Annotated in this window: 56 protein-coding genes (1 of these 56 running past the window's edge); 30 read left to right on the top strand and 26 right to left on the bottom strand. The window is 75.6% G+C overall.

All coding sequences use genetic code 11. The features are described 5' to 3' along the window. From ACJTNH_RS16035 to ACJTNH_RS16005, 7 genes are all read right to left on the bottom strand, one after another. A protein-coding gene (locus tag ACJTNH_RS16035) for a DUF3159 domain-containing protein (protein ID WP_458177386.1) crosses the window boundary here: on the bottom strand, window positions 1-276 show its 5' portion. Its footprint begins 525 nt before the window's first position; 276 of the gene's 801 nt are visible here — the first part of the coding sequence; it begins with the start codon at window positions 274-276; its stop codon lies beyond the left edge, outside the window. Between the two features lie 25 nt (window positions 277-301). Beyond that, window positions 302-703 (bottom strand): OB-fold nucleic acid binding domain-containing protein, encoded by a 402-nt coding sequence (locus tag ACJTNH_RS16030; protein WP_458177384.1) that lies wholly within the window; start codon window positions 701-703, stop codon window positions 302-304. Continuing rightward, window positions 700-1,500 (bottom strand): alpha/beta hydrolase family protein, encoded by an 801-nt coding sequence (locus ACJTNH_RS16025; RefSeq protein ID WP_458177382.1) that lies wholly within the window; start codon window positions 1,498-1,500, stop codon window positions 700-702. The genes ACJTNH_RS16030 and ACJTNH_RS16025 overlap by 4 nt, the downstream gene beginning before the upstream one ends. Beyond that, entirely contained in the window at window positions 1,497-2,342 is an 846-nt protein-coding gene (locus ACJTNH_RS16020) for a DUF3710 domain-containing protein (protein ID WP_458177380.1), read from the bottom strand. The genes ACJTNH_RS16025 and ACJTNH_RS16020 overlap by 4 nt, the downstream gene beginning before the upstream one ends. 1 nt (window position 2,343) lies before the next feature. Continuing rightward, the gene (dut, locus tag ACJTNH_RS16015; RefSeq protein WP_458177378.1) at window positions 2,344-2,865 is read right to left on the bottom strand and encodes a dUTP diphosphatase; all 522 of its coding nucleotides are present in this window, start codon (window positions 2,863-2,865) and stop codon (window positions 2,344-2,346) included. 84 nt (window positions 2,866-2,949) lie between these two features. Continuing rightward, the gene (locus ACJTNH_RS16010) at window positions 2,950-3,912 is read right to left on the bottom strand and encodes a hypothetical protein (protein WP_458177376.1); all 963 of its coding nucleotides are present in this window, start codon (window positions 3,910-3,912) and stop codon (window positions 2,950-2,952) included. Window positions 3,913-3,925: 13 nt separating this feature from the next. After that, window positions 3,926-4,225 (bottom strand): DUF4193 domain-containing protein, encoded by a 300-nt coding sequence (locus ACJTNH_RS16005; protein ID WP_222196174.1) that lies wholly within the window; start codon window positions 4,223-4,225, stop codon window positions 3,926-3,928. A gap of 344 nt (window positions 4,226-4,569) precedes the next feature. Here ACJTNH_RS16005 and ACJTNH_RS16000 point away from each other — a divergent pair, with 344 nt between their 5' ends. Both ACJTNH_RS16000 and ACJTNH_RS15995 read left to right on the top strand, forming a co-directional pair. After that, window positions 4,570-5,616 (top strand): phosphotransferase family protein, encoded by a 1,047-nt coding sequence (locus tag ACJTNH_RS16000; RefSeq protein WP_458177374.1) that lies wholly within the window; start codon window positions 4,570-4,572, stop codon window positions 5,614-5,616. Between the two features lie 61 nt (window positions 5,617-5,677). After that, the gene (locus tag ACJTNH_RS15995; protein WP_458177372.1) at window positions 5,678-6,229 is read left to right on the top strand and encodes a LytR C-terminal domain-containing protein; all 552 of its coding nucleotides are present in this window, start codon (window positions 5,678-5,680) and stop codon (window positions 6,227-6,229) included. A gap of 46 nt (window positions 6,230-6,275) precedes the next feature. Here ACJTNH_RS15995 and ACJTNH_RS15990 read toward each other — a convergent pair whose 3' ends face one another. Continuing rightward, the gene (locus ACJTNH_RS15990) at window positions 6,276-7,127 is read right to left on the bottom strand and encodes an inositol monophosphatase family protein (RefSeq protein WP_458177370.1); all 852 of its coding nucleotides are present in this window, start codon (window positions 7,125-7,127) and stop codon (window positions 6,276-6,278) included. Between the two features lie 59 nt (window positions 7,128-7,186). Here ACJTNH_RS15990 and ppgK point away from each other — a divergent pair, with 59 nt between their 5' ends. The 5 genes from ppgK (at window position 7,187) to ACJTNH_RS15965 (ending at window position 13,945) form a co-directional block, all read left to right on the top strand. Beyond that, window positions 7,187-7,930: a polyphosphate--glucose phosphotransferase gene (ppgK, locus tag ACJTNH_RS15985; RefSeq protein ID WP_458177368.1), complete on the top strand. Its 744-nt coding sequence runs from the start codon at window positions 7,187-7,189 to the stop codon at window positions 7,928-7,930. A 346-nt stretch (window positions 7,931-8,276) separates the two neighbouring features. Next, on the top strand, window positions 8,277-9,584 hold the full coding sequence (locus tag ACJTNH_RS15980) for an RNA polymerase sigma factor (RefSeq protein ID WP_458177366.1): 1,308 nt from the start codon (window positions 8,277-8,279) through the stop codon (window positions 9,582-9,584). Window positions 9,585-10,056: 472 nt separating this feature from the next. After that, window positions 10,057-10,281 (top strand): DUF7455 domain-containing protein, encoded by a 225-nt coding sequence (locus ACJTNH_RS15975; protein WP_458177364.1) that lies wholly within the window; start codon window positions 10,057-10,059, stop codon window positions 10,279-10,281. A 146-nt stretch (window positions 10,282-10,427) separates the two neighbouring features. Then, complete coding sequence (locus ACJTNH_RS15970) at window positions 10,428-12,794, top strand: VanW family protein (protein WP_458177362.1); 2,367 nt, start codon at window positions 10,428-10,430, stop codon at window positions 12,792-12,794. 77 nt (window positions 12,795-12,871) lie between these two features. After that, a complete protein-coding gene (locus ACJTNH_RS15965; RefSeq protein ID WP_458177360.1) occupies window positions 12,872-13,945 on the top strand; it encodes a YihY/virulence factor BrkB family protein in 1,074 nt (357 codons plus the stop codon). A 61-nt stretch (window positions 13,946-14,006) separates the two neighbouring features. On the opposite strand, the gene ACJTNH_RS15960 is transcribed toward ACJTNH_RS15965, so the two are convergent. Then, window positions 14,007-14,234: a DUF3039 domain-containing protein gene (locus ACJTNH_RS15960; RefSeq protein WP_458177358.1), complete on the bottom strand. Its 228-nt coding sequence runs from the start codon at window positions 14,232-14,234 to the stop codon at window positions 14,007-14,009. A 71-nt stretch (window positions 14,235-14,305) separates the two neighbouring features. Between ACJTNH_RS15960 and ACJTNH_RS15955 the strand changes: the two genes are divergently transcribed. After that, window positions 14,306-15,235 (top strand): pseudouridine-5'-phosphate glycosidase, encoded by a 930-nt coding sequence (locus ACJTNH_RS15955; RefSeq protein WP_458177355.1) that lies wholly within the window; start codon window positions 14,306-14,308, stop codon window positions 15,233-15,235. A gap of 8 nt (window positions 15,236-15,243) precedes the next feature. After that, window positions 15,244-16,128, top strand: coding sequence for a carbohydrate kinase family protein (locus tag ACJTNH_RS15950; RefSeq protein ID WP_458177353.1), 885 nt, complete (start codon window positions 15,244-15,246; stop codon window positions 16,126-16,128). 1 nt (window position 16,129) lies between these two features. Here the strand turns inward: ACJTNH_RS15950 and ACJTNH_RS15945 are convergent, their stop codons facing one another. The 3 genes from ACJTNH_RS15945 to ACJTNH_RS15935 form a co-directional block, all read right to left on the bottom strand. After that, entirely contained in the window at window positions 16,130-16,474 is a 345-nt protein-coding gene (locus tag ACJTNH_RS15945; protein WP_458177351.1) for a DUF3099 domain-containing protein, read from the bottom strand. A gap of 157 nt (window positions 16,475-16,631) precedes the next feature. Beyond that, window positions 16,632-17,231, bottom strand: coding sequence for an HhH-GPD-type base excision DNA repair protein (locus tag ACJTNH_RS15940; protein ID WP_458177349.1), 600 nt, complete (start codon window positions 17,229-17,231; stop codon window positions 16,632-16,634). Between the two features lie 39 nt (window positions 17,232-17,270). Beyond that, on the bottom strand, window positions 17,271-18,212 hold the full coding sequence (locus ACJTNH_RS15935; protein WP_458177347.1) for a DUF808 domain-containing protein: 942 nt from the start codon (window positions 18,210-18,212) through the stop codon (window positions 17,271-17,273). 179 nt (window positions 18,213-18,391) lie between these two features. On the opposite strand from ACJTNH_RS15935, the gene dtd reads away from it, so the two are divergent. After that, window positions 18,392-18,823 (top strand): D-aminoacyl-tRNA deacylase, encoded by a 432-nt coding sequence (gene dtd / locus ACJTNH_RS15930; protein WP_458177345.1) that lies wholly within the window; start codon window positions 18,392-18,394, stop codon window positions 18,821-18,823. A gap of 264 nt (window positions 18,824-19,087) precedes the next feature. Further along, window positions 19,088-20,071: an RNA polymerase sigma factor SigB gene (gene sigB / locus ACJTNH_RS15925; RefSeq protein ID WP_458177343.1), complete on the top strand. Its 984-nt coding sequence runs from the start codon at window positions 19,088-19,090 to the stop codon at window positions 20,069-20,071. 69 nt (window positions 20,072-20,140) lie between these two features. On the opposite strand, the gene ACJTNH_RS15920 is transcribed toward sigB, so the two are convergent. Together ACJTNH_RS15920 and ACJTNH_RS15915 are read right to left on the bottom strand one after the other, a co-directional pair. Continuing rightward, window positions 20,141-22,813: a bifunctional acetate--CoA ligase family protein/GNAT family N-acetyltransferase gene (locus ACJTNH_RS15920; RefSeq protein WP_458177341.1), complete on the bottom strand. Its 2,673-nt coding sequence runs from the start codon at window positions 22,811-22,813 to the stop codon at window positions 20,141-20,143. Window positions 22,814-22,907: 94 nt separating this feature from the next. Continuing rightward, window positions 22,908-24,092 carry an acetoin utilization protein AcuC gene (locus ACJTNH_RS15915; RefSeq protein ID WP_458177339.1) on the bottom strand — a complete coding sequence of 395 codons (1,185 nt, stop codon included), beginning with the start codon at window positions 24,090-24,092 and terminating at the stop codon, window positions 22,908-22,910. Between the two features lie 202 nt (window positions 24,093-24,294). Here ACJTNH_RS15915 and ACJTNH_RS15910 point away from each other — a divergent pair, with 202 nt between their 5' ends. Both ACJTNH_RS15910 and ACJTNH_RS15905 read left to right on the top strand, forming a co-directional pair. Next, window positions 24,295-25,014, top strand: coding sequence for a metal-dependent transcriptional regulator (locus ACJTNH_RS15910; RefSeq protein ID WP_458177338.1), 720 nt, complete (start codon window positions 24,295-24,297; stop codon window positions 25,012-25,014). Window positions 25,015-25,173: 159 nt separating this feature from the next. Further along, the gene (locus tag ACJTNH_RS15905) at window positions 25,174-27,264 is read left to right on the top strand and encodes a S9 family peptidase (RefSeq protein WP_458177336.1); all 2,091 of its coding nucleotides are present in this window, start codon (window positions 25,174-25,176) and stop codon (window positions 27,262-27,264) included. Between the two features lie 52 nt (window positions 27,265-27,316). Here the strand turns inward: ACJTNH_RS15905 and ACJTNH_RS15900 are convergent, their stop codons facing one another. Beyond that, on the bottom strand, window positions 27,317-28,390 hold the full coding sequence (locus ACJTNH_RS15900; protein ID WP_458177334.1) for a DUF4192 domain-containing protein: 1,074 nt from the start codon (window positions 28,388-28,390) through the stop codon (window positions 27,317-27,319). A 144-nt stretch (window positions 28,391-28,534) separates the two neighbouring features. Then, the gene (locus tag ACJTNH_RS15895) at window positions 28,535-28,828 is read right to left on the bottom strand and encodes a Dabb family protein (protein WP_458177332.1); all 294 of its coding nucleotides are present in this window, start codon (window positions 28,826-28,828) and stop codon (window positions 28,535-28,537) included. Window positions 28,829-28,892: 64 nt separating this feature from the next. Between ACJTNH_RS15895 and ACJTNH_RS15890 the strand changes: the two genes are divergently transcribed. The 5 genes from ACJTNH_RS15890 (at window position 28,893) to ACJTNH_RS15870 (ending at window position 33,965) form a co-directional block, all read left to right on the top strand. After that, window positions 28,893-30,164: a glycosyltransferase family 4 protein gene (locus ACJTNH_RS15890; protein ID WP_458177330.1), complete on the top strand. Its 1,272-nt coding sequence runs from the start codon at window positions 28,893-28,895 to the stop codon at window positions 30,162-30,164. Beyond that, the gene (locus ACJTNH_RS15885; RefSeq protein WP_458177328.1) at window positions 30,158-30,958 is read left to right on the top strand and encodes a class I SAM-dependent methyltransferase; all 801 of its coding nucleotides are present in this window, start codon (window positions 30,158-30,160) and stop codon (window positions 30,956-30,958) included. Before ACJTNH_RS15890 ends, ACJTNH_RS15885 begins: the two co-directional genes overlap by 7 nt. Further along, window positions 30,951-32,015: a prenyltransferase gene (locus ACJTNH_RS15880; RefSeq protein ID WP_458177326.1), complete on the top strand. Its 1,065-nt coding sequence runs from the start codon at window positions 30,951-30,953 to the stop codon at window positions 32,013-32,015. Before ACJTNH_RS15885 ends, ACJTNH_RS15880 begins: the two co-directional genes overlap by 8 nt. A gap of 121 nt (window positions 32,016-32,136) precedes the next feature. Continuing rightward, window positions 32,137-32,994 carry a glycosyltransferase family 2 protein gene (locus ACJTNH_RS15875; protein ID WP_458177324.1) on the top strand — a complete coding sequence of 286 codons (858 nt, stop codon included), beginning with the start codon at window positions 32,137-32,139 and terminating at the stop codon, window positions 32,992-32,994. Continuing rightward, complete coding sequence (locus tag ACJTNH_RS15870) at window positions 32,991-33,965, top strand: glycosyltransferase family 2 protein (protein WP_458177322.1); 975 nt, start codon at window positions 32,991-32,993, stop codon at window positions 33,963-33,965. Before ACJTNH_RS15875 ends, ACJTNH_RS15870 begins: the two co-directional genes overlap by 4 nt. 72 nt (window positions 33,966-34,037) lie before the next feature. On the opposite strand, the gene ACJTNH_RS15865 is transcribed toward ACJTNH_RS15870, so the two are convergent. The 4 genes from ACJTNH_RS15865 to ACJTNH_RS15850 form a co-directional block, all read right to left on the bottom strand. Beyond that, entirely contained in the window at window positions 34,038-34,370 is a 333-nt protein-coding gene (locus tag ACJTNH_RS15865; RefSeq protein WP_458177320.1) for a TraR/DksA family transcriptional regulator, read from the bottom strand. A 29-nt stretch (window positions 34,371-34,399) separates the two neighbouring features. After that, on the bottom strand, window positions 34,400-35,020 hold the full coding sequence (locus ACJTNH_RS15860) for a class I SAM-dependent methyltransferase (RefSeq protein ID WP_458177318.1): 621 nt from the start codon (window positions 35,018-35,020) through the stop codon (window positions 34,400-34,402). Next, window positions 35,017-36,483, bottom strand: coding sequence for a YibE/F family protein (locus ACJTNH_RS15855; RefSeq protein WP_458177316.1), 1,467 nt, complete (start codon window positions 36,481-36,483; stop codon window positions 35,017-35,019). Before ACJTNH_RS15855 ends, ACJTNH_RS15860 begins: the two co-directional genes overlap by 4 nt. A gap of 182 nt (window positions 36,484-36,665) precedes the next feature. Beyond that, window positions 36,666-37,790, bottom strand: coding sequence for an amidohydrolase family protein (locus tag ACJTNH_RS15850; RefSeq protein ID WP_458177314.1), 1,125 nt, complete (start codon window positions 37,788-37,790; stop codon window positions 36,666-36,668). A 94-nt stretch (window positions 37,791-37,884) separates the two neighbouring features. On the opposite strand from ACJTNH_RS15850, the gene ACJTNH_RS15845 reads away from it, so the two are divergent. Then, window positions 37,885-38,772 carry an oxidoreductase gene (locus tag ACJTNH_RS15845; RefSeq protein WP_458177312.1) on the top strand — a complete coding sequence of 296 codons (888 nt, stop codon included), beginning with the start codon at window positions 37,885-37,887 and terminating at the stop codon, window positions 38,770-38,772. Here the strand turns inward: ACJTNH_RS15845 and ACJTNH_RS15840 are convergent. Beyond that, on the bottom strand, window positions 38,757-39,956 hold the full coding sequence (locus ACJTNH_RS15840; RefSeq protein ID WP_458177310.1) for an MFS transporter: 1,200 nt from the start codon (window positions 39,954-39,956) through the stop codon (window positions 38,757-38,759). The genes ACJTNH_RS15845 and ACJTNH_RS15840 overlap by 16 nt on opposite strands. Before the next feature lie 21 nt (window positions 39,957-39,977). On the opposite strand from ACJTNH_RS15840, the gene ACJTNH_RS15835 reads away from it, so the two are divergent. The 6 genes from ACJTNH_RS15835 to ACJTNH_RS15810 all read left to right on the top strand — a co-directional run bounded on the left by ACJTNH_RS15835 (window position 39,978) and on the right by ACJTNH_RS15810 (window position 44,839). Beyond that, entirely contained in the window at window positions 39,978-40,583 is a 606-nt protein-coding gene (locus ACJTNH_RS15835) for a TetR/AcrR family transcriptional regulator (RefSeq protein ID WP_458177308.1), read from the top strand. Window positions 40,584-40,785: 202 nt separating this feature from the next. Beyond that, complete coding sequence (locus ACJTNH_RS15830) at window positions 40,786-41,343, top strand: dihydrofolate reductase family protein (protein WP_458177306.1); 558 nt, start codon at window positions 40,786-40,788, stop codon at window positions 41,341-41,343. Window positions 41,344-41,419: 76 nt separating this feature from the next. Beyond that, window positions 41,420-42,397, top strand: coding sequence for a YihY/virulence factor BrkB family protein (locus tag ACJTNH_RS15825; protein ID WP_458177304.1), 978 nt, complete (start codon window positions 41,420-41,422; stop codon window positions 42,395-42,397). Window positions 42,398-42,424: 27 nt separating this feature from the next. Then, window positions 42,425-43,813, top strand: a complete 1,389-nt coding sequence (locus ACJTNH_RS15820) for a glutamine synthetase (protein ID WP_458177302.1) — start codon at window positions 42,425-42,427, stop codon at window positions 43,811-43,813. Window positions 43,814-43,968: 155 nt separating this feature from the next. Beyond that, complete coding sequence (locus ACJTNH_RS15815; protein ID WP_458177300.1) at window positions 43,969-44,451, top strand: Hsp20/alpha crystallin family protein; 483 nt, start codon at window positions 43,969-43,971, stop codon at window positions 44,449-44,451. A gap of 64 nt (window positions 44,452-44,515) precedes the next feature. Further along, complete coding sequence (locus ACJTNH_RS15810; protein WP_458177298.1) at window positions 44,516-44,839, top strand: MerR family transcriptional regulator; 324 nt, start codon at window positions 44,516-44,518, stop codon at window positions 44,837-44,839. Between the two features lie 6 nt (window positions 44,840-44,845). On the opposite strand, the gene ACJTNH_RS15805 is transcribed toward ACJTNH_RS15810, so the two are convergent. Genes ACJTNH_RS15805 through ACJTNH_RS15795 form a run of 3 tightly spaced genes read right to left on the bottom strand, consistent with a single transcriptional unit; the run spans window position 44,846 to window position 47,130 of the window. Then, entirely contained in the window at window positions 44,846-45,784 is a 939-nt protein-coding gene (locus ACJTNH_RS15805; protein WP_458177296.1) for a quinone oxidoreductase family protein, read from the bottom strand. A gap of 36 nt (window positions 45,785-45,820) precedes the next feature. After that, window positions 45,821-46,762: a M48 family metalloprotease gene (locus ACJTNH_RS15800; protein ID WP_458177294.1), complete on the bottom strand. Its 942-nt coding sequence runs from the start codon at window positions 46,760-46,762 to the stop codon at window positions 45,821-45,823. Between the two features lie 2 nt (window positions 46,763-46,764). After that, a complete protein-coding gene (locus tag ACJTNH_RS15795; protein ID WP_458177292.1) occupies window positions 46,765-47,130 on the bottom strand; it encodes a BlaI/MecI/CopY family transcriptional regulator in 366 nt (121 codons plus the stop codon). 115 nt (window positions 47,131-47,245) lie between these two features. On the opposite strand from ACJTNH_RS15795, the gene ACJTNH_RS15790 reads away from it, so the two are divergent. From ACJTNH_RS15790 to ACJTNH_RS15775, 4 genes are read left to right on the top strand one after another with little or no spacing between them, the layout of a single operon-like run. Beyond that, entirely contained in the window at window positions 47,246-48,829 is a 1,584-nt protein-coding gene (locus tag ACJTNH_RS15790; protein WP_458177290.1) for a cytochrome ubiquinol oxidase subunit I, read from the top strand. 25 nt (window positions 48,830-48,854) lie between these two features. Further along, complete coding sequence (cydB, locus tag ACJTNH_RS15785) at window positions 48,855-49,874, top strand: cytochrome d ubiquinol oxidase subunit II (RefSeq protein ID WP_458177288.1); 1,020 nt, start codon at window positions 48,855-48,857, stop codon at window positions 49,872-49,874. Further along, the gene (gene cydC / locus ACJTNH_RS15780; RefSeq protein ID WP_458177286.1) at window positions 49,871-53,308 is read left to right on the top strand and encodes a thiol reductant ABC exporter subunit CydC; all 3,438 of its coding nucleotides are present in this window, start codon (window positions 49,871-49,873) and stop codon (window positions 53,306-53,308) included. The genes cydB and cydC overlap by 4 nt, the downstream gene beginning before the upstream one ends. A 48-nt stretch (window positions 53,309-53,356) precedes the next feature. Further along, window positions 53,357-54,097 (top strand): ANTAR domain-containing protein, encoded by a 741-nt coding sequence (locus tag ACJTNH_RS15775; protein WP_458177284.1) that lies wholly within the window; start codon window positions 53,357-53,359, stop codon window positions 54,095-54,097. A 37-nt stretch (window positions 54,098-54,134) separates the two neighbouring features. Here the strand turns inward: ACJTNH_RS15775 and ACJTNH_RS15770 are convergent, their stop codons facing one another. Beyond that, window positions 54,135-54,788: a hypothetical protein gene (locus ACJTNH_RS15770; protein WP_458177282.1), complete on the bottom strand. Its 654-nt coding sequence runs from the start codon at window positions 54,786-54,788 to the stop codon at window positions 54,135-54,137. Between the two features lie 37 nt (window positions 54,789-54,825). On the opposite strand from ACJTNH_RS15770, the gene ACJTNH_RS15765 reads away from it, so the two are divergent. Beyond that, on the top strand, window positions 54,826-55,113 hold the full coding sequence (locus ACJTNH_RS15765; RefSeq protein ID WP_458177281.1) for a hypothetical protein: 288 nt from the start codon (window positions 54,826-54,828) through the stop codon (window positions 55,111-55,113). Window positions 55,114-55,125: 12 nt separating this feature from the next. Here ACJTNH_RS15765 and eutC read toward each other — a convergent pair. Beyond that, the coding region (gene eutC / locus ACJTNH_RS15760; protein ID WP_458177279.1) for an ethanolamine ammonia-lyase subunit EutC at window positions 55,126-55,955 on the bottom strand (830 nt) is incomplete at its 5' end.

The raw sequence follows: 55,955 nt of genomic DNA, 5'->3' as shown, positions 1-55,955 counted from the left end.
GATGGCGATGGCGACGGCGACCGCGAACAGGCCGCTGATCGCCTGCTGGATGCTCTGCCGCCGCACCAGCCGGAGCAGGAAGACGAGCACCGCGGCCACGGCGGCCGACCAGATGCCGACGGTCAGCCCGCCGAGGGAGTTCGCGACGATGAAGGCGATGGTCGGCAGCGAGGCGTCGACCATGCCGCGCCAGCCGCCGAGCTGCTCGAGCACCAGGTGCCGGTCGAAGGTCACGTCCTTCCCCTGCGGCACCTCCCCCTCGGGCCGGGCGGTCATCGCCGGCCGGCCGGGGTCGGCCGGGTCACCCGGCGCTCAGCTCGTACCAGGGGTTGTAGATGACCTGCCGGCCCTCGAAGGCGGCGAAGCGACCGCGGGCGGTCAGCCGGCGACCGGGCTCGATGCCCGGGATCCGCCGACGGCCCAGCCACACCAGGGTCACCGAGCCGGAGCCGTCGAAGAGCTCGGCCTCGAGGGTGGGCACCGTCTCGCGCGGGGTGTAGACGACCGACTTGATCCGGCCGGTCACCGTCACGACCTCGCCCTTGCGACAGGCGCTGACCGCCGAGCAGCCGGCGGACGCGGTCTCCGACCGGAGCGCCTGGGCATCGACGGTCTGGTCGTCGGCGGTGAGCTTCTGCAGTGTGCGGGAGAGCCAGCCGCGCGCACCGGGCTGCGCGGTCGACCCCACCCTGGTCTCGGTCACGATCCCAGGGTAGTGCTGTCCGGGGCCGCGGTCCGGCGTGCCGTCAGCCACGTCACGGTGCGTCGCCAGGCCTCCCCGGCGAGGTCGATCACGGCCATGTGGTCACCCGGCACGACGCTCACCTCCACGGTGTCCCCGGCCGCGGTGGCCGCCGCCCGGAAGCGCTCGCTCTGGTCGAGCGGCACGGTCGTGTCCTGCGCACCGTGCACGCAGAGCACCGGCACGCCGGTGGGCAGCAGCCGGGCCGGGTCGGCGACCGCGTACCGGTCGGGCACCTCCGCCGGCGTGCCGCCGAGGAAGCCCACGGTGGCACCGTCGCCGAGGTCGGCGGCGACCGACGCCGCCAGGTCCAGCACCCCGGCCTGGGCGACCACGGCGCGGACCGCCACCCGGGGACGGGCGCCGGGTGCCCCGTCGGGCAGCCGGCCCCGGCCGGCGACCCAGGCGGCCAGGTGCCCACCGGCGGAGTGCCCCACCACGGTGACGTCGGAGAGGTCCAGCCGATCGGCCCCGGGCACGTCCGGCAGGGCGTCCAGCGCGGCGGCCACGTCGGCCAGGGTGGCCGGCCAGCCGCCGCCGGCACCCACCCGGCGGTACTCGACGGCGACCGCCGCCCAGCCACGGGCGGCCAGGTCGGCGGCCAGCGGCCGGGCCAGCTCGATCCCGTACCGAGCGCGCCAGAACCCGCCGTGCAGGACGACGACCACCGGTGCCGCCCCGTCGCCGTCGGGGAGCGTGACCTCCAGGAACTGGTCCGGGGCGGGGCCGTAGGCGTGGACGACCGGCGCGGCGGTCACCCGGCGCTGCCGGGCGGGGTGCTGGACGGCGGGGTGCTCGACGGCGGGGTGACGCCGGGAGCGGGAGTCGTGCTGCCGGGCACGGGCGACGCGGGGCCGGTGGCCGGGGAGGCGGGCGGGGTGGTCACGGCCGGGGCCGCCGCGGCGGGCCGGCCGGGCGCGCGGGCAGCTGCCTGCTGCCGGGCCATCTGCGCCGCCGCCTGCGCCGGGAGGGTCAGCGGGAGCTGCTCGCGCACCGGCATCGGCTGCGCGCCGCGGACCACGACGACCTCACGGAACGCCGCCTCCAGTGCTGCGCCCGCCTCCGGCGACTCGGCCGCCGGGCCGGTCATCATGCCGCGCAGGAACCACCGGGGACCGTCGACGCCGAGGAAGCGGGCCGGCCGGCGCACCGGCTTGGCCGGCGCCGTCTGCCCGGGCGGCGTGCTCGGGGTGAGCAGCACCGAGCCGGCCAGTTCCCGGCCGAACGGCCCGTCGACCTCCTTCAGCTGGCCGCCCTGGCCGCTGGCGCCCCGGGCGAGGTCGGCCCGGACCTCGTCCCACAGGCCACCGGCCCGGGGAGCGGCGAAGACCGAGAGCTGGAGCAGCGAGTCCCCCATCCGGAGGCTGGCGCCGACCACCTGCTGCTGGGCGTTCACGTCGACCCGCAGCTCCATGCCGCCGACCGCCGGGACCCGCATCGCGCCCAGGTCCACGCGGGGCCGCCCGTCCTGCGGGGCGTCCGCCTCGTCCCAGGGGCCGCTGGTGGCGGTCTCCTCCCGCTCGCGCACCTGCGGCTCGGGCGGCACGCCCCGCTCGCGGAGGCTGCGGTCGATCCGGTTGCGTCGGCGTCCGAACGGCATGTCAGACCCGTCCTTCCAGGCTCGAGGGAGTGCTGTCGGCGCCCAGCCCCACCGCGCCACCGGTCGAGCCGTGGCCGGCGCTGCCCCGCTCGCTGACCGGCAGCTCGGCCACCGGGACGAAGCGGGCGCGGACGACCGGCTGGACGACCAGCTGGGCGACCCGGTCGCCCCGGCTCAGCCGGAGCGTGGTCGTGGGGTCGAGGTTGACCAGGTTGACCTTGATCTCACCGCGGTAGCCCGCGTCGATCGTCCCCGGCGCGTTGACCAGGCTCAGGCCCAGCCGGTGCGCCAGCCCCGAGCGGGGGTGGACGAAGCCGGCGAAGCCCTCGGGGATCGCCACGGCGACCCCGGTGCCGACCAGCGCGCGCTGGTGCGGGGCGAGCTCCACGTCCTCGGCCAGGCAGAGGTCGGCGCCGGCGTCCCCCGGCAGTGCGTAGGCCGGCGCGACGGCGTCCGGACCGGTGAGCAGCACGGGGACGTCGACCGGGCCGGGCACCGGGTCGTCAGCGGGGGGCAGGGGCACGGCGGCGAGGCTAGCCGCGCGGGCCGCACCGGTGGTGGGCGGCCGGTGGTCGGCGGGCTCCCCCACGCCGGTGCCGCCCCGCGGTCACGAGCCGGGGGCGGCGGGCGGCAGGTGCAGGTCCGACCGCAGCCGATCGGCCAGCTCGGCGGTGGCCTTGCGGTTGCCGCGGGCGGCCAGCGTGGCGCCCACCAGCAGCGGGGCCATGGACGTCGTGCTGCGGGCCAGCCGGCGGGTGACCCGCCGGCGCAGCGCGGCGACCCCCGCGGAGCTCATCGTGGCGAACAACCCGCCCCGGCCCGGCGAGCCGACCGCGCGCTGGGTGGTCCAGCTGGACAGGTACGCCGCGGCGCGCTCCCGCGCGTCCCCGGGCGCCGGCCGGCCGGCCAGCTCGTGCAGCTCGCCGACGAGCACCACCTCGACCGCCGCGACCAGCACCGTCTGCGCCCCCAGCTCCAGGGGGACGGCGACCATCGACGGCGGGGCGAACCACTGGGCGGCCGCCAGCCCGCCGGTCGCCGCCCCGACCGCGCCGGTGAGCCGGGCGGCCCGGGCGACCAGGGCGTCGGCGATCTCGCCGTCGGAGGCCCCCGGGTGGGCGCGGCGCAACCGCTCCCGGTCGCGGATCGGCAGGCGGGGCGCCGCGGCGTCGAGCAGGTCGGTCAGCAGTCCGCCGGGAGCCCAGCCGCGCGACCCGCCGTCGGCGCCGTGGCCGGCACCGGTGGCCCGGTCCGAGCCACCCGCCGCCCGGCGGCCCCCGTCGTCCGACCGGGCCGACCGGGCCGCGCCGGCGACCGCGCCGACGACGTCGGCGAGCACACCGGACGCGGCCCGGGCGCCGGCACCGGCCCGTGCGGAGCCGCGGGTGCCGTCCTTGCCGGCTCCGTTGCCGAGCAGCCCGGCCACGGCGTCGGCCAGGGCGCGGGCGGCGGAGCCGAGCCCGCTGTCAGCGCCGATGACCTCGCCCTCCACCGGCTCCCCGGTCGCATCGACGGGGCGTGGCGGGGGGACGTCCCGGGGACGGCCGGACCGGCCGGGCTGCTCGCTCATCGACCGGCGCCGATCAGGCGCAGTCCCGGCACAGCAGCCGGTCGCCGCGGGTGGCGGCCAGCCGGCTGCGGTGCTGCACCAGGAAGCAGCTGGAGCAGGTGAACTCGTCCTCCTGCTTGGGCAGCACCCGGACGGTCAGCTCCTCGTTGGACAGGTCGGCGCCGGGGAGCTCGAGGTTCTCGTTGAAGTCGGTCTCGTCGACGTCGACCGAGGAGGACTGGGCCTCGGCCCGGCGGGCCTTGAGCTCCTCCAGCGAGTCCTCGCCGAGCTCGTCGGTCTCGTTGCGGCGGGGGGCGTCGTAGTCGGTGGCCATGGTGTGCCCCTTCTCTCGTCTCATCGCGGGCGCACGGCCCGCTCGTCTGCCGTCGGCGCCGAGGCGCCGGCGGCGGTGGTGCCGGCCGCCTCGGCGGCCGGGGGTCTGTCGCCGGCCGGGGTCCCTGCTGGGTCCCTGGCCGGTGTGGCTCGGTCGTGCGGTCGACGGTGCGGCGCGGTCGGGTCGGCAGATCGCCGTCCCGGTCGCCCCGGCGTCCGTCGCTGCAGTCCGGCCAGCCGCCCAACGCCGTCAGGCCCCCGTTTGTGCCCGCCTGCTGCAGGCCGACACATCGAGTCGCCGGGAGGCCGGGCGAGCGTGGGAGCGCCAGAGGCTACCCTGCCGCCGTGGCGACTCCAGTGGGTGCTGATCCGGGGGTCGTCGGGCCCTACCTGGCGACCGCTCTCGGCGACGAGAGGTGGCGGTCGGTGCGCGTCGAGCTGATCGCCGCGGGCATGTCCAACCTCACCTACGTGGTGACCCCCGAGGGTGCGCCCGAGGACGACGCGGTCATCCTGCGCCGCCCGCCGACGGGCGCCGTGCTGGCCACCGCGCACGACATGGTGCGCGAGCACCGGGTCATCTCCGCGCTGGCCGGCACACCCGTGCCGGTGCCGCGCACGCTGCACCTGGCCACCGACACCTCGGTGCTCGGCGCCCCGTTCTACGTGATGGAGCGGGTGGTGGGCGTGCACGTGGTCAACGAGCTGCCCGCCGGGTACGCCGACGCCCCGGCGCAGCGCCGGGCGGTCGCCGACGGGCTGATGGACGTGCTGGCCGACCTGCACGCGGTCGACCCGGCCGCGGTGGGCCTGTCGGACTTCGGCCGTCCGGAGGGCTTCCTGGAACGGCAGGTGCGCCGCTGGACCAAGCAGTGGGACGCCACCCGGGACGCCGACCGGCCGGCCCTGGACGCGCTGGCCGCGCGGCTGGCCGAGACCGTGCCGGCCTCGCAGCGCAGCGGGATCACCCACGGCGACTACCGGCTGGACAATTGCCTGCTCGACCCGGAGGCCCCCGGCCGGGTGCGCGCCGTCCTGGACTGGGAGATGTCCACCCTCGGCGACCCGCTCACCGACCTCGGGATGCTCTTCGTCTACTGGCCGCAGGCCGGTGAGGAGCGCGCGGTCTCGGTGTCCTCGGTGACCACGCTGCCCGGCTTCCCGACCCGGCTGGAGCTGGCCGAGCGGTACGCCTCCCGCAGCGGCGCGGACCTCGCCGACCTCAACTGGTACGTGGGCTTCGCCTACTTCAAGTTCGCCGCGATCGTCGCCGGGATCGTCGCCCGCTCGAAGGCCGGGGCGATGGCCGGCAAGGACACCACGGGGTACGCCGAGAAGATCGACCCCTGCGTCGAACTGGGACGCGCCGCGCTCGAGGACGGTGCGCTGTAGCGGGTCCGCCCGCCGCTAGGGTCGCCTCCGTGTACGTGCTCGCCGCCGCCGTGAGGACCCCGTGACCGAGACCGTGAGCGAGACGGGAACGCGGCGACCCGGCAGCGCGCCGCGCAACCGCCGGCCCCTGCCGGCGCTGGTCTTCCTGCTGGTGCTGGCCCTGGCCGCACTGGCGGTGTGGTGGAACGTGCTCGGTGACGAACGGGCCCGCCAGGAGGCACAGGCGGCCGCCTGCAGCAGCGCCGAGAACGCGCCCGAGGCGCTGGACCCCAGCACCGTGACCCTCCGGGTGCTCAACGCCAGCGACGTCGCCGGGCGGGCCGGTGAGGTCGCCGCGCAGCTGCAGGCCGTCGGCTTCGTGGTCCAGGAGATCGCCAACGACCAGACCGACCACGAGGTCACCGGCGTCGGCGAGCTCCGGTACGGACCGGCCGGCGGTGGGGTCGCCCGCTTCGTGCAGCTGTACCTGCCCCAGGCCACCGAGCGCCGCGACACCCGGGCGACCACCGTGGTGGACGTGGTGCTCGGGCCCGACTACGCCGGGCTGGCGTCGGCGGAGGACGTCGCCGCGGCCCTCGCCCCGGCCCAGGAGGCCGACGCCGCCTCCTGCTGACCACCCGCCGGCCCGGCCCCGTCACGGGGTGGGCCGGCGGACCGGCTCAGCCGGCGGCGTGCAGCCGCTCCAGCAGCTCGACGAGGTGGCCGGCCACCGACGGTGCCGCCGCGACGGCCATCGGCTCGGCGAACGGCCGGCCCGCCGTGCCGGTGACGACCAGGCCGGCCTCGGCAGCGATCAGGGCGCCGGCGGCGTGGTCCCAGGGCTTGAGGTCCAGCTCGTAGTAGGCGTCGACCCGCCCGGCGGCGGCGGCGCACAGGTCCAGCGACGCGCAGCCCCAGCGGCGGATGTCGCGCACCTCGGGCAGCAGCTGGGCCACCACGGCCCCCTGGGCGCGGCGCTGCTCCACCCGGTAGCCGAACCCGGTGGCCACCAGCGTCTGCTCCAGGGACGCCGGCGAGCTGCCGTGCAGCTGCATGGACGCCGCCCCCGGCGCGGTCAGCCACGCGCCCTGGCCGCGGACCGCGGTGAACAGCTCGCCGTTGCCGACGTTGAGCACCACGCCGACCTCGGTGCGGCCGTCGACCTGGCCGGCGATGGAGATCGCGAACGCGGGCAGGCCGTAGAGGAAGTTGACGGTGCCGTCGATGGGGTCGACGACCCAACGGACCCCGCTGGTGCCCTCGGTGGCGGCGCCCTCCTCCCCCAGCACCCCGTCGTCGGGGCGGGCCGCCAGGAGCCGCCGCACGATGAGCGCCTCGCTGGCCTTGTCGACGGCGGTCACCACGTCGACCGGGCTGGACTTGGTGTCCACCTCCTCGGCCGCGCTGCTGCGCCCCGCACCGACCAGGCCCGCGGCCTCCTCGGCGGTGGCCCGGGCCAGCTCGAGCAGCTCGGTGGGCAGGTCCGGGGCGGGGGTGCCGGAGGGGGACGGGGTGGCGCCGGAGGTGGTCACGGGACGGGATCCTGCCCGACCTGTGTGCCATCGCACCCACGGGTCGCTAGCCTCCCCCCGTGCAGGGCTTCGGAGTGGACATCGGTGGCAGTGGCATCAAGGGCTGTGTGGTCGACCTGGACAAGGGCGAGCTGGTCGGGGAACGGGTGCGCATCCCGACCCCCCAGCCGGCCCTCCCCGACCCCGTCTACGGGGTGGTGGCCGACATCGTCGGCCAGTTCGGCTGGGAGGGGCGGATCGGCGTCACCTACCCGGGGGTCATGAAGCACGGCGTGGCCTTCACCGCCGCCAACATGGACAAGAGCTGGATCGGCACCGACATGGCCGCCGGCCTGGAGGCGGTGATCCCCGGCACCGTGCAGACGCTCAACGACGCCGACGCGGCCGGGATCGCCGAGATGGCCTACGGCGCCGGGCGCGGTGAGCGGGGCCTGGTGCTCATGCTGACCTTCGGCACCGGCATCGGCAGCGCCCTGTTCATCGACGGCACGCTCGTGCCCAACACCGAGTTCGGCCACATCGAGGTCGACGGCGAGGACGGCGAGAAGCGCGCCTCCGCCTCCGCCCGGGAGCGCGAGGAGCTCAGCTACCCGCAGTGGGCCAAGCGCGTCGACCGCTACCTGGACACGCTGGAGCACAGCCTCTGGCCCGACCTGGTCATCGTCGGCGGCGGGGTGAGCAAGAAGGCCGACAAGTGGGTCCCGCTGCTGTCGACCCGCACCCGGGTCGTCGCCGCCGAGCTGCTCAACGACGCCGGCATCGTCGGGGCGGCGCTGGCCGCGGAGCAGCACATCGGGCAGTGACGGCGACCGCTCGCCGGGTGGGGCTCCGCACGGGCTCCCCCGGCGGGCGGGGCCGCGCAGGTCACCGGACCGCACCCGGCACAGAACCGGTGGACCGGGACGTGCCCGTCGTTACAATGGAGCCGCCCCAGCGCGCCGCTCCTCAGCCAGCAGGTCATCCCCGGTCCCCAGCACGGTGAAACACCTCGCGGTGTGTCGCCCCGCCGGGCTCGTCGGTGGGCCGCTGCCGTCCGGACGACGCGTGGGGCCGCTGCCCGCGGGCCACACGGTCCTCGAGGAACGCACCGCAGTAGTACGGGAAGGAACCTGAGTGCCCGCCGACCAGCCAGGACCGGACGCAACCACGGTGAGCAGCACGAGTCGCAGCCGGACGGTCGCCGCCCGCTCCAGCGCCTCGTCGTCCACCACCCCGGTGACCGCCTCCGCCAAGAAGCCCGCGGCCAAGCGGGCCCCGGCGAAGAAGGCGGCCTCCCGCAAGCCCACGATCGCCCCCTCCCCCGGCACCGGTGAGGGCACCGTGCTGACCGCCGTCGCCTCCGACGGGGCGGCCGTCGCGGTGGTCGACGCCGGCGCCGAGGGCCTCAAGCTCGACGAGACGGTCGTGACCGGCAAGGACGGCGTCGCGGAGACCGGCGAGGCCGACAAGGAGGACGCCGAGGGCGGCGACTTCGAGTGGGACGACGAGGAGGAGTCCGAGGCGCTGCGGCAGGCCCGCAAGGACGCCGAGCTCACCGCCTCCGCCGACTCGGTCCGCGCGTACCTCAAGCAGATCGGCAAGGTCGCGCTGCTCACCGCCGAGGAGGAGGTCGACCTCGCCAAGCGGATCGAGGCCGGGCTCTACGGCGCCGAGCGGCTGCGCCAGGTCGAGGAGGAGGGCCAGAAGCTCTCCCCGCAGATGCGCCGCGACCTCAACTGGATCGTCCGCGACGGCGAGCGCGCCAAGAACCACCTGCTGGAGGCGAACCTCCGCCTGGTCGTCTCGCTGGCCAAGCGCTACACCGGCCGCGGCATGGCGTTCCTGGACCTGATCCAGGAGGGCAACCTCGGGCTCATCCGTGCGGTCGAGAAGTTCGACTACACCAAGGGCTACAAGTTCTCCACCTACGCCACCTGGTGGATCCGCCAGGCGATCACCCGCGCCATGGCCGACCAGGCCCGCACCATCCGCATCCCGGTGCACATGGTCGAGGTCATCAACAAGCTCGGCCGCATCCAGCGCGAGCTGCTCCAGGACCTGGGCCGCGAGCCCACCCCGGAGGAGCTGGCCAAGGAGATGGACATCACCCCGGAGAAGGTGCTGGAGATCCAGCAGTACGCCCGGGAGCCGATCAGCCTCGACCAGACCATCGGCGACGAGGGCGACAGCCAGCTCGGTGACTTCATCGAGGACTCCGAGGCGGTCGTCGCCGTCGACGCGGTCAGCTTCACCCTCATGCAGGACCAGCTGACCAGCGTGCTGCAGACGCTGTCCGAGCGCGAGGCCGGCGTCGTCCGGCTGCGCTTCGGCCTCACCGACGGGCAGCCGCGCACGCTCGACGAGATCGGCCAGGTCTACGGGGTCACCCGCGAGCGGATCCGGCAGATCGAGTCCAAGACGATGTCCAAGCTCCGCCACCCCAGCCGCTCCCAGGTGCTGCGCGACTACCTCGACTGAGGAAGGACCCCCCTGCCCCCCACCACTCGCAAGCTCGCGGCGGGGCCCTGCAGGGGGGCCGAACGGCACTACGGGGCCGAGGTGCACTGCGGCGGCCGGCGATCCTCTGGGTCGCCGGCCGCTGGCGTGTCCGGCTGCTGGGGGACGCGGACGCTCCCAACGGGTGACGACCCGGTGTACGACGGCACGTGGTGGGTAGACGGCGTAGCGTGGGCGTCGTCAGAACAGCAGCGGACCCACAGCTGGCCTGAGCCAGTGAACGAGATCCACCAGTACGTGCACCATCCGGACCCAGTTCCGAACCAGCGACGTCCCCTGCTGACCCGTTCCACCCGCACCGCCCGTGTCACGGACTCATCTCGATCGGTGAGTCGGTGCACAGTCGGCGCCGGAGCGGGAACACGAGGGGCCATCCTGGCGCTGTGCAGGAGGCCGATCCGCAGCCGCGGGTCCGTGCGGTAGAGAGCGAGTGATGAGCCAGATGACCCAGACGCTGACGACGACCCCGCCCACCGAAGACCTCGTCGTTCCCTTCCACTGCGACCGCTGCGGTGCTCTGGCCAAGGTGCGCGTGGTCCTCCCGAGTGGGAGCGACCTCGTCTTCTGTGGACACCACGCACGTGAGTACGAGGGCAAGCTCCGCGACATCGCGGCCGACTTCATCGAGACCGACGGCGAGGCGCGCGTCTCCCACTGACGAGGGCAACTATCGTCGCGCCAGCGATGAAGCCCTCACCCGACGAAGCCGCCGGCACCCCGGACCCGCACCGCGGGCACGGGGAGCCGGCGGCTTCGTCGTCCTCGGGACCGGACCGCGGTCCCCGCCGATCCGGAGAGCGACCGATGCCGCAGGAACCCCGCGACGACACCGTCCGCCTGGAGCCGGACGGCACCGTCGGCGCGGCCCGGACCGGCCGCCCACCAGCGGTCCCCCCGACCGCCCGGCCGGCCACCGAACCGGTCGCCGGGCCCGAGGCCCAGCCCGGCGGTGCAGCCGTGCCCCCGGCTCCGGAGGCCGCTGGGTCCCCGGCGGACGCGGACCAGGTCACCGACCCGGCCCCGACCGTGCCGCCGGCCTCCGAGCCGTCCGACACCCAGGTCATCCCGCCGGTGAGCGACGACACCGCCGCAGCCGGCGGCCCGGCGCCGACCCAGGACACCCCCGGTGCAGCCCGCGGCACGGACGAGACCGCGACGATCAGCGGCCCGCCCCCGGCAGCCCCTCGGGACACCGACGAGACCGCCACGATCTCCGGCCCGCCCCCGGCAGCCGGACGCGATGCGGAGGCGACCGCACTGATCGCCGGCCGCGTCCCGGCCGATGACCCCGCCGCCCACCACGGCGACGACACCGGCGCTCCGCCGCCCCCGACCGGGTCCCCCGGCGAGGAGCGCCCCTGGTGGCGCCGCCGGGCGGTCACCGTCCCGGCAGCCGCCGTCCTGACCCTGGGCGTCCTCTACGGCGTCGACCTGCTGATCGCCGGCGACGACGTCCCGCGCGGCACCGTGGTGGCCGGCGTGGACGTCGGCGGGCTGTCCCCCGCGGCCGCCACCGAGCGGCTGGAGAGCGACCTCGCACCCCGGATCGCCGCCGACCACCCGCTGGTGGCCGCCGACGTGCAGGGCGTGCTGCACCCGGCCAGCGCCGGGATCTCCCTCGACGTCCCGGCCACCGTGGACGTCGCCGACGACCAACCGCTCAACCCCTGGACCCGGCTGGTCTCCCTGGTCGGTGACCGCGAGGTCGAGCCGGTGCTGGCGGCCGACGAGACCGCCCTCGCGGCGCAGGTCGAGCAGTTCGCCACGACGGTCGACCGGGCGCCGGTCGACGCCTCGATCACCCTCGACGGCACCACGCCGCAGCTGGTCGAGCCGGCCGAGGGGCGCGAGCTGGACCGTGACGTGGCAGCCGAGACGATCACCGCCACCCTCGCCGCCGGTGGCGACCCCGACACCCCGATCGAGCTCCCCGTCGAGGTGACCGCACCACGGGTCGAGACCGCCGAGGCCCAGCGGGTGCTGGACGAGACGGTCACCCCGGCGCTCGCCGCACCGGTCACCGTCGTCGGTGCGGACGGGGCCGACTCCGTCGACCTGCCGGTCACCGCGATCGCGGCGTCACTCACCTTCAACCCGCAGGACGACGGCAGCCTCGCCGTCGCCGTCGACCCGGCCGCGCTGCAGACCGCGGTGGGCGAGGAGCTGGGCGCCTTCGGCTCCCCCGCTCAGGACGCCCGCTTCGAGGTGTCCGGCGACACGATCAGCGTCGTGCCGTCGGTCGACGGTCAGGGGATCGACCCGGCCGTCCTCGCCACCGAGCTGCTGCCGGTGCTCGACGACCCGGCCCCCCGCTCGGTCACCGCGGCCCTCGGCCCGGTGCCGGCCGAGTTCACCACCGAGCAGGCGCAGGCGCTGGGCATCAAGGAGCAGGTCAGCTCCTTCAGCACGAACTTCACCAGCGCCGCGAGCGGCACGAACATCCGGGTGGTCGCCGCCGAGGTCGACGGCGCGCTGGTCCGGCCGGGCGAGACGTTCAGCCTGAACGGCTACACCGGCCCGCGCGGAACCGCGCAGGGGTACGTGCCGGCTGCGGTGATCAGCGGGGGCGAGCTGTCGCAGGCAGTCGGTGGGGGGATCAGCCAGTTCGCGACCACGATGTTCAACGCGGTCTTCTTCGCCGGGCTCGAGGACGTCTACCACAAGCCGCACAGCTTCTACATCAGCCGCTACCCCGCCGGGCGTGAGGCGACGGTCTACGAGGGCCAGATCGACCTGCAGTGGCGCAACGACACCGAGACCGGCATCTACGTGCAGACCCAGTGGGTGCCGGGCACGCTCACCGTCACCTTCTGGGGCACCCGCTACTACGACGTCCAGTCGATCAGCAGCGAGCGCCGCAACATCCGGCAGCCGGCCGTGCAGGAGAAGGTCGACGACGGCAACTGCACCCCGCAGTCGGGCTCGCTGGGCTTCGACATCACCGTCACCCGGGTCTTCCGGGACCTGGCCGGCGGCGCGGAGATCCGTCGTGAGTCCTTCGACACCCGCTACGCGGCCGAGGCGGTCATCCGCTGCGTCCCGCCGCCGGCGCCGACCGACCCGGCGGCGGTCCCCCCGGCGACCGGCGCACCGGCGCCGTCCACCCCGGCCGGTCGCCGCCCCGGCGCGCGGACCGGCGGGGCACCCCGGGCCGGCCGGCGACGCTGCTGACCCCTGTCACCTCCGGTGGGAGGGGACGTGACGGCCGGGCCGGCACCACGGACGACCGAGCCGTGCAGACTGTGGTCGTGGCCTCCCTCGTCCCGAGCAGCTCAGCGGCACGCGCCGCCGAGCTGACCGGTACGGCCACCTCGCCGACAGCCGACACCGCGCCGGCCGGGGCGACGGCGCGCGGGGGCCACCGGCCCGGCCGGCTGGACAGGCTGCCCACACCGGTACGGGTGCCGCTCCAGGTGCTGGGACGGACGCTGGCCAAGGCCTGGCAGGACAGGATCCTCGGGCTGTCGGCCGAGGCCGCCTTCTGGCAGATCCTCTCGGTGCCGCCGCTGCTGATCGGGCTGCTCGGCTCCCTCGGCTACCTCAGTTCGTGGATCGGCCAGGACGCCGTGGAGACGATCGAGGAGCAGCTGGTGAACGCCTCGGCGGAGGCGCTGACCCCGGGCGTCGTCCAGTCGCTGGTGCAGCCGACACTGAACGAGATCCTCGCCCCAGGCCGGCTGGAGGTGGTCAGCCTGGGCTTCCTGGTGTCGCTGTGGGCCGGCTCCTCGGCCACCGCGACGTTCCTGAACACCAGCGTCATCGCCTACGACCAGCGCGACGTCCGGGGGCCGATCCGCACCCGGCTGATGGCGCTGTGGCTGTTCGTCGTCGGCCTGGTGCTCGCCGTGCTCACCCTGCCGTTGCTCGTGCTCGGCCGGGGCACACTGGTCGGGCTGCTGCCCACGGAGTGGCGGGGCACCGCCACGCTGCTGGTCGACGCGGTCTACTGGCCGCTGGTGGTGTCGGCGCTGATCCTGGCGCTGACCAGCTTCTACCACGTGATCCTGCCGCGGCGTCTGCCCTGGCACCGGCACCTGCTGGGTGCGGTCTTCGCGGTGGGCTTCTTCATCCTGGCGGCACTGGTGCTGCGCAGCTACGTCGCCGACGTGCTCACCACCGCGCTGCCCTACGGTGCGCTGGCGGCACCGATCGCCGCACTGCTGTTCTGCTTCCTGCTGGGCATGTCCATGCTGCTGGGCGCCGAGTTGAACGCCACCGTGGAGGCGCGCTGGCCGGCCCAGCAGCGCCGGCACGACCGCCGCCGGCAGCGCCGCCGGGCGGCCAAGATCGAGCTCGAGGCGGAGAAGCTCGGCCTCCGCTGATCGAAGGACCCCCGCGCCCCCCGACCCACGCTGCGCGCGGGTCGGGCCCCTGCGCGGGGGCCTACTTCTTGAGCTGGTTGTAGACCTCCGTGCAGGCCGGGCAGACCGGGCTGCCGGGCTTGGGGCTCTTGGTCACCGGGAAGACCTCACCGCAGAGCGCCTCGACCATGGTGCCCATGACGGCGCTCTCGGCGATCTGGTTCTTCTTCACGTAGTGGAAGACCTCGTTGGCGTTGCCGGTGTCGGCGTCGCGGACGTCCGGGCGCTCGAGGATGTCGGCGCTGCTCATGGGCTGCTCCCTCAGGTCTCGGGTTCGGGCCGGTGTCCGGTCCGTAACGGGCTGCCCTCCATGATGGCAGGGTGCCTGCCCCCTCCTCCGGAACTCCGTCCGTCCTCTCCCCCGAGGTGGCCGACGCGCTCGCCGCGGGCCGGCCCGTCGTCGCCCTGGAGAGCACCCTGCTCGCCCACGGCCTCCCCCGCCCGGAGAACCGTGCTGCCGCCGACGAGGTGGAGGCCGCGGTGCGCGCCGGCGGCGCGGTGCCGGCCACCATCGCGGTGCTCGACGGCGTGCCCCACGTGGGGCTGACCGCGGCCGAGGTCGACCGGGTCTGCGCCGACCCGGAGCTCGCCAAGCTCGGGGTCCGCGACCTGCCGGTCGCCGCCGCGCTGGGCCGCAGCGGCGCGACCACCGTCTCCAGCACGGCGCTGCTGGCCGCCCGGGCCGGGATCGGCGTCTTCGCCACCGGCGGGCTGGGCGGCGTGCACCGGCTGGCCAGCGACACCTTCGACGAGTCCGCCGACCTGGTCGCCCTGGCCCGCACCTCGCTGGTGGTCGTCTGCGCTGGCGTGAAGTCCATCCTCGACGTCCCGGCCACCCTGGAGCGGCTGGAGTCGCTGTCGGTGACCGTCGTCGGTTACCGCACGAACCGCTTCCCGGGCTTCTACGTGGCCGACTCCGGGTCGCCGGTCGACTGGTCGGTGACGACCCCCGCCGAGGCGGCGCGGGTGTTCGCCGCCCGCCGGGAGCTCGCCCCCGGCGCGGTCGTGGTGGCCAACCCCCTGCCTGCCGACCAGCAGCTGGACGCCGAGCTGCACGACCGGGTCATCGCCGACGCACTCGCCGCCGCGGACGCCGCCGGTGCCCGCGGGAAGGACGTCACCCCGTTCATCCTCGGGCACCTGCACGAGGCCAGCGGCGGGGCGAGCCTGGCGGTGAACGTGCGCCTCGTGCTGCGCAACGCAGAGCTGGCCGGGCAGATCGCGGCCGAGCTCGCCGCGCTCGCCCGCTGACCCCGGCGGTGGCCGCCCCACCGGTGGTGGTCGTCGGTGACGTGTGCACCGACGTCGTCGTCCTGCTCTCCGGGGAGCCGGCACCGGACTCGGACCGGCCGGCGGCGATCAGCACCGCCGGTGGCGGGGCCGCGGCGAACGTCGCCGCCCACCTCGCCGACCTCGGCACGCCGGTGACGCTGGCCGGCTGCGTGGGCGACGACCTGCCCGGTGAGGCGCTGCGCGCCGAGCTGGCTGCGGCCGGCGTGGAGCTCGCCCTGCGCACCGTGCCGGGCGTGCCCACCGGCACGATCGTGAGCCTGGTCGAGCCGGGCGGGGAACGGAGCTTCCTCGCCGACCGGGGCGCGAACCTGGCACTGCAGGCCGCCGACGTCCCCGACCCGGCTCCCGGTGGTCACCTGCACCTGTCCGGCTACACGCTGCTGGCACCCGGCCCCCGGACCGCCGGTCTCGCGGCCCTGGCGCGGGCCCGGGCGGCGGGCTGCACCGTGTCGATCGACCCGGCGTCCACCGGGCCGCTGGCGGCGCACGGCGTCGACCGGTGGCTGGCCGAGACCGCGGCGGCCACCCTGCTGCTGCCCAACGCCGACGAGGCGCGGCTGCTCACCGGCTGCACCGACCCGGCGGCCGCGGCCCGCACGCTGGCGGCACGGCACCCCGTGGTGGTGGTCACCCTGGGGGCCGAGGGCGCGCTCTGGGCGGCCGGCGACCTGCTCGTGCACCGGCCGGCGCACCCGGCCGTCGTCGTCGACACCACCGGCGCGGGCGATGCGTTCACCGCGGGCGTGCTGGCCGCCTGGGCGTCGTCCGGCGGGCGACCGGACCCGGTGCGCGCGCTGGACGCGGGGCTGGCCCGGGCCGCCGCCGTGGTGGCCCGGCCCGGGGCCCGCTGACTCACATGTCGATGACGCGGGCCCTGCTGCTGCCGGACTCGAGGATCCGGTCCGGCGCCGGCGGCCGGTAGCGGTTCGGGTCGATCTTCTTCTTCGGCGGCCGGTCGTTGGCCATGACCACCGCCACCCAGGGCAGCACGGTGCCGAGGACGGCGAAGACGGCCATCAACCAGATCGAGTACTGGTAGGTGAGCGCGGCCAGGACGAGGCTGACGCCACGGATCAGCATGGTGATCGCGTAGCGCTTCTTGCGGGCCGCGTGCTGGTCGGCCCGGCTGGGCTCGGCCTCGGTGATGAGCAGCGGCTCGCTGCGGTCGTGCCGGCTGACGGACTGGCTGGAGGCCACGGATGCCCTTCCCTGGACTGGCCGGGGGAAGGGCGGCGGTGGTCGGCTGGGTCGTGCAGGTGGTTCGACCGGCCCCGGAGCCCCCGGCTCCTGAGGCCCATCGTGCCACTCGATCGTGCGCCATGCAGCGCCCTGGCCGACCCGCTGCGGGGGCGACTCAGCCGGCCGGCGCCTTCGCCGCCCGGGCCTCCTTGGCGGCCTGCTTGGCCGCCTGCTTGAACGCCCGCACCTCGGCGAGGGACGTCGGGTCGGTGATGTCGGCGACCGACCGGCGGGCCCCCTCCTGCCCGTAGTCGCCGGCGGCCTCCCGCCAGCCCGGCGGGGTGACCCCGTACTGCTTGCCCAGCAGCGCCAGGAAGATCGTCGCCTTCTGCGCGCCGAAGCCGGGCAGCTCCTTCAGCCGGCGCAGCAGGGCGGCTCCGTCCGGGACGTCGGCCCACACCGCGTCGGCCCGGCCGTCGTACCGCTCCACCAGCACCCGGGCCAGCTCCTGGGTGCGGGCGGCCATCGACCCGGGATAGCGGTGCACCGCCGGCGGCCCCTGGAAGTGCCGGGCCAGCTCGGCCGGGTCGCACTCGGCGAGCTCGACCGCGGACAGCGTCGCGACGCCCAGCCGGTCGGCCAGCAGCCGCGGGCCGGCGAAGGCGCGCTCCATCGGGAACTGCTGGTCCAGCAGCATGCCGATCAGCAGCGCCAGCGGGTCACGGCCGAGCAGCTCGTCGGCGGCGGTGTCCTGGGAGATGTGGAGGGTCGGCACGCAGCCGATCCTGCCGCACGAGCGGGCTCACCCCTGCGGTCAGTGCGCCTGCGCGCCGCTGGCCTCGTGCGCCTTGCGCCGGTGCAGGGTCAGGCTCAGCACCGTCACGACGATCGCGCCGACGACCAGCCCGAGCAGGGCGCTGCCGAGGGTGTTGACCACCCAGCCGACGACCGAGCCGAGCGCACCGGTGGCCTCGGCCGCGGCCTCCTCCAGGTGGTGCACCACCTCGTAGAGGACGTGCAGCCCCAGCTCGTCGGTACCCACCAGCAGGATGTGGCCGCCGACCCACAGCATCGCGGCGGTGCCCACGACGGTGAGCGCGCTGAGCAGCTTCGGCATCCCCTTGACCAGCCCGCGGCCGAGCCGGGCCACCCCTGCGCTGGACCGCTGGGCCAGGTGCAGCCCGACGTCGTCCATCTTCACGATCAGACCGACGACGCCGTAGACCAGGACGGTGATGCCCAGCGCGACGATCGCCAGGATGACCGCCCGGGACCAGAAGCCCTGGTCCACCACCTCGTTCAGCGAGATCACCATGATCTCCGCGGACAGGATGAAGTCGGTGCGCACCGCCCCGGACACGATGGTCTTCTCGTCCGGGAGGGCCTCCTCCACCGACGCGTGGGCCTCTCCGTGGCCCTTCACCCGGTGCCAGATCTTCTCCGCGCCCTCGTAGCAGAGGTAGGCGCCACCGACCATGAGGATCGGGGTGAGGAGGAAGGGCAGGAACTCGCTCAGCAGCAGGATCGCCGGCAGGATGATCAACAGCTTGTTGCGCAGCGAGCCCAGCGCGATCTTGCGGATGATCGGCAGCTCGCGGTCCGCGTTCAGCCCGTGCACGTACTGCGGGGTGACCGCGGTGTCGTCCACGACCACCCCGGCGGCCTTGATGCTGGCCCGCCCGGCAGCGGCCCCGATGTCGTCGATCGAGGCGGCGGCCGCGCGCGCCAGCACCGCCACGTCGTCGAGGAGAGCCACCAGTCCACCCGCCACGGGAGGTTCCTTCCGATCGGTCCGCACTCGCGTGCTGTCGGAGGACATGGTGGTCGATCAGGCGGTGCCGCGCGCGCTCGCCGCACCGCTCGGGGTCAGCGACGTCCCGCGCGCGTGGTGGGGGGCCCCGCCGGCCGGTGCGCCGGGTGGGCGAGGATCAGCCCGTGCGTGCGGTGGTGACCCGGGTCAGCGAGGCGTCGGTGACCGTCGAGGGTGAGGTGGTCGGCGCGATCGGCGCGGGCCTGCTGGCCCTGGTCGGGGTCGGCCGGGACGACGACGGGGCCCGCGCCCGCGCGCTCGGGAAGAAGCTGCACGAGCTGCGCGTCTTCCCCACCGACGACGGCGCCCGCTCGGTCGGCGACCTCGGCCTGCCGGTGCTGGTGGTCAGCCAGTTCACCCTCTACGCCGACACCCGCAAGGGACGCCGTCCCTCCTGGGCCGACGCCGCACCCGGGGAGCTGGCCCAGCCACTGGTCGACGAGGTGGTCGCGGAGCTGCGCCGGCGGGGCACCGAGGTCGGCACCGGCCGGTTCGGCGCCCGCATGTCCGTGGCCTCGGTGAACGAGGGGCCGATGACCCTGCAGCTGGAGGTCTAGCCGCCGACGGAGCGGGGTACCACACCGCTGTCACTCGCTTCCGGAGCCCATGCAGTGTCGCCGACCTGGACGTTGCCTGTGAGTCCTCGCGCCCCGGAACACGCACCCCGGTAGGTCCGTTGTACACGACGTACCACACGGACAGAACGACCGGAGAGCCAGCCGGCTGATCCCGGACGACGTTCTGACCTCCACCGGGGTGCACCGCCAGACGACTCGCGACGGCGACGCATCCGGACCCCGAAGCAAGGACGAAGACTCATCGTGACCGTGCTGCAGTCCTCCCACACCGACACCCTCGAGGTGCGCTCCCCGCGCCGCGCCCCGGACACCAGTGGCCTGGTGTCGACGGACCTGGTGCGCGTCTACCTCAACACCATCGGCAAGACCGCGCTGCTGACCGCCGAGCAGGAGGTCGAGCTGGCCAAGCGGATCGAGGCCGGCCTCTACGCCGACCGGCTGCTGAACGAGAAGAAGCTGACCCCGGCGCTGACCCGGGACTACAAGCTGCTCGCCGCGGACGGCAAGGCGGCCAAGGCCCACCTGCTCGAGGCGAACCTCCGTCTGGTCGTCTCCGTGGCCAAGCGCTACACCGGCCACGGCATGACGTTCCTGGACCTCATCCAGGAGGGCAACGTCGGCCTGATCCGCGCCGTGGAGAAGTTCGACTACACCAAGGGCTTCAAGTTCTCCACCTACGCCACGTGGTGGATCCGGCAGGCCATCACCCGGGCCATGGCCGACTCCGGCCGGACGATCCGGCTCCCCGTCCACCTGGCCGAGCAGGTCAACAAGGTGGTGCGCACCCGGCGCCGGATCCACCAGGAGCTGGAGCGCGAGCCCACCGCCGAGGAGCTGGGCCTCGAGCTGGACATGACCCCCGAGCGGATCACCGAGCTGCTCGAGTACTCCCGCGACCTGGTCTCCCTCGACCAGACCGTCGGTGCCGACGAGGAGTCCCGGCTCGGTGACTTCATCGAGGACGCCGACGCCGCGGTCGCCGAGGACGCCGTCGCCTTCCAGATGATGAAGGGCGACGTGCGCAACGTCCTGGAGACCCTCGAGGAGCGCGAGCGGGACGTGGTGGTCATGCGGTTCGGTCTCGACGGCGGCCAGCCGCGGACGCTGGAGCAGATCGGCAAGCGCTTCGGCCTCTCTCGCGAGCGGGTGCGGCAGATCGAGCGCGAGACCATGACCAAGCTGCGCGCCCCGCAGCGCGCCGACGCCCTCCGGGACTACCTCGGCTGAGCGGTCCTCGGGATCGCACCGCGGCGCGACGACGGAGCCCCTGCCCTGGTGGGTGGGGGCTCCGTCGTGTCAGGTGCCGGGGCGGAACATGCGGCGGGGGCCGGAGTCGACGCGGGCGGTGGGGGGGCCGACCCGGACGACCGCGCCGGCCACGACCAGGCTGCGGCCGCCGTGCCAGGCGTCGGCCGGGCCGACGATCACCGGCTCCAGGGTCAGCCCCAGCACCTCGGGCACGTCGTCGCCCAGCCGGGCGACCCGCAGCAGCAGGTCCTCCAGGGCCGCGGTGTCGACCGGCGCACTGCCGCGGTAGCCGTTCAGCAGCGGCCAGGCCCGCGGCTCCCGGACCAGCTCGTGCGCGTCCAGGTCGGTCAGCGGCAGGGTGCGGTAGGCGCGGTCACCGAGCAGGTCGGTGGCCACCCCGCCGACGCCGAAGCTGACCAGCGCACCGAAGGACGGGTCGTCGACGATCTCGACCACCGTGGCCACCCCGGGCGCCGCCTGCTCCTGGACGATCACCGGGTCACCGGCCGGGATCGCCGCGAACGCCGTCCGCACGTCCTCGGCGTCGGCCAGGTCGAAGCGCATGCCGCCCAGGTCGCGCCGGTCACGGAGCCACGGCGCGGTGGACTTCAGCACCACCGGGTAGCCGATCGCCTCGGCGGCGGCGACCGCGGCCTCGGCGTCCTCGACCCGGCGGGTGCCGAGCATCGGCACCCCGTAGGCGCCCAGCAGCGCCATCGTCTCCTCGTCGGTGAGCTCCCGGCCCTGCGGGGACGCCGCCAGCGCGGCCGTCACCACGCGCTGGGCGACGGGCTCGTCGATCCCCTCCAGCTCCGGGACGACGCCCAGCGGCCGACGGCGCCAGCGGGCGTACTCGCTGACCTTCGCCAGCGCGATCACCGCGCGCTCGGGGGTGGAGAACGAGGGCACCGAGCCGCGCGCGGGCATGCCGTGCTCGTCGCGGATCGCCAGCTCGTCGGGGATGCCCTCGGTGGACAGGAAGTTGGCGACCAGGGGCTTCTCCGACCCCACCGAGACGTCGCGGAGCACCTCGCCGAAGGGCTGCTCACCGCGCAGCAGCGGGGGCAGGAAGACCGCGACCACGCTGTCGACCCCGTCGTCGTCCAGGGCGGTCTGCAGCGCGGACCGGAAGTCCTCGGGGGTGCCCTCGGTGCCGATGTCGACCGGGCGGTCGTGCGCCAGCGCCAGCCCCTGCTCCAGGACGGCGTCGGCGACCAGCACGCCCATGGCGGTGGAGTTGCCGACCACGGCGACCCGGTCGCCGGCGGGCAGCGGCTGGTGGGCCAGCAGGGTGCCGACGTCGAAGAGCTGGGCCAGGGTCTCCACCCGGATCACCCCGGCCGAGGCGAACAGCGCCGCGACCGACTCCTCGGGGACGGCGACGCTGGTGCCGGCCAGGCCGGCGGTCATGCCGACGTGCCGGCCGCTCTTCACCGCGACCACCGGCTTGGTGCGGCCGATGCCGCGGGCCAGCCGGGCGAACTTGCGCGGGTTGCCGAAGCTCTCCAGGTGGAGCAGCACCACCTCGGTGCCCGGGTCACTGGCCCAGTACTGGAGCAGGTCGTTGCCGCTGACGTCGGCCCGGTTGCCCGCGGACACGAAGGTGGACAGCCCGATGCCCCGTGCGCGGGCCCGTTCGAGCAGGGCGACGCCGAGCGCGCCGGACTGGGCGAAGAAGCCGACCCGGCCGCGGCCGGGGACGTCGGGGGCGAGGCTGGCGTTCAGCCGCACCGCGGGGTCGGTGTTGACGATGCCCAGGCAGTTGGGGCCGACCACCCGCATGCCCGACGCCCGGGCCGAGGCGACCAGCGCCCGTTCGGCGGCGCGCCCCTCGGGCCCGGTCTCGCCGAACCCGCCGGAGATGACCACCAGACCGCGGACGTTCTTCCGCCGGCATGCCTCCACCACGGCCGGCACCTCGTCGGCGGGCACGGCGAGGACGGCGAGGTCGACGTCGTCCGGGATCGCCTCGATGTCGGCGTAGGCCGGCACCCCGCGGACGTGCCGCACCGCCGGGTTGACCGGGTAGAGCGGGCCGTCGAAGCCGTACTCGAGCAGGTCGTGCAGCACTGCGTGGCCGACCTTGGCCGGGTCGTTGCTGGCCCCGACGATCGCCACCGACCCGGGGTTGAGCAGCCGGCCGATCGACCGGGACTCACTGCGCTGCTCCCGCTCGTGGGCCACGGCCAGCGACTGCTCGGTGGGCGCGATCGGGAAGGTCAGGTGCACCACGCCGTCCTCGTAGGACCGCTTGGCCGAGTACCCGGCGTCGATGAAGACCCGCACCATCGCGCTGTTCTGGCTGAGCACCTCGGCGACGAAGCGGCTGATCCCCCGCTCGCGGGCCGCCGCCGCCAGGTGCTCGAGCAGCACCGACCCGAGGCCGCGGCGCTGGTGGGCGTCCTCGATGAGGAAGGCGACCTCGGCGTCGTCGGTGCCCGGGTAGCGGTCGTAGCGGCCGACCCCGATGAGCTGGTCGCCGAGCAGCACGACGAAGGCGACCCGGGCGTCGTGGTCGACGTGGGTGAAGCGGTGCAGGTCCTTGTCCGACAGCCGGCGCATCGGCCCGAAGAACCGGTAGTAGCGGGTCTGGTCGGAGCTGCGCTCCATCAGCCCGACGATCCCGTCGGCGTCCTCGGGGGTGATCGGCCGCAGGTGCACGGTGCCGCCGTCGGCAGCGACGACGTCGGCCTCCCAGTGCGGCGGCGCAGCGGGGCTCACAGGCGTCTCCTCGCTCACGGTCACCCCCTCGGTCGGCCCCTCAGCAGGGTCCCGCGGCGAGCCTGCGAGTCGTGGGGGGCTGAGGGGTCCTTCGTCAATCACGGGGGTCGTCCGGGTCGAGTCCGAAGTAGGGGAAGGCGGCGGTGCGGGTGCGCAGGATCGCCCGGTCGACGCGGTTCTCGGTGAACGGGTCCCAGCGCTGGAAGCCGACGTAGCCGCCCTCGGTCATGCTCACCGGCGGCGGGGTGTGCAGCCCGCGGGCGCGGACGTCGTCCTGCCAGCTCTGCGGGATGTCGGTGGTGCCGGGCAGGCGGTCGCCGCTGGCCTCGGCGATCAGGTGGGTCCAGGCGCGGGGCACGCACCGCACGACGCCGTAGCCACCACCGCCGAGGGCGACCCAGCGGCCCTCGCAGACCTCGTGGGCCAGGTCGTGCACCGCCCGGTAGGAGGCACGCTGACCGTCGACGGTGAGCCCGAGGTCGGCCATCGGGTCCTCGTGGTGGGCGTCGCAGCCGCACTGGGTGACGAGGATCTGCGGGGCGAAGGCGCGCACCACGCTGGGCACGACCGCGTGGAAGGCGCGCAGCCACCCGGAGTCGTCGGTGCCGTTGGGCAGCGCCAGGTTGACCGCGCTGCCCAGCGCCTTCTGCGGGTCACCGGTCTCCTCGGGGAACCCGGTGCCGGGGAAGAGGGTCAGCGGGGTCTGGTGGACGCTGACGGTGAGCACCCGTGGGTCGTCGTAGAAGGCCGCCTGCACGCCGTCACCGTGGTGCACGTCCAGGTCGACGTAGGCGATCCGCTCCCAGCCCTGGGCCAGCAGCCAGGCGATCGCGACCGCGGCGTCGTTGAACACGCAGAACCCCGAGGCCGCGTCGCGCATGGCGTGGTGCAGGCCCCCGGAGATGTTGACCGCGTGCTGCGCACGCCCGCTGGCGACCTGCTCGGCGGCCAGCACGCTGCCGCCGGTGATCAGCGCGGCGGCGTCGTACATGCCGGGGAACACCGGGTTGTCCGGTGTGCCGAGACCGTGTCCGACCCCGTAGGGGTCCTCCGGTGCCCGGCGCACGGCCTCGAGGTAGCCGGGGTCGTGGACCAGGGTCAGCAGGTCCGCACCGGCCTGGGTCGGGCTGAGGACCTCGAGCCGGGGCCGGTCGAGCACACCCAGGGACCCGGCCAGCCGCATGGTCAGGTCCAGCCGGACCGGGTGCATGGGGTGGTCGCCACCCATGGTGTAGCCCAGCAGCGCGTCGTCCCAGACCACCGTCACGGCGTCGCTCACGCCCCCGCACCCCCGTGGTCGGGACGCGGGCAGGGTGGTGCGGTGCTCCTCGTCGAGCATGCGAGCTCCCTCACCGCGCCGACGCTACCGGTGCCGGCGGCCGCGCGCGCCGGCGCGACGCGGTGCTCGCCGGCCCCGCCGGCGTGCCCCGTGGACTGGCCCCCGCCTCGTAGGATCGGGGGCACCTGACGGAGGAGTGGACGTGAACGACCTCATCGACACCACGGAGATGTACCTCCGGACGATCTTCGAGCTCGAGGAAGAGGGCATCGTCCCGCTCCGGGCCCGGATCGCCGAGCGCCTGCACCAGAGCGGCCCGACCGTGAGCCAGACCGTGGCCCGGATGGAGCGGGACGGGCTGCTGACGGTGCAGGGCGACCGCCACCTGCAGCTCTCCGACGAGGGCCGCGAGCTGGCCACCGCGGTCATGCGCAAGCACCGGCTGGCCGAGTGCCTGCTCGTGGACGTGATCGGCCTGGACTACGCCGACGTCCACGAGGAGGCGTGCCGCTGGGAGCACGTGATGAGCGAGGCCGTGGAGCGCAAGCTGCTCAGCCTGCTGAACAACCCGACGGTCTCGCCGTTCGGCAACCCGATCCCCGGCCTCGACGCCCTCGGCGGCGACACCTCCGCGGTGCTCGACGCACTCACCCTGCTCTCCACCACGGCCACCCCCGAGGGCAGGCCGGTGGTGATCCGGCGGATCAGCGAGCAGCTGCAGGAGGACGCCACGCTGCTGCGCACCCTGGCCGACCTGGGGGTCCGGCCGGGGTCCACGGTGACCGCCTCGCTGGCCAACGGCACCGTCCTGGTCGACGGCGAGCCGCTGCAGCCCGGCGTGGCGCAGCACGTCTTCGTCAGCGCCGTCGAGGAGGAGCTCACCCCGGTCGAGGCCGCCGAGGCGACCGCCGGCGTCAGCTAGGCCCGCCCGCTCCACCCGGCCCACCGAGAGCCGCACCCCCGCCGGGGGTGCGGCTCTCGCCGTGACGGGCCCCGGTCGGCCCACTCGTTCGCACGGCTCACGACCTGCGTCACTAGGCTCGCCGGGGACACCGCCGCGACGCGCAGAGAGAAGGCACCGGTGAGCGACTCCCCAGCTCCCTCCGAGCAGCCCGAGAGCACCCCGCCCACCCCGTTCCACCGGCTCGCGGACTTCGTCGCGCTGCCGCGGCTGGGCGGGCTGGCCCTCTCCCCCGACGGCACCCGGCTGGTCACCTCGGTCGCGACGCTGGACCCGGCGGGCACCCGGTGGCAGTCGGCGCTGTGGGAGGTCGACCCGGCCGGGCAGCGTCCGGCCCGGCGGCTGACCCGCGGCGCGGCCGGTGAGTCCGCGCCGCAGTTCTCCCCCACCGGCGACCTGCTCTTCACCTCCGCCCGACCCGACCCCGACGCCGGCAAGGACGCCGGTGAGCCCAAGGCCGCGCTGTGGGCCCTCTCGCCGACCGGCGGCGAGGCCCGACTGGTGCTGCAGCGCCCCAGCGGCATCGCCGGGGTGGCGGTCGCCGCGGACACCGGGGACGTCGTGGTGGTGACCCCGACGATGCCGGGCGCCGAGGACGCCGACGCCGACACCGCCCGCCGCACCGCCCGCAAGGACTCCGGGGTCACCGCGCTGCTGCACGAGAGCTACCCGGTGCGCTACTGGGACCACGACCTGGGCCCGGCGGTGCCGCACGTGTTCTGGATCGGGCAGCTGCCCGCCGAGCCGGCGCCGGGCACGGCCCCGGCCGCGCCCGAGTGGCGTGACCTCACCCCGGACGCCGGCCCGCCGCTGGGGTCCGGCGATGAGGTGGCCCTCTCCCCCGACGGCCGGCTGGTGGTGCGGAGCGAGGACGTCCCCGACGGCCCGGCCGGACGGCGATCCCGCCTGGTGCTCACCGAGGTGGCGTCCGGGCGCACCCGTCCGCTGGTCGACGACCCGCTGGCGGACGTGTCCGGGGCGCGCTTCTCCCCCGACTCCCGCCAGGTGGTCTGCGTCCGCCAGTCCGCGACGACCTACGACGACCCGCCGGAGTACACGCTGCTGCTGGTCGACCTGGACGACGACCAGCCGGCCGGCGTCCGCGAGCTGACCCCCGACTTCGACCGCTGGCCCAGCGCTCCGCAGTTCGCCGCGGACGGCACCGCCGTCTACTTCCTGGCCGACGACGACGGCCGGCACGCGGTCTTCCGGGTCGCCGTGGACGGCGGCGCACCGGTCCGGCTGACCGACCAGGGCGCGTACAGCGACCTGCAGGTCGCCCGGGACGGCAGCGCCCTCTACGCCCTCCGGTCGGGCTACGACACCCCGCCGGTGCCGGTGCGCCTGGACCCGACGGCCACCGGGCAGGACCCGACCCCGCTGCCCAACCCGGGCACGATCACCTCGTTCCCCGGGACGCTGCGCGAGCTGGACGCCACCGCCGCCGACGGCACCCGGGTGCAGTCCTGGCTGGTGCTGCCCGAGGGGGCCAGCGCGGACACCCCGGCCCCGCTGGTCCTCTGGATCCACGGCGGGCCGCTGATGAGCTGGAGCTCCTGGTCGTGGCGGTGGACGCCGTGGGTGCTCGCCGCCCGCGGGTACGCCGTGCTGCTGCCCAACCCGGCGCTGTCCCAGGGGTTCGGTCAGGACTTCGTCCGGCGCGGGTGGGGTGAGTGGGGCGATGCCCCGTACACCGACCTGATGGCCGCCGTGGACGCCGCCGAGGCCCTGCCGGAGATCGACCAGACCCGTACCGCGGCGATGGGCGGCTCGTTCGGTGGCTACATGGCCAACTGGGTGGCCACCCAGACCGACCGGTTCAAGGCGATCGTCACCCACGCCAGCCTGTGGCACCTCGACGGCTTCGTCGGGTCGACCGACTCCTCGTACTACTGGGAGAAGGAGTTCGGCGACCCGCTGACCGAGCCCAAGCGGTACGAGCAGAACTCGCCGCACCGCTTCGCCGACGCGATCCGCACACCGATGCTGGTCATCCACGGCGACAAGGACTACCGGGTGCCGATCGGTGAGGGCCTGCGGCTCTGGTACGACCTGCAGAAGCGAGGCGTGCCGTCGAAGTTCCTGTACTTCCCCGACGAGAACCACTGGGTGCTGACCCCGGGCAACGCCGCGGTCTGGTACGAGACGGTGATCGCCTTCCTGGCCGAGCACGTGCTGGGCGAGGAGTGGCAGCGGCCCGAGCTGCTCTGACGGGGGCTCTGCTGACGAGGTCGGGGCGCCGGCGCTGCTGCCGGCGCCCCGGTCACCGGCGCACACCGCCCGGGTCGTCGGCCTGCCGCATCAGCCGGCGCACCTCCCGCGGCGGCATGCCGGCGTGCAGCGCCGTCCGCAGCAGGCCGGCGAGGGAGTAGCCGGGCTCGCTGTCCAGGGCACGCTCCAGTGCCACGTTGGCCAGCGCGCCGTTCCCGCCCACCCACGCGGCGACGGCGAGCAGGGTGGCCGGTGCCGCGTCCAGCGGTGCCGGTGCCCGCCGGACCAGGTCGGTCCAGACCACCTCGGCGGCCGCCGCCTGCGGCCCGACCGTGAGCGACAGCGCCCGGTCGCGGAGTTCGAGGTCGCGCAGCCCCCATGCCAGCCGGGCCACCTGCCGGTCCGACAGGCGCTCCACCGAGCCGGGCCGGTAGGCCGCCACGGCCGCCAGAACGGCGTCCCAGCCCTCGTCGGCGACGGCGTCCCAGCCCAGCTGCGCCGTCCGGTGGGCGAGCTCGTCGCCGACCTCCTCGCAGGCCCGGGCCATCCCCGCCGCGGCCAGGAAGCCGACCGGGGCGATCCGCCGGGCGAACGCCGCGCGGTCCTGCTCGACGACCTGCCCGGCGAGCGCGCCGGCCACCGCGAGCTGGCTGGTGCCGCTGGGCAGCGGGGTGCCCAGCTCCGGGGCGCAGCAGCCCTCCGCACAGTCGTAGTCCCACCACCGGCCGCCGCGGACCAGCAGTGCGTCGCGCACCGGCAGCCCCTGGTCGTGCAGCGCGGACACGGCCTCGTGCACCAGCTCACGGTGCGGCAGGACCGCGACCGCCGGGCCGGGTGGGAGCGGTGCCGCCCGGTCGTCGGCGTCGTCGGACACCACGGCCAGCAGGGCGGCCACGGGGTGGTCGGTGCGCAGCGCCCGCACCACGTCCCGCACCACCGCGGTCCGGTGCTCCTCCGGTGGCAGGTCGACCCGGACGGTCAACCCGAGGGTGACCGGTGTCGTGCCGCGCATGCTGACCAGCACGAGCGACTCACGGGGGCGGAAGCCGATGAGGTGCGGCAACGCGGCGGCCACCTCCCCCGGGCCGGAGAGGCGGACGGTGTGCTCGGGCCGTGGGTCGGACATGGCCATGACCCTGCGTGCACCGCCGCCCCGGTGGCCGCCGGACGACCCGGTTGTGGACAGCACCACCGGCTGTGGACACCGCGCGGCACGGTGTCAGGGCGCCGGGGCAGCCTCCCGGTCGTGCGACAGCGGCGTGCGGACCCCTCAGACCTCGTACTGGACGGCGGAGCGGCTGGCCAGGTGCGGCTTGACGTGCTCGGCGATCACCGCGAGGTGCCGGGCGTCGCCGGCGTAGGCGCGGAAGGCCTCGAGGTCGGGGAAGTCGGCGACCAGCGCGGTGTCGGCGTTCCCGTCGACGAGACCGGCGTCGGGGCCGACCGCGAACGAGGTCATCCCGCCCACCTCCTCGGGCAGCCGGCGCAGCGCGGCCAGCGTGGCCTCGCGGGTCTGCGGGGAGGTGTCCTCGGTCCAGGTGAACAGCACGACGTGGCGCAGCATGACCGCACCCTGCCAGGCCGGTCCGGGCACCGGCCAGCGGAGGGGCCCTCGTTACAGTCCGGGCATGGGACGGTCGTTGCGGGTCGCACTGCTGTCCTACCGCAGCAAGCCGCACAGCGGCGGGCAGGGCGTGTATGTCCGCGCGCTCTCCCGGGAGCTGCGCGAGCTGGGTCACCGCGTCGAGGTGCTCAGCGGCCAGCCCTACCCGGAACTGGACGACGGCACGCCGCTGACCCGGGTGCCCAGCCTCGACCTCTACCGGGAGCCGGACCCGTTCCGCACCCCGCGGCTGCGCGAGTTCTCCAGCCTGGTCGACGTCGCCGAGTTCGCCACGATGTGCACGGCCGGCTTCCCCGAGCCGCTGACCTTCACCCTGCGCGCGGCCCGGCTGCTCGGCCGGCGGGCCGCCGAGTTCGACGTGGTGCACGACAACCAGTCGCTCGGGTACGGGTTGCTGCAGCTGCGCCGCCGTGGCCTGCCGACGGTCGCCACGGTGCACCACCCGGTGGCGATCGACCGGGAGCTCGAGCTCGCCGCGGCGCCCGGCCTGCGGCGCCGGCTGACCCTGCACCGCTGGTACGCGTTCACCGGCATGCAGGCCCGGGTCGCCCAGCGGCTGGACGGGATCACCACCGTCTCCGAGAGCTCCCGTCGCGACATCGACCGGTACATGGGCGTGCCCGCCGGGCAGGTCGAGGTCATCCCGGTCGGCATCGACCCGTCGGTGTTCCGGCCGGGCGACCCCGCGGCCCGGGAGAGCGCCCGGATCGTGGTCACCACCAGTGCGGACGTGCCGCTCAAGGGGTTGGTGCACCTGCTGGAGGCGGTGGCCAAGCTGCGCACCGAGCGGGACGTGCAGTTGACCGTGATCGGTACCGCCCGCCCGGGCGGGCCGGCGGCCACCGCGCTGGAGCGCCTGGGCCTGGGCGACGCCGTGCGGTTCACCGGGCCGGTCGCGCAGGAGGAGCTGGTGCGGCTGCTGCAGACGGCCACCGTGGCCGCGATCCCCTCGCTGTACGAGGGCTTCTCCCTCCCGGCGGTGGAGGCGATGGCCTGCGCCACCCCGCTGGTGACCACCGACGCGGGCGCGCTCCCGGAGGTCGTCGGCTCGCACGCCGGCGTGCAGGTGCCCGCCGGCGACGTCGGCCGCCTGGGCGAGGCCCTGCGGCTGGTCCTCGACCACCCCTCGCTGCAGGAGCAACTCGGCCGGGCCGGGCGCACCCGGGTGCTGGGCAGCTACACCTGGCGCCGCACCGCCGAACGGACGGCGGACTGGTACGCCGACGTCGTGGACCGGCGGGCGGCCGGAGCGACCGGAGGGCAGCGCGGGTGCTGACCGTCGACTACGACCTGCTCGACGTGCGACCCGGCATGCGGGTGCTCGACCTGGGCTGCGGGGAGGGCCGGCACGCCTTCGAGGCCTACCGCCGCGGTGCCTCGGTGCTCGCGGTCGACTGGGGCCAGCACGAGGTGGCCACCACCGCCGAGTGGCTGGGTGCGATCGCCGCCGCCGGTGAGGCCCCGGACGGCGCCTCCGCGGCGGTGGCCCGCGGCGACCTGCGCGCCCTGCCGGTGCCCGACGCCAGCGTCGACCGGGTGATCGCCTCCGAGGTGCTCGAGCACATCGTCGACGACCGCACCGCGCTCGCCGAGATCGCCCGGGTGCTGCGGCCGGGCGGCCGGGTCGCGGTCACCGTGCCCCGCTACGGCCCCGAGCGGGTCTGCTGGGGCCTGTCGGACGCCTACCACGCCAACGAGGGCGGCCACATCCGCATCTACCGCGGTGACCAGCTGTGGGAGCGGCTGGCCGCGGCCGGGCTGCAGCCGACCGACACCCACCACGCGCACGCCCTGCACGCCCCGTACTGGTGGCTCAAGTGCGCCGTCGGCGTCGACCGGGACACCGCGCTGACCCGCGCCTACCACCGGCTGCTGGTCTGGGACCTGGTCCGCCGCCCGTGGCTGACCCGTACGGCCGAGCGGGTGCTCGACCCGCTCATCGGCAAGAGCTTCGTGATCTACGCCGACAAGCCCACCGCCGCGGAGCCGGCCGACCGGTCCGCCGCTGGGGGGCGGGCCGACCAGAGCGCCGCCTCGGAGGACGCGCCCGCGGGTCTCGCCCGTGCCTGACCGGCACCGCGGCGTCGACCTGCCCGAGGTCCCCGGCGTGCTGAGCGCCGACCAGCTGCGGCAGACGGTCGCCGCGATCGCCGCCGAGCAGGCGCCCGACGGCGCCCTGCCCTGGTTCCGCGGCGGGCAGCTCGACGCCTGGGACTCCGTCGAGGCCGCCATGGCCCTGGACGTCGGCGGCGAGCACGACCGGGCCCGGGCGGCCTACGACTGGCTGGCCCGCCGGCAGCGGCCCGACGGCTCCTGGGCCGCGGAGTACCGGGACGGCGTCGCCGTCGCACCGGCGGTGGAGAGCAACCACGCCGGCTACCTGGCCGTGGGCGCCTGGCACTCGTGGCTGTGCACCGGCGACGCGGCACTGGTCGACCGGCTGTGGCCCACCGTCCGCCGGGCGCTGGACCTGGTGACCCGGATGCAGCTGGCCACCGGGGCGATCAGCTGGGCGCTGCGCCCCGACGGCACCCCGGACGACACCGCGCTGCTCACCGGGAACGCCAGCCTCTCCCAGGCGCTGCGGGCCGGCGTCGCCCTCGCCGAGCTGGTCGGGGAGGCCCAGCCGGACTGGGAGGTCGCCGCCGCCGACCTCGGCCGGGCCCTCCGCGAGCGGCCCGGGGCCTTCGCCGACCGGTCGCGGTACTCGATGGACTGGTACTACCCGGTGCTCGCCGGGGCGGTCACCGGCCCGGCCGCCACCGACCGGCTGGCCGCCGGCTGGGACACCTTCGTCGTCCCCGGGCTCGGGGTGCGCTGCGTCGCGGACCGGCCGTGGGTCACCGGCGCGGAGACCTGCGAGCTGGCCCTCGCCCTGGCCGCCGCCGGGCGCCCGGAGGACGCGACCGAGCAGCTGGCCGCGATGCAGCACCTGCGCGCCGAGGACGGCTCGTACTGGACCGGGCTGGTGTACGCCGACGACGCTCGCTGGCCGGTCGAGCGCACCACCTGGACGGCGGCCGCGGTCGTGCTCGCCGTGGACGCGATCGCCGGCACCGGTCCGGCGGCCGCGCTCTTCGCCGACCCGGCCGCGCTGGACCGCCCCACGGTGGCCGAGCCACGGTGACCGGCGCCGCGGCCGAGGATCCGGGACCGGCGGACGCGGACCGGCGACCGGCGACCGGCGACCGGTGCACTGTGACGGGGGCGCTGGGTTGACCGCGGAGAACGCCGGGCACGATCACCCGGTGATCACAGACCCGTCCCCCGGGCCGGCGGCGGTGACCTGCGTGGTGGCCAGCCGCAACCGGCGCACCGACCTGCTGGCCAGCCTGCCCCGGCACGAGGCGCCGGTCGTGCTCGTCGACAACGCCAGCACCGACGACACGGTGGAGGCGGTGCGCGCGGCCCACCCGGAGGTCACCGTCGTCCCGCTGGAGCGCAACGCCGGGGCGGTCGCCCGCACCATCGGCACGGCCCGCGCGGGCACCCCGTTCGTCGCCTTCACCGACGACGACTCCTGGTGGGCCCCCGGCGACCTGGCCCGGGCGGTCGAGGTCATGCGGGCCCACCCCCGCCTCGGGCTGCTCGCCGCCCGCATCCTGGTCGGCCCCGAGGAGACCCTCGACCCGGTCTGCACCGAGATGGCCGACAGCCCGCTGGGCACCGAGCCCGACCTGCCCGGCCCCTCGCTGCTCGGGTTCGTCGCCTGCGCCGCACTGGTGCGCACCGAGGCGTTCACCGCCGCCGGCGGGTTCGACGAGGTGGTCCGCTTCCCGGGCGAGGAGGAGCGGCTCGCCCTGGACCTGGCCGCCGCCGGCTGGGGCCTGGCCTACGTCGACGACGTCACCGTGCACCACCACCCGTCCACCCGCCGCGAGCCGTCGGCCACCCGGCAGGCCGGTCTGTGGCGCAGCCGGGTGCTGACCGCGCTGATGCGCTACCCCCTCCGGGACGTCGCCGGCCAGCTGCTGCGCACCGTGCGCGCCGGCCGGGTGGGCTGGCGGGGCCTGGCCGGCGCGGTGCCCCGGGTGCCGGCCGCGCTGCGCAGCCGCCGGGTGCTGCCGCAGCGCGTGATGCACGGCGTCCGGGAGCTGGCGTCGTGACCGGAACAGCCCAGGAGCTCGACGGAGAGGACACCGTGACCAGCGCACCGACCGAGCCGGCGCCCGGCGGCGCCGGACCCGACCCGCGGGTCGCCGTCGTGGTGATCACCCACGACCGCCGCAACGAGCTGCTGCTGGCGCTGTCCCGGTTGCGCGAGCTGCCCGAGCAGCCGCACGTCGTGGTGGTCGACAACGGCTCCTCCGACGGCACCGCCGACGCCGTCGGTGAGCAGCACCCGTGGGTGGAGCTGATCGCCAGCCCGGAGAACCTGGGCGCGGTCGGCCGCAACCTCGGCGTCGCCCGGCTCGACACCCCCTACGTGGCCTTCTGCGACGACGACACCTGGTGGGACCCGGGCTCGCTGCGCGCCGCCGCCGACGCCTTCGACGCCCACCCCCGGCTGGCCGTGGTCACCGCGCGGATCCTGGTCGAGCCCGGCAGCACCGAGGACCCGATCGTCGCCGAGCTGCGCGACTCCCCCGTCGTCGGCGCCGACTGGCTGCCCGGCCCGGCGCTGGGCAGCTTCCTGGCCGGGGCGAGCGTGCTGCGCCGGGAGGCCTTCGACGAGGTCGGCGGCTTCAACGAGCGGCTGTGGCTGGGCGGTGAGGAGGAGCTGATGGCCGGCGACCTCGCCGCCGCGGGCTGGGAGCTGTGCTACCTGGAGCAGCTGACCATCCACCACCAGGCCAGCACCGCCCGCGACCCGCACAAGCGACGGGCCGACGGCATCCGCAACACCCTCTGGACGACGTGGCTGCGCCGACCGCTCAAGCCCGCGCTGCGCCGTACGCTGCACCTGCTGCGCACCGTGCCCCGGGACCGGGTCACCGCCCGCGGCCTGCTCGCCGCCGTCCGCGGCCTGCCCTGGCTGGTGCGCGAGCGCCGGGTGCTGCCCCCGCACGCCGAGGCCCGCTTCGCCGCCCTCGAGGACGCCCAGCGGACGTCCACCGCCCGGCGCTACGTGAGCTGAGATGCGCCACGACGCGGTGTCCCGTGCCCGGGACACCGCAGTCGGCCGCATCTCGGCGGGCCGGCCGCTGGGTCAGCGGGCGCAGGCGATGCAGGTGCGGGCCTGCGGGCGGGCGGCCAGCCGTTCGGGAGCGATCTCCCGGCCGCACTCGGCGCACCGGCCGTAGTCGCCCGCCGCGGCCCGGGCCAGCGCGGCGTCGACGTCGGCCAGCCGGCGCTGCGCCTGGTCCAGCAGCGCGGCGACCTGCTGCCGCTCGAAGGCGATCGTCGCGCCCTCCGGGTCGTGCTCGTCGTCGGCGTTGGACGACCGGGAGGCGGCGACCACCTCGTCGAACTCGCAGGTGAGCGCGTCGATCTGGGCCAGGGTCTCGGTGCGGGTCCGGGCGAGGTCCTCGGCTGCGCTCACCAACCCATCGTCCTCCCCACGACGCCGGCTCAGGCCGAACGGCGCAGCAGCCGCAGCGAGCCGGTGCCCGGCAGCTCGGTGAACTCACCCGACGCGAGCACCCGGGAGTAGACGCCGAACGGGGCCTGACCGCCGTCCGCCGGGTCCGGGAAGACGTCGTGGATGGCCAGCGTCCCGCCCGGTGCCAGCTTCGCCACCCAGGCGTCCTGGTCGCGGCGCGCGGACTCCTCGGTGTGGCTGCCGTCGAGGAACAGCAGCGCCAGCGGCGTCGCCCAGAGCGGGGCGAGCACCTCCGAGCGGGTGACGACGGCGATGACGACGTCCTCCGCGCCGGCGGCGGCGATGGTGCGGCGGAAGGCGGGCAGGGTGTCGATCCGGCCGACCAGCGGGTCGACCAACGACGGGTCGTGGTACTCCCAGCCGGGCTGGTGCTCCTCCGAGCCGCGGTGGTGGTCGACGGTGACCACCTGGCGGCCGGTCTCCCGGGCGGCGGCTGCGAGGTACAGCGCCGACTTGCCCATCCAGCTGCCGACCTCCAGCAGCGGCCCGGGCACGTCGACCGCCCGGGCGGCCTCGTACAGCGCCCGCCCCTCGTCCGGGGGCATGAACCCCGGCGCGGCCGCCGCGGCGGCCAGCAGGTCGGCGGTCATCGGGGGTCCCGCGGGCGCGGTGCCCCGCCGGCCGGGCCGTCACCGCGCACCCGGGGTGCCGGGTCGTCGGTCGCCCGACGACCGATCGGCCCGTCGGCCGGGCGCCGGCCCAGCGGCTCGTCGGCCGGGCGCCGGCCCAGCGGCTCGTCGGCCGGGCGCCGGCCGGCCGACTGGTCGCCCGCCCGGGCGGCGGCCGGCGCCTGCTCCTCGGCGGCGGGCGGCGTGGCGGTCGCGCTGGACGCGGCCGCGGCCACCAGGGCGCCGATCAGGGTGGTCACCGGGACGGCCAGCACGAGGGCGATCCCGGCCACCAGGGTGCCGATCACCTGCTCGCCCACCTCCGAGCCGGTCAGCGTCGTCCAGAACGGGCGCTGGTAGAGCTCGAAGAGCAGCAGCAGCGGCAGCGACGCCCCGGCGTAGGCGAAGACGATCGTGTAGACGGTCGAGGCGATGTGGTCGCGGCCGATCGCCATGCCGCGGCGGAACAGCTCCAGCCAGCCGGCCTCCGGCGAGGCCTCGTGCAGCTGCCAGACCGCCGATGCCTGGGTGATCGTCACGTCGTTGAGGATGCCCAGCCCGGCGACGACGAGCGCGGCCAGCACCAGACCCGAGAAGTCCAGCGTCGGGTCGAACTGCAGCAGGGTCACCGACTCCTCGCTGGAGAAGCCGGTCAGCCGGGCCACCGCGACGGACACGGCACCCAGCACCGCGCTCAGCGCCAGCCCGAACATGGTGCCCAGCAGGGCCGTCGTCGTCCGTGCCGAGAAGCCGTGCGCCAGGTACAGGACGACGAACATGATCGCGGAGGAACCCACCAGGCTCACCCAGATCGGTGGCCCGCCGTCGAGCAGGGCCGGGAGCATGAACGTCATCAGGACGGCGAAGGCGAAGCCGAGCCCGAGCAGCGCGCGCAGCCCGCGGAACCGGGCGACCACCCCGACCACCAGCACGAAGGCCAGCGCCAGCGCCACGATCGGGGTGCCGCGCGGGAAGTCCTGGAACGCGTAGCCGGGCTCGCCGGTCTCGACACCCGGGTCGCGGGCGAGCACCAGCTCGTCGCCCTCGGCCACGCCCTCGGCCACGACCTCCGGCGGCAGCTCGACCTGCACGTAGTCACCGGCGCTGGGGCCCTCGGCGACGACCATGACGGCGCGGGCGCAGATCTGGGCCGGCGCCTCACCGGTCGCCGCGGCGCACTCGTAGGGCTCCAGCGAGGCGACGGTGGCCTCCGGGAACGTGGTGCCCGGCGGCAGGAACGACTCCGCCGCCTGCTGGGCCGCGGTCTGCCCGCCGCTGGGCCAGAGCAGGAACAGCCCGACCAGGGTGGCCAGGCCGACCGGCACCAGCGCGACGAGCATCATCCGCACGGCCCTGCGCCGCCGGGCGACGGCAGCCGGGTCGGGCGGGATCGGCTCGCCGTCGGGTCCGGTCTCGGGTCCGTGGCTGTGGAGGTGGGCCGGCACCCGGTCAGGCTAGGCGGCGACGGCCCCGATCTCCGGGCGGACCGGCGGACGGTCGCCGAACCGCCCAGCCGGTCGGCTCGATCAGCTCGGCCGGTCAGGTGCAGGCCAGCCCGACCGGCCAGCTCAACACGTCAGGTCAGCCGGTCAGGTCAGCCGGCGGCCCGGCCGGTCGGGTCAGCCGGTCAGGTCAGCCGGTAGGCCCGCTCGGCGTTGCCGGCGCCGATCATCGCCGCGACCCGCGCCGCGTCGTCCGCCGTCCAGGCGCCCTCGGCGACACCCTCGGTCAGGTAGCCGCCCAGCCCCCGGCGGAACAGCAGCGTGCCGAGCAGGTACAGCTCGGCCAGGCCGAAGGCGTCGGAGGAGAAGAGCACCTTGCCGAAGGGGGCCAGCTCGAGCAGTTCGCGCAGCACCGCCCCCGACCGGTGCCCGACGTTGTGGGTGGCCAGCCCGACGTCGACGAACACGTGGCCGAACACCTGGGCGAGGAAGCCGGCGTGCCGGTGGAACGGGTAGTTGTGCAGCAGCATCACCGGCACCCCGGCCGGCTCGGTGGCCCGCAGCAGGTCGGTGAGCAGCAGCGGGTCGCAGCGGTGCAGGTCGACGTCGGCGTCGCCGTAGCCGACGTGGAACTGCACCGGCAGCCCCAGGTCGATGCCGGACCAGACCAGGAAGCGGTGCAGCACCGGGTCGGCGACCCGGAGCGGGCCACCGGCGGTCAGCAGCCGGTCCGCGGCCCGGGCCACCTCGGCGTCGGCCGGCCGGGCGCCGTCCAGGGCGAGCCCGACCCGGTAGGCGGCGATCGACTTCACCCCGGCGGCGTCGGCGGAGCGGGCGGCCAGCCGGGCGCGGAACCGCTCGGCGAACCCCGCGGCGCCCACCTCCTCGGCGAGCACCTCCTCCGCGAGCGCCTCCAGGCGCACGACCTCCCGGGCCCGCGCACCGGCGAGGGCGGCGAGCTCGGCCGGGGAGGTGATCGGCTCGGGCAGGTAGCCGGTGTCGAGCAGGAACGTGCCGGTGCCGGTGGCCGCCAGCATCCGGCGGTTCACCTCGTCGGCGCCGAGCTCGGCCCGGCGGGCGAGATACTCCTCGGCCGGGGTGTGCGCCGGCAGGCCGAGCAGCGGCGGGCACCACCGGCGGACGGCGAGACCGACCTGCGAGTCGAACAGCGAGCCGCCGAGCGTGCTGGGCCCGGCCGCCTCGGTGAGCATGGACTCGAACTCGGCGCGGGTGAGGTCCCGGCGCACCAGGCCGTGGCAGTGGTGGTCGACCAGCGGCAGGCCGGCGAGGTCGGGTCCCAGGGTGCTCATCCGGCCAGTCTGGCCGCCCGGGCGGCCAGGCGCCGCTGCTCACCACCGGCATCTCCGGCCGTGCACGCGTCCCACCGCTGCCTACAGTCGGGTGATGGCCTCCTGGAGCACCGCAGACATCCCCGCGCAGACCGGTCGCACCGTCGTCGTGACCGGCGCGAACAGCGGCCTGGGGCTGGAGACCGCGCGAGCGCTGGCCGCCGCCGGCGCCCGGGTGGTGCTCGCCGTCCGTGACGTGGACCGCGGAGCCCGGGCCGCGGCGGACCTGCCGGGTGAGGTGGAGGTGCGGCGGCTGGACCTGGCCGACCTGGCCTCGGTGCGCGAGTTCGCCGCCGCGTGGTCCGGCGACCTCGACGTCCTGGTCAACAACGCCGGGATCATGCACGTGCCGGCCGGGCGCACCGCCGACGGCTTCGAGCTGCAGCTCGGCACCAACCACCTCGGCCACTTCGCGCTGACCGCCCTGCTGCTGCCGCACGTCACCGACCGGGTGGTGACCGTCTCCTCGATGCTGCACCGCGCGGGGCGGATCGAGCTGGACGACCTGAACTGGGAGCGCCGCCCGTACTCGGCCACCGGGGCCTACGGGCAGTCGAAGCTGGCCAACCTGCTGTTCACCCTGGAACTGCAGCGCCGGCTCACCGCGGCCGGGTCGAGGGTGCGGGCGCTGGCGGCGCACCCGGGCTGGGCGGCGACCAACCTGCAGGGCCGCACCGGCAACCGGGTCAAGGACGCCGCGATGGCGGTGGCCAACCGGGCCCTGGCCACCAGCGCAGCGCAGGGCGCGCTGCCCACGCTGTTCGCCGCCGTCGCCGACCTGCCCGGTGGGAGCTTCGCCGGGCCGGACGGCACGACCATGCGCGGTGCCCCGACGCTGGCCGGCCGCAGCCCGGCGGCCTCGGACGCCGCGCTGGCCGGCCGGCTGTGGGCCGCCTCGGCCGAGCTGACCGGCACCGACCTCCCGGCTCAGCTGCCGGCCTGAGCCGGGCTCGTCCGCCGGCTGCCCGACCGTCCGACACCGGGCCGGGACGCCGCCCGCTCCGCCGCCGGCACCGCGGCCAGCACCAGGCCCGCCGCGACGACGAACGCCACCCGGGTGCTCGTCGCGCCGGCGACGGCCCCCAGCAGGACCGCGCCGGCGGCCTGCCCGACGGTCAGCGCGATGAACAGCACGGCGGCCGCCTGCGCCGACGCGTCCGGCAACCGGGCGGCACCCCACGCGATCAGCACGCCGCTGAGGGCGACGAAGGCGCAGCCGAAACCGGCCAGCCCGACGCCGGCGGCGACCACCGAGGAGGGCAGCGCGGCGAGCAGCAGGCCGGACGCCGCGGTGACGACCGCCGTCCCCGCCCAGGCGGTCCGCAGCCCGGCCCGCTGCACCAGGTCACCGCTGAGCCCGCCGACCAGGCCGGCTGCACCCAGCACGCACCAGAGCAGCCCGGTCGTGCCGTTGGGCAGCCCGCCGTCGATCGTCATCAGGTCGCGGCCGAACGTCCAGACGCCCGCGCAGCCGGCCCCGGCCAGCACCGCGGCGACCAGGGGCCGGACCAGGTCGCGCAGCGGCGCCCCGGGGCGCACCTCGGCGGCGGCGGGCCAGCGGCTGGCGCGGTCGGCCCACCCGGTGGCCAGCACGGCGACGACCGCGAAGCCGGCCCAGACAGGTCGCCACGCCCCGGGGACGGTGAGCACCAGCAGCCCGCCGACGACGACGCCGGCCCCCGTGCCGCTGTTGACCAGCGCCTGGGCACGCGGCTGGGCGTCCGGCCGCACGGTCGCCGTCACGGCCGCGACCAGCGCCGGGGTCGCGGCTCCGGCTCCGCTGCCGGCCACGAGGACACCGAGCGCGAGGCTCGGCACCGACCAGGCGAGCGCCACGAGCAGTGAGCCCAGCGCGGCCGAGCCACCGGCCAGCCACAGGGCGCGCCGCCCGTGGGCCCGGCCGGCCAGCCGCTGGCCCGTCGCCGCGGCGACGCAGTAGGCCAGGTAGCCGGCGGCGGCGAGCACGCCTGCCGTCCCCGAGGAGAGCCCGAAGGCGGCACGGAACTGCGGCAGGTAGAGGCCGAAGCCGTAGCGGGCCAGCCCGTAGGTCACCGCGATGACGGCGAGGCCGGGCAGCACCAGGCCGGCCGGTCGCCGTCCGGTCGTCTGTAACGATCGTTTCACCATAACGAGCGTTACAGTAGCGCCGTGCCCACGTCCTCCGCATCCCGGTCCGCGCGCGACCGGCTGATCGCCGCGGCCGGCGAGCTGTTCTACGAGTCCGGCATCGCCGCGACCGGGGTGGACGCCGTGCTGCAGCGGGCCGGCGTCTCCCCCGCGACGATGTACGCCCACTTCGCCGGCAAGGACGGGCTGGTCGCCGCCTACCTGGAAGAGCGCTACGCCGCCTGGCACGCGACCTGGGACGCCGTCCTGGCCGAGCTCGACGACCCGGTCGACCGGCTGCTGTCGCTGTTCGACGCGGTCGACAGGTACCGGCAGCGGGAGGGCAACCGGCGTGGCTGCGCGTTCCTGGCCGCGGGCACCGAGCTGCCCCCCGGGCACCCGGGCCAGCCCTGGCTGCAGGCGGACTCCCTGCTGCTGACCGGCCGGCTGCGCGAGCTCGCCGTCGCCGCCGGCGTCGACGACCCGGACGACGCGGCCGCCACACTGCTGCTCTGCTACGACGGCGCGCTGGCCCGGTCGGCCCGGGAGTGGACCACCCCGGAACTGCGCTCCGGCGACCCGGTCCGCCGCGCCCGCGACCTCGCCGCCGCCTGGTTGGCCTCGCGCGGCCACGTCGCCGGGGGCTGACCCTGCGACGACCACCGGACCGACGAGGCGACATGTCGGCTGGTGGACATGTCGCCGTCGCGGGCGACGTACGCCCGTCCGACCGCGGCTGCGCGTCCGACGGGCCGCGGCGACCCCCACCCGAGCGATGAGTTCCGGGCCTGGCGCGGGTCACAGCCTCCAGGACCGCGCCCCCGGTGCGTGCGCGGCCGGAGAGGACACCATGGCCAGGCTCATCTACGGGATGATCACCTCCCTCGACGGCTACGCCTCCGCCGCCGAGGGCGACCTCGGCTCCGGCGCCGAGGACGAGGAGGTGCACACCTACATCGGCGACGCCTTCCGCCACGTCGGCACGTACCTCTACGGCCGGCGGATGTACGAGACGATGGTGTTCTGGGAGACGGCGCACGACCTGCCCGACGCCCCGCCCCACGTCGTGCAGTACGCCCGCGACTGGCAGGCCGCGGAGAAGGTCGTGTACTCCACGACGCTGGAGTCGGTGTCCAGCGAACGGACCAGGATCGAGCGGACCTTCGACCCGGAGGCGGTCCGCCGCCACAAGGCCGAGGCCGCGGCCGACCTCACCGTCGACGGCCCGACCCTCGCGGCCCAGGCCATCGCGGCCGGCCTGGTCGACGAGTTCCACCTGTTCGTGACCACGAGCGTGGTCGGCGGCGGCACCCGGTTCTTCCCCGACGGTGTGCGCCTGGACCTCGAGCTGGTCGGGCAGCGCGCCTTCGACAGCGGGCTGCTGCACCTGCACTACCGGACCCGCTGAGCAGCCCTCAACCGGTCCGGCCCGCGCGAGGCGCCCTCGCGTGGTGCCCACCCCGCGGTCGTGGTGCACTGCGCCCGTGTCCGTCGCGGAGAAGCTCGACCGGCTGCAGCGCCGGCGCCGCGCGGCCGGGTTCCCGATCGCCGTCGTCTACAAGTACGTCGACGACTCCGGCCCGTACCTGGCCGCGCTGATCACCTACTACGCGTTCGTCTCGCTGTTCCCGCTGCTGCTGCTGTCCTCGACGATCCTCAGCAAGGTCCTGGTCGGGAACCCGGAGCTGCAGCAGCGGTTGCTCGACTCGGCACTGAGCCAGTTCCCGGTCGTCGGTGAGCAGCTCGGCGAGCCGCGTGGGCTCAGCGGCGGCGTCCTCGGGGTGGTCATCGGCATCCTGGGGTCGCTGTACGGCGCGCTCGGCGTGGCCCAGGCCGTGCAGTACGCGATGAACACCGCCTGGTCGGTGCCACGCAACAGCCGGCCCAACCCCTTCCTGGCCCGCGGCCGCAGCCTGCTGCTGCTGGCCACCGCCGGGCTCGCGGTGATCGGGACGACGGCGCTGTCCACCTTCACCTCGGGCCACCTCGGCTCGCTGGGCGCGGCGACCAGGGTGCTGACCCTGGTCGGGTCGGTGGCGATCAACGCGGTGGTGTTCGTGTTCGCCTTCCGGCTGGCCACCGCCCGGCACCTGAGCGCCCGCCAGGTGCTGCCGGGGGCGCTGACCGCCGCCGTGCTCTGGCAGCTGCTGCAGACCTTCGGGGTCAGCTACGTCGGCCGGGTGATGGACAGCGCGAGCGCCACCAACGGCGTCTTCGCCCTCGTGCTCGGCCTGCTCGCGTTCCTGTACCTGGCGGCGGTGGTGGGCGTGCTGTGCGTGGAGGTCAACGTGGTGCGGGTCGACCGGCTGTGGCCGCGGGCACTGCTCACCCCGTTCACCGACGACGTCGACCTCACCCCCGGCGACCGACGCAGCTACACCGGCATGGCGAAGGCCCAGCGGACCAAGGGCTTCGAGACGGTGCACGTCACCTTCGACCCACCCGACCGCGACACCGACTGAGCACCACCCGACCACACCGGAGGCCACATGGAGCTGCACGAGCGGGACGAACGACGGGCCGCCGCCGAGGCGGTGCTCGACGACCTGGCGGGCGCCGGGGTGGTCGGCGTGGTGCTGCCCTGGGTCGACACCAGCGGGATCACCCGGATGAAGGCCGTGCCACTGGCACAACTGCCCAGCGCCGCGCAGTGGGGCGTCGGGATGAGCCCGGTGTTCGACGGGTTCCTGGTCGACGACTCGATCATCGCCGGCACGCACGCGGGCAGCGCGGTCGGTGACCTGCGGCTGCACCCGGACCTCTCCCGGCTCACCGTCCTCGCAGCCCAGGAGGGGTGGGCCTGGGCGCCGGTCGACCGGTACACCCAGGACGGCGTCCCGCACGCGCAGTGCTCCCGCTCGCTGCTGCGCCGGCTGGTCGACGAGCTCGCCGCCGACGGGCTGAGCGTGCGGGCCGCGTTCGAGGTGGAGTGGGCTCTCGGGCAGGACGGGGACGCCTTCGTGCCGGCGCTGTCCGGGCCGGCGTACGGGCTCACCCGGCAGATCGAGGTCTCCGACTACGCCCGCGACCTGCTGGTGGCCCTGGACGCCCAGGGCGTGGCGGTCCAGCAGTTCCACCCCGAGTACGCGGCAGGCCAGCTGGAGGTCTCGGTCGCCGCCGAGGACCCGGTCGCCGCCGCGGACACCGCCCTGCTGGTGCGGGCCACGATCACCGCGGTGAGCATCGCGCACGGCCTCCGCGCGTCCTTCTCCCCGAAGGTGACCGCCGACGGCGTGGGCAACGGCGGGCACGTGCACCTGTCGCTGTGGCGGAGCTCTCCGGACGGGGGGCCCGAGAACCTGATGAGCGGCGGCTCGGGCACCTTCGGCCTGACCGCGGACGGCGGGGCGTTCGTCGCCGGGTTGGTGCAGCACCTGCCCGGGCTGCTCGCCGTCGGCGCGCCGAGCGTCGCCTCCTACCTGCGCCTGGTGCCGTCGCACTGGGCCGGCGCCTACGCCGTCTGGGGGCTGGAGAACCGGGAGGCCGCCGTCCGGTTCGTCACCGGGCCGAGCGGCCACCGGCAGGCGGCGGCCAACGTCGAGGTCAAGTGCGTGGACGCCGCCGCGAACCCCTACCTGCTGCTGGCCGGCCTGCTCGCCGCCGGCGCCGCCGGGGTGCGCGCCGGCACCGCACTGCCGGACCCGGTGGGCATCGACCCGGCGACGCTGAGCGAGGCCGGACGGCGGGACGCCGGGATCACCGCGCTGCCGTCGTCGCTGGGCGAGGCGGTGACCGCGTTCGAGCGGGACGACGTGCTCGCCGCCGCGTTCGGACCGGAGCTGGCCACCACGATCGCCGAGGTCCGGCGGGGTGAGCTCGCGCTGTTCGACGGCGTCCCGGCCGAGGACGTCGCCGCCGCCGTCCGGTGGCGCTGGTGACGGGCCCTGCCGGATCTCCAGTCCCGGCTGGAAGATTTCTCTGCCGGAGACGTTTACATCACCGCACGCCCGAGGTAATCTCCAGCTGCCACTGGAGGTTCGCCAGAGGCAGCGACGACCGCACTCCCGCACGACACCGGAGGTACGCAGCCATGATGCTGACTTCCTACGACCCCTTCGCGTCCACGTCGTCCGTCTTCCGGGCGCTGGACCAGCTGACCGGTCGCACCGGCACCACCACCGCCCGCCCGCTGGCCGGCATGCCGATGGACGCCTACCGGGTGGGTGACAACTTCGTCGCCCACTTCGACCTGCCCGGCGTCGACCCCGGCTCGATCGACCTGTCGGTCGAGGGCACCACGCTGACCATCAGCGCCGAGCGCTCCGTCCCGGAGATCGAGGGCGCCCAGTGGCAGGTGGCCGAGCGGCCGTTCGGCAGCTACACCCGGCAGCTGGTGCTGGGCCGCAGCCTGGACACCGACCGCCTGGAGGCCAGCTACCACGACGGTGTGCTCACCGTGAGCATCCCGGTCGCCGAGAAGGCGAAGGCCCGCAAGATCACCGTGACCCGGGCAGACACCCCGGCCGCGGTGGAGGCCCACACCATCGAGGGCGAGCAGCCCGCCGTCGAGAGCTGACCGACGCTCCCCGGGAGGGGCGGGACCACCCGGTCCCGCCCCTCCCGTCGTCTCCGGAGGACCCATGAGCACCGACCCGCTGCAGCGCCTGGACGACCCCGACCACCCGGTGCTCACCATGAGCCAGGCGGCCGACCTGCTCGGCGTCCAGGCCGCCTTCCTGCGCAGCCTGGACTCCTCCGGGGTGCTGCACCCGCACCGCTCCCCCGGCGGCCACCGCCGCTACTCCCGGCACCAGCTGCAGCTGGCCGCCCGGGTGCGGGTGCTGCTGGACGACGGCCACCTGCTCAGCTCGGCCCAGGTGATCGTGCAGCTGCAGGACGACCTCGCCGACGCCCGCGCCGAGCGCGACACGGCGCGCCAGGAACTGCGCGACCGGCGCCGGTGAGCCGGCTCAGGGCTCCAGCACGAACTTGCGGTGGGCGGAGGCGACCTGCCGCTGCCAGACCGCGGCCACGTCGGCCAGCGGCGCCCGCTCCACCTCCACGCCGATCCGCCCGGCGGCGGCGTGCCCGGTGAGCTCGGCCCAGCCCCGGGCCACGACGTCGCCGGGCACGTGCCGGGTGGTGTAGCCGAGCAGGTCGACCATCGCCTCCCGGAAGCCGCCGGCCACCAGCTCGGCCGCCGGCGCCGCCGAGTGCCCGATCTGCACGTGCCGCATGCCCTGCCGGGCCGCTCCCATCGCCGCGAGCGCCGGGGTGCCCCAGACCGGGTCGATGGTCACGTCCACCCCACCCCCGGCCGCGTCGCGGATCCGCCCGGCGAGGTCGGCGACCGGCTCGTCGTCGGACAGCTGCACGGTCGCGTCGGCACCCAGCCCGGTCAGCCGCCGCAGCGCGTCGGCGTCCCGGGCCGCGGCGACCACCCGGCCGGCGCCGAGCACCTTCGCCGCCTGGACGGCGATCGTGCCGAGCACCCCGCTGGCCCCGAGCACGAGCACCGTCTCCCCCGGCTGCAGCCGGGCCCGCCACTGCAGCGGCAGCCAGGCGGCGAGCCCCGCGATCCCGCAGGCCACCGCGAGGCCGTCGTCCAGCCCGTCGGGCACGTCCAGCAGCGAGCCGGCGGGCACCAGCGTGCGCTGCGCCATGGAGCCGAACGGGGCGACGCAGCCGTTGAAGTACACCCGCCGCCCCTCGACGGTGCCGACGCCCTCACGGCCGGCGACCGAGGGGAACGGCGGCTTGGTGACGAAGACCCCGGCGGCGATGGCGACGTCCACCGGGTTGACCCCGGCCACCCGTACGTCGACCAGCACCTGCCCGTCCGCCGGGACCGGGTCGTCGAAGGAGGCGAAGGTGGGGGTGCCGGGCTCGGTGAGCACTGCTGCGTCCATGGCCCGACGCTAGAGGTCGCCGAGCATCTCGGCCGCTCAGACCAGGGCGGGCAGCAGCAGCAACACGGTCGGCACCAGCAGCAGCGCGACCGCGCAGGTCAGCGCCGTCCACCGCGCCCGGGCCGGCAACGGGTCGGCCGGGGCGAGCAGCCGCCGCACCCGGACGGCGACCGGCCCACCGCTGACCGCCAGCGCCCCCTCGGGCACCTGACCGCCGGAGCCGCCCGCGGCCGCGACGATCGCCGCGGCCAGGGTGCGCCGTGGGTCCGGGCCGGTGAGCGCGGTCAGCGCGACGTCGTCGGCCCGCATCTCCACCAGGTCGCGGACGGCGTCGTGCGCGCGGTCGGCGGCGGGCAGCACCGGCAGCGCCGCCCGCCAGGCCACGAACGGCAGGAGCAGCAGGTGGTGGTGCTCGCGCAGGTGGGCCCGCTCGTGGGCGACGACGGCGTCGAGCTGTGCCTGGTCGAGCTCGGCGACCATGCCGGAGGAGAGCACCAGCAGCGGGCGGGCGCCGGGGATGCAGAAGGCGACCGGCGCCGGGTGGTCGAGCAGCAGCGTCTCGTCCTCGACCGGTGCCGCCGCGCCGGGCCGGACGACGAGCTCCAGCAGCTCGCGGTGCCGCCGGCGCGTGCGGGCGGTGCGCACGCCGGAGAGCAGCAGCACCCCCAGCAGCTCCAGCGCCAGCACCGCGGCGAGGGTCTGGGCGACCCAGTGGTCACCGCGCACGACCTCCTGCGCCGGTTGCCGGGTGACCCAGTGCCACCACGCCTCGGGCAGCGAGTGCCCCCACGGCGCCAGCCCGTGCACCAGCAGCGCGCCGATGATCGACAGGCCCCCGGCCAGCCCGATCGCCTGCCAGCACACCAGAGCGGCCAGCGGGTCGCGGCGCGGCCAGCGGGCGCGGGCGAGCGCCGCGGGCACCGGCCAGGCCAGCAGCGCGGCCAGCACCCCGAGGGCCAGCGCGGTCGCGGGGAGCACGGTCAGGCCGGCGCCGCGTCGTTCCCGGCGCCGGCGAGCAGCTCGCGCAGCATCCGCATCTCGTCGTCCCCGACGCTGCCGACGAAGCGGGCCAGCGCCGCCTGCCGGTCACCGGCCTGGCCGAGCACCTCGTGCATCAGGTCGGCGACGTGGTCCTCCCGGGTGCCCAGCGCCCGGAACTGCCGGGGCCGGGAGTCGTCGTGGTCGACGAACCCCTTCTGCTCCAGCCGGGTGAGCACGGTGTGCACGGTGGTCAGCGCGAGCCCCCGGTCGCTGAGCTCGTCGCGCAGCTGGGTGGCGGTCGCCGGGGCGCCGATCGACCACAGGTGCTCGAGCACGGTGCGCTCCAGCTCGCCCAGCGTGTTCATGGGTCCCCCTGTCGGCCAGCTCACACGGCGCGTCTTCTACATCTCGTAGAAAAAATTGTTCTACCTGGCGTAGAAAGAACTCGTCGATCGTACGTCAGCAGCTGGAGGAACCCCGGTGGACGTGTTGGACATCGCTCGGTGGCAGTTCGGGATCACCACCGTCTACCACTTCCTGATGGTCCCACTGACCATCGGACTCGGGATCCTGGTCGCGGTCATGCACACCATGTGGGTGCGCACCGACAAGCCCGAGTGGCTGCGGATGACCCGCTTCTGGGGCCGCGTCTATCTGATCAACTTCGTGCTGGGCGTCGCCACCGGCCTGGTCCAGGAGTTCCAGTTCGGGCTGGCCTGGAGCGAGTACAGCCGGTTCGTCGGAGACGTCTTCGGCTCGCTGCTGGCCCTGGAGGCGCTGCTCGCCTTCTTCCTGGAGTCGACCTTCCTCGGCCTGTGGATCTTCGGCTGGGGCCGGATCCCGAAGAAGGTGCACCTGGCCACGCTGTGGGCCGCGGTCATCGGCTCGATCGTCAGCGCGTACTTCATCATCGCGGCCAACTCCTGGATGCAGCACCCGGTGGGCGTGGTCACCGACGACGCCACCGGGCGGCCCGTGCAGGTCGACTTCTTCGCCGTCCTGACCAACAACACCGCGCTCGCCGCGTTCAGCCACACCATCGTCGGCGCGCTGATGGTCGCCGGCGCCGCGCTCGTGGGCATCGGCCTGTGGCACCTGCGCAAGCGCACGCTGGCCGGCGCCCCCACCACCGACCCGGACCACCACGTGTGGCGCCGTTCGGTACGGCTCGGCGGCTGGGTCTCGGTGGCGGCGTTCCTGCTGGTCGCGGTCACCGGCGACTACCAGGCCAAGCTGATGTACGAGCAGCAGCCGCTGAAGATGTCCTCGGCCGAGGCGCTGTGCACCACCGAGGCGCCCGCCCCGTTCTCGGTCTTCGCCTTCGGCAAGCTCGGCTCCAACGAGTGCGACGACGTGCACTCCTGGACCGTCCCCTACCTGCTCTCCTACCTCGCCCACGGTGACTTCTCCACCGCCGTCCCCGGGGTGAACGAGCTGCAGGAGGAGTACTCGGCCGCCTACGGGGCCACCTACCCCGACGACCCCTCCTTCGGCGACAAGGCCGGCGAGCCGATCGACTACACCCCGCTGCTGGCGGTCACCTACTGGAACTTCCGGCTGATGATCGGCATGGGCATGGTCTCGGCGGCGGTGGGCGCCTACGCCCTGTGGTCGACCCGCAAGGGCCGGGTGCCGACCAACCCGATCGCGGTCTACGGCTCGGTGCTGGCCATCGGCGCCCCGTTCGTGGCCAACGCCGCGGGCTGGATCTTCACCGAGATGGGCCGCCAGCCCTTCGTCGTCTACCCGAACCCCGACGTCCCGCGCGAGGACCAGGTCTACTTCTTCACCGCCCAGGCCGTCTCCCCCGGCGTCACCGCCACCGAGGTGTGGACGTCGCTGATCGGCCTGACCCTGGTCTACGGCGCCCTGGCCGTGGTGGAGCTGTGGCTGCTCACCCGGTTCGTCCGCCGCGGGGTCACCACCAGCGACGGCGCCCCCACGCCGGGGCACACCCCCGAGGGCTCGCCGGACGACGACGTCAGCGGCGGCGCCGACGTCACCCCGGGCAGCGCCAGCACCCGGCGCGAGTCCGACGACGACGTCCTGTCCTTCGCGTACTGACCCGAACTGATCGAGAAGAGCTGACATGGACCTGCAGACAGTCTGGTTCGCCGCGGTCGCGGTGCTCTGGATCGGCTTCCTGCTGCTGGAGGGCTTCGACTTCGGGGTCGCCGCGCTGCTCCCGGTGATCGGCCGCAAGCCCGCCGACCGGCACCTCATGCTGCGCAGCATCGGCCCGCTCTGGGACGGCAACGAGGTCTGGCTGATCACCGCGGCCGGCGCGGTCTTCGCCGCCTTCCCCGGCTGGTACGCCACCTGGCTGCCGGCGCTGTACCTGCCGTTCGTGCTGGTGCTGTTCGGGCTGATCATCCGGGCGGTGGCCTTCGAGTGGCGGCACTCGCACCACACCGCGCAGTGGGACAGCACCTGGACCCACGTCATCACCGCCGGCTCGCTGATCGCCGCGCTCGGCGTGGGTGCCGCCCTGGGTGGCACCACCCTGGGCCTGCCGATCGACGGCGACGGCATCCGGGTGGGCGGCGCGTTCGCCGGGGTCACCTGGTCGGCGCTGCTCGGCGGCGTCGCGGTGCTGGCGTACTCGATGGTGCACGGGGCGGTGTTCCTGGCGCTGAAGACCGACGGCCCGGTGCGGCTGGCCGCCCGCCGGTTCGCCGTCCGCTGGTCGCCGGTGGCCGCGCTGCCGCTGCTGGCGTGGGCCGGGCTGGTGCAGCTGCGGTCGGGCACGTTCGTCACCGGTGTGCTGTGGCTGGTCGCGGCCCTGGCCGTGCTGGTCAGCTGGACCCGGATCCGGGTCGACCGCGAGGGCCAGGCGTTCGCCGCCTGGGCGGTGGTGATGCTCGCCTCGGCCGCGACGATCTTCGGCGCGGTGTACCCGGTGGTGGTCGTCTCCACCGTCGACCCGGCCTTCTCCGTCACCATCGCCGAGGCGTCGGTCAGCGACTACACGCTCACCATCATGACCTGGGCCGCCGGCTTCGGGCTGCCGGTGGTGCTGGGCTACCAGGCCTGGACCTACTGGGTGTTCCGCAAGCGGCTGACCGCCGAGCCGGAGACCCCGCACACCGAGGAGCCGGTGCACGCATGACCGGGCGCACCACCACCCGGAGGGGCCGAAGTCGCGACTCTGGCCCCTCCGGGGCGTCGGGGCGGGGGCCGCTGGGGGCGCTGGCCGGGGTGCCGGGGCTGACCGGGGCGCTGGTGCGGGCGGCGGTCGTCGCGCTGGTGCAGACCGCCGGGGTGGTGCTGCTCGCCGCGGGCCTGGCCCGCGCGGTCGCCGACGTCGCCGCCGGGACGACGCCCGGGACGGCGCTGCTGGTCGCCCTCGCCGGGGTCACCGTCCGGGCGCTGGGCTCCTGGGCCGGGGGCGTGCTGGCCACCCGGGACGCCCGCCGGGCCGAGGACACCCTGCGCCGCCGGCTGCTCGACCGGCTGCTGGCCGGCGAGGGCGAGGCGGTCACCGCCGCCGGTGGCAGCGGCCCGGCCGCGGTGCTGGCCACCACCCGGCTGCACGACCTGGGCCCGGCGCTGGCCACCTACCTGCCGGCGCTGGCCCAGACGATCGTCGTCCCACCGGTGGTGCTGCTGGCCATCGGCGTCACCGACTGGCTCTCCGCCGTGCTGGTCGCGGTCACCCTCCCGCTGGTCCCGCTGTTCATGGCGCTGGTCGGGCTGCACACCCGCGACCAGACGGTCGAGGCCGCCCGGGCGCTGGACCGGATCGCCGGGCACGTCGCCGAGCTGGTCCGCGGGCTGCCGGTGCTGGTCGGCCTGGGCCGAGCCGCCGACCAGCTGGCCGCCCTCGCCGAGCTCGGTGAGTCGCACCGCCGGCGCACGCTGGCCACCCTGCGGATCGCCTTCCTCTCCTCGCTGGTGCTGGAGGTCCTCGCGACGCTGTCGGTCGCGCTGGTCGCGGTGACCGTCGGGATCCGGCTGGCCGACGGGACGATGAGCCTGGACGTCGGCCTGCTCGCCCTGCTGCTCGCCCCGGAGGCCTTCGCCCCGCTGCGCGCGCTGGGGGCTGCGCACCACGCCTCCGAGGACGCCGCCGAGGCCGCCGCCGCCGCCCGCGCGGTGCTCACCACCCCGGCACCCCGGCCGGTCGTGGCCGCCCCGCCCACCGGTGAGCTGCGCGGGCTGACCGTCACCGGCCTCACCGTCGCCTTCCCCGGCCGCGGCGCCCCGGCGGTCGAGGACCTCTCCTTCACCGTCGAGCCCGGCGAGCTGGTCGCCCTGCGCGGGCCCAGCGGCTCGGGCAAGTCCACCGTGCTCGCCGTCCTCGCCGGGCAGCTGCTGGACGGCGGCACCGCCGAGGTGGACGGTGTCGTGCTCGCCCCGGCGGACGTCGCCGTCGTCCCGCAGTTCCCGCACACCGTCGCCGACACCGTGCTCGACGAGCTCGCGCGGCACGCCGGTGAGCTGCCGGCGGAGCGGGCCACCGACCTCGCCGACACCGCGCTGGGCTGGGTGAACGCCGAACACCTGCGCGACCGCACCTGCCGCACCCTCTCCCCCGGTGAGCTGCAGCGGGTCGCGCTGGCCCGGGCGCTGGTGCGGGTGCAGCGCGGCGCCCGGGTGCTGCTGCTCGACGAGCCGACCGCCTCCCTCGACGCCGCCGCCACCGCCCGGGTCACCGAGCTGCTGGTACGCCTGCGCGGCTCGCTGTGCACGGTGCTGGTCACCCACGAGCCGGCGCTGGCGGTGCTGGCCGACCGGGCCGTCGACCTGCCCGGCCGCACCGCCGTCCCCGCGCTGACCACCGTGCCCGGGCCCGCGGGCGCCCCGGTGGTCGCGCCGGCCGGCGAGCTGCCGGGTGCCCCCACGAGCGGCGCCACGAGTTCGGCTGCACCGACCGCCGGGCTGTCCTGGCCGCGGCGGGCGGTCACCCGCGCGGTCGGGTACGGCGCCGCGTCCAGCGCCTTCGGCGTCGCGCTGACCGCGGTGTCGGGCTGGCTGATCGTCCGGGCCGCCGAGCAGCCGCCGATCCTCACCCTGATGGTCGCCATCGTCGGCGTCCGGGGCTCGGGCCTGGGCCGCGCGCTGCTGCGCTGGCTGGAGCGGCTGGCCAGCCACGACGCCGCCTTCCGGCTCGCCTCGGACACCCGGCTGCGGCTGTGGCGGGCGCTGATCGGGCAGGGCCCGGCCGCCGACCGCACCCCGGGCCGGGCGCTGGCCCGGCTGGTCGGTGACGTCGGGCTGCTGCAGGACCTCTCGGTCCGGGTGGTCACCCCGCCGCTGGTCTCGGCCGTGGTGCTCGCCGGGACGACGGCGGTGCTCACCGTGCTCGAGCCGCGGGCCGGTGCGCTCGTGGCCGCGGTGCTGCTCGTCGCGGTGCTCGCCGTCCTCGGGGTGCACCGGTGGGCCGACCGCGGGGTGGCCCGCGCCGCCGCCGAGCTGCAGACGGTGACCCTGCGCGAGACCGCCGGGACGCTGGAGGCCGCCGGCGACCTCCGGGCGCACGGGCTGGCCCCGGCTGCGGTCGACCGGCTCGACGCGCTGGGCCGCCGCCAGGGTCGCGCTGCCCAGGCCGGTGCCGCGGCGGCCGCGGCCGGTGACGCGATCGCGGCGCTGGCCTCCGGGTCGGCCGCCGTGCTCGCGCTGTGGGCCGGGGCCGCCGCGGTGCGCGCCGGGGAGGTGAGCGCCCCGGTCGCCGCCGTGCTGGCGCTGGCCCCGCTGGCGCTGCTCGAACCGCTGACCGCGCTGGGCGCCGCCCGGCGCCACCGGCTGGCCTGGGCCGACGCCCGCGCCCGGGTGGAGGCGGTGCTGGCCGAGCCGGTGGCCGCCGACCCCGCCCCGGCCGACCGGCTCACCCCGCCGCGGCCGGTGCGGGAGCTGGCCACCGAGCACCTCACCGCCGGCTGGCCCGGCCGGCCCGGTGTGCTGCGTGACCTGGACCTGGTCGCCACCGCCGGCCGCGGCTGGCTGGTGGTCACCGGGCCGTCGGGGTCGGGCAAGTCGACGCTGCTGTCGGTGCTGATGGCCGCGCTCCGGCCGGTCTCCGGCGACCACGTGCTCAGCGACGGCGGCCGGCCGGTGCCGGTCGCCCGGCTCACCCGGGACGACGTGCAGGCGGCCATCGCCTGGTGCCCGCAGGACGCGCACGTCTTCGACGCCCCGCTGCGGGCCAACCTGGCGCTGGCCCGCCCACGCGGCGAGCTGGCCGGCCCGGACGGCGAGCAGGCCATGCGCGCCGCGTTGGCCGACGCCGGGCTCGGCCCGCTGCTGGCCGCCCTCCCCGCGGGCCTGGACACCCCGGTGGGCGCCGGCGGCACGTCGCTGTCCGGCGGTGAGCGACGGCGGCTGGCCGTCGCCCGCGCGCTGCTCGCCGACCGCGAGGTCGTGCTGCTCGACGAGCCGACCGCGCACCTGGACCCGCCTACGGCGGCCGCGCTGGTGGCCGACCTGCGCCGGGCACTGGCCGGCCGGCTGGTCGTCTGCGTCACGCACGACCACGACCTGGCCGGTGCCGACGACACCGTGGTGGACCTCGGCACGCACGCACAGGTGGCGGCGCGCCGCTGACCCCGGCGGCCGGGTGTGCTCCCGGTCGCCGGAGGTGATCATGGGGCGGTGAGCCTGGCCCAGCGCTTCACCGCCGCCCTCGCCGCGGAGACCGCCGGGAGCGAGCACGACGACGGGCACCTGCTGCCCGAGCGGCTGGCCCGGGCCGTCACCCGGGTGCTGCCGGTCGACGGCGCCGGCCTGAGCGTGCAGCTGCCCCGGCTGGGCCGGTGCCCGCTCGGCGCGAGCCCCGCCGCCGCTGGACGAGCGGAGCGGCTGCAGTTCACCGTCGGCAACGGGCCCTGCCTGCTCGCCGTCACCACCGGGCAGCCGGTCTTCCTGGTGGTCGAGGACCTGCAGCGGCGGTGGCCGGTCTTCGCCGCACTCCTGCTCGAGCAGACGCCCTACCGAGGTGTGGTGTCACTGCCGGTACGGCACGCCCTGGCCGGCACCGGAGCACTGGACCTGTTCCTCGCCGACCCGGCGGACGTGGCCCGGCTGGACGTGTTCGACGCCGTCGCCGTCGGCGACCTGGCCGCCGCGGCGCTCAGCGACGCCGCGGTCTGGTCGACCTGGTCGGAGGCCGAGGGCCCGCACTGGCTGCACAGCCCGGCGGCGGAGCGCCGGGCCCAGGTCTGGCAGGCGGTCGGGCTGACCTCCGCCGCGCTGGACGTCGAGGCCGGCGAGGCGCTGGCCGTGCTCCGCGCGCACGCCTACGGCACCGGTCGCACCGTCGACTCGGTCGCCGCCGACCTGGTCAGCGGGCGGCTGGTGCCCGCCGACGTCATCGGGCGGCCCGGCGCGAGCTGAACGGCCCGCCGATCGTGGTGCCGGGTGCGGGTCCGGCTCAGTCGCAGGCCGGCCCGTCGGGCACGTCGACCTGGATCTCCGCCCCCAGCTGGGCACCGACCAGCGGCAGGTCGTCACCGGACCAGAAGCTGCCCGGGTCGTAGGCCTTGAGCGGCCGGTCCTTGGCCAGCAGGCCCATCGCGGTGTAGGTGGTGGCCACCAGCTCGGCGCAGAAGACCGTGTCGTTGGTCTGGTGCCGGCGGAGCTTGCCGTTGACCCAGCCGTGCGCCAGGTGCCGGGTGGTCGGGAACGGCTTGCCGTCCAGGCGGGCGATGGTGCGCAGCACGGCGTCCTCCATCTCCCGGGTCACCCCGCCGTCGTCGGCCGGCCCGACCAGCTGCCGCAGCCACGCCTGCTGCCCGTAGCGCTTCTTCCAGACGCAGACGGCGTCGGAGAGGTCGTGCAGCTGGACGCCGCGCTGGTGCCGCCCCGACCACACGTCGGCCAGCGAGTGCCCCAGCTCGGCGTGCCAGAGCAGCGGCGGCAGGTCGTCGAGGACGACGGCCATCCCGACGTGGTTCACCGGGGCGTTGGTGAGCGTCTGGATGGCCCGGTCGGCCAGCGAGGCGCCGCGGAAGACCCAGACGTCGCCGGTCCGGGTCAGCTCGACGGCCTCGTGCAGCGACAACACACGACCGGAGGTGCGGGACACCGCACGAGAGTGAGCCACACCACTACCGTAACGGCTCATGCGCCCCTCGAAGCTGCTCGGAGTCGCCGGGATCGTCGGCGTGGCCGCGACCGGCGCCGTCCTGGTCCGCCACGAACGCCACCGTCGCGCCTACTCGGCCGATGAGGTGCGGGCCCGGCTGCAGGGCCGGGTGGCCGACGTCGCCACCGCCGACGCCGACCCCGATCTCGCCCCGGACTGGCCGGCGGAGGTGCAGCGGCCGCAGCGCCACCCGCTGGAGGCGCTGCTCAACACGGTCATGAGGATCGGGCCGCTCCGCCGCTTCGAGCAGCCCTCCCGCTCCTGAGGCCGGCCGCCGTCAGGCGGCGCCCGGGGGCAGCGCCGTCCCCTCGTCCTTGAGGACGACGCCGGAGGCACCCAGCTGCCGGGACGCCTGCACCAGCGCGGCCAGGGTGTCGGCGGCCTGGGCGTAGCCGAGCCCGTGCGGCGGGCGGACGTTGGAGATGCAGTTGCGCTCGGAGTCCGCCCGGCCCGGCCGCGGGCCGTGGGTCAGGTACAGCCCCAGGCTGTCGGCCGAGCTCAGCCCCGGCCGCTCCCCCACCAGGACGACGACGATGCCGGCGCCCAGCGCCTCGCCCACCGGGTCACCGAGGGCCACCCGCGCCTGGTGGGCGAGCACCAGCGGCGCGACCGACCAGCCGGGCAGCCGGTCGAGGACGGCGGCCACCGTGCCGGCGGCGTGCTCGTGCACCGCGCGCGGCGACAGCCCGTCGGCGACCACCAGCGCCAGGTCGTGCGGCCCGCCGGGCAGCTGCGTGCCCTCGGCCAGCTGCCGCCCCAGGTCGGGGCGCTGCAGGTAGGTGGCCCGGTCCGGTGCGCGGCTGTGCACCTCCAGCACGTCCAGCTCGACGCCGGCCGCGGTCAGCGCGGTGCGAACCCGGCCGGCGTCCAGCGCGGTGTGCACCGCGTCCCGGGCGGCCGCGTGCGCCGCCCGGAACTCCAGCTCCCGCGTCGTCGGCAGCCCGTCCCCGGCCCGGCCCAGCGCCACCCGCGCCCGCGTCGCCTCCCGCAGCACCGCCCACGGATCGTCCGGGGGGGGGGGGGGGGGGGGGGGGGGGGGGGGGGGGGGGGGGGGGGGGGGGGGGGGGGGGGGGGGGGGGGGGGGGGGGGGGGGGGGGGGGGGGGGGG

Source organism: Modestobacter lacusdianchii, from assembly GCF_054177765.1.
This window is presented reverse-complemented; position numbering and strand designations above follow the sequence as displayed.

What these genes read in the sequence shown, in the direction of transcription:
- ACJTNH_RS16020 (WP_458177380.1), bottom strand. Translation starts at nt 2,342, where the DNA reads ATGCCGTTCGGACGCCGACGCAACCGGATCGACCGCAGCCTCCGCGAG.
- ACJTNH_RS16010 (WP_458177376.1), bottom strand. Translation starts at nt 3,912, where the DNA reads ATGAGCGAGCAGCCCGGCCGGTCCGGCCGTCCCCGGGACGTCCCCCCG.
- ACJTNH_RS16005 (WP_222196174.1), bottom strand. Translation starts at nt 4,225, where the DNA reads ATGGCCACCGACTACGACGCCCCCCGCCGCAACGAGACCGACGAGCTC.
- ACJTNH_RS15975 (WP_458177364.1), top strand. Translation starts at nt 10,057, where the DNA reads ATGAGCCAGATGACCCAGACGCTGACGACGACCCCGCCCACCGAAGAC.
- ACJTNH_RS15970 (WP_458177362.1), top strand. Translation starts at nt 10,428, where the DNA reads ATGCCGCAGGAACCCCGCGACGACACCGTCCGCCTGGAGCCGGACGGC.
- ACJTNH_RS15960 (WP_458177358.1), bottom strand. Translation starts at nt 14,234, where the DNA reads ATGAGCAGCGCCGACATCCTCGAGCGCCCGGACGTCCGCGACGCCGAC.
- ACJTNH_RS15900 (WP_458177334.1), bottom strand. Translation starts at nt 28,390, where the DNA reads ATGTCCGACCCACGGCCCGAGCACACCGTCCGCCTCTCCGGCCCGGGG.
- ACJTNH_RS15895 (WP_458177332.1), bottom strand. Translation starts at nt 28,828, where the DNA reads ATGCTGCGCCACGTCGTGCTGTTCACCTGGACCGAGGACACCTCCCCG.
- ACJTNH_RS15890 (WP_458177330.1), top strand. Translation starts at nt 28,893, where the DNA reads ATGGGACGGTCGTTGCGGGTCGCACTGCTGTCCTACCGCAGCAAGCCG.
- ACJTNH_RS15860 (WP_458177318.1), bottom strand. Translation starts at nt 35,020, where the DNA reads ATGACCGCCGACCTGCTGGCCGCCGCGGCGGCCGCGCCGGGGTTCATG.
- ACJTNH_RS15850 (WP_458177314.1), bottom strand. Translation starts at nt 37,790, where the DNA reads ATGAGCACCCTGGGACCCGACCTCGCCGGCCTGCCGCTGGTCGACCAC.
- ACJTNH_RS15845 (WP_458177312.1), top strand. Translation starts at nt 37,885, where the DNA reads ATGGCCTCCTGGAGCACCGCAGACATCCCCGCGCAGACCGGTCGCACC.
- ACJTNH_RS15840 (WP_458177310.1), bottom strand. Translation starts at nt 39,956, where the DNA reads ATGGTGAAACGATCGTTACAGACGACCGGACGGCGACCGGCCGGCCTG.
- ACJTNH_RS15830 (WP_458177306.1), top strand. Translation starts at nt 40,786, where the DNA reads ATGGCCAGGCTCATCTACGGGATGATCACCTCCCTCGACGGCTACGCC.
- ACJTNH_RS15820 (WP_458177302.1), top strand. Translation starts at nt 42,425, where the DNA reads ATGGAGCTGCACGAGCGGGACGAACGACGGGCCGCCGCCGAGGCGGTG.
- ACJTNH_RS15815 (WP_458177300.1), top strand. Translation starts at nt 43,969, where the DNA reads ATGCTGACTTCCTACGACCCCTTCGCGTCCACGTCGTCCGTCTTCCGG.
- ACJTNH_RS15810 (WP_458177298.1), top strand. Translation starts at nt 44,516, where the DNA reads ATGAGCACCGACCCGCTGCAGCGCCTGGACGACCCCGACCACCCGGTG.
- ACJTNH_RS15805 (WP_458177296.1), bottom strand. Translation starts at nt 45,784, where the DNA reads ATGGACGCAGCAGTGCTCACCGAGCCCGGCACCCCCACCTTCGCCTCC.
- ACJTNH_RS15795 (WP_458177292.1), bottom strand. Translation starts at nt 47,130, where the DNA reads ATGAACACGCTGGGCGAGCTGGAGCGCACCGTGCTCGAGCACCTGTGG.
- cydB (WP_458177288.1), top strand. Translation starts at nt 48,855, where the DNA reads ATGGACCTGCAGACAGTCTGGTTCGCCGCGGTCGCGGTGCTCTGGATC.
- cydC (WP_458177286.1), top strand. Translation starts at nt 49,871, where the DNA reads ATGACCGGGCGCACCACCACCCGGAGGGGCCGAAGTCGCGACTCTGGC.
- ACJTNH_RS15765 (WP_458177281.1), top strand. Translation starts at nt 54,826, where the DNA reads ATGCGCCCCTCGAAGCTGCTCGGAGTCGCCGGGATCGTCGGCGTGGCC.